Genomic DNA, 49,209 nt, shown 5'->3' with positions numbered 1-49,209 from the left:
AAGAAGGCCGTGGAAGCGGTCGACACGGCCGAGGCCGCGGAGACCAAGCCGAAGCGCACCCGCAAGGCCGCCGCCCCCAAGGCGGAGGCCGTGGCCGAGACCGCCGAGGCCGAGGTCGCGGAGAAGCCCAAGCGCACGCGCAAGACGGCCGCCAAGAAGGCCGAGACTGCGGTGGAGACCGCCGCCGAGGTTGAGGCCGAGGCCGCGGAGAAGCCCAAGCGGACCCGCAAGACCGCCGCCAAGAAGGCCGTGGAAGCGGTCGACACGGCCGAGGCCGCGGAGACCAAGCCGAAGCGCACCCGCAAGGCCGCCGCCCCCAAGGCGGAAGCCGTGGCCGAGACGGCCGAGACCGAGGTCGCCGAGAAGCCCAAGCGCACGCGCAAGACGGCCGCCAAGAAGGCCGTGGAAGCGGACGGCACCGCCGAGGCCGCCGAAAAGCCGAAGCGGACCCGCAAGACCGCGGCGAAGAAGGCCGCTGAGGCGGTCGACGCCGCCGAGGGTGCGGAGGCGAAGCCGAAGCGCACGCGCAAGGCCGCCGCCCCCAAGGCGGAGGCCGCCGAGGCCGAGGCCGAGGTCAAGCCGAAGCGCACCCGTAAGGCCGCCGCTCCCAAGGCGAAGGTCGCAACGGAGGCCTGACGGCCGGTCCGCTGAACGATGAAGGCCGGTCACCCGACAGCACGGGGTGACCGGCCTTCGCCGTCTCGCGTGCCCGGCAGTGCCGGACCGGCCGAACCGGCCGAACCGGCCGAACCGGCCGAACCGGCCGAACCGGCCGAACCGGCCGAACCGGCCGGACGCGGCCGCGCCGCGCCCCGCGACGCTCCCGCGTTAGCCTCGTGGCATGAGCCGGCCCCCCTTCTTCACCTTGCCCCCGTGCGCACGCGCCCACCGGTTGTCCACCGCCCGCGGCGAGTTCGCGGTGCACGACGCCCGCCCCGCCGCGCCCGCGCGCGGCACCGTTCTGCTCGTGCCGGGGTTCACCGGCAGCAAGGAGGACTTCATCGCGCTGCTGGAGCCGGTCGCGGCGGCCGGGTACCGGGCCGTGGCCGTGGACGGGCGCGGGCAGCACGAGACGGAAGGCCCGCGCGACGAGGCGGCGTACGCGCAGGCGGAGTTGGCCGCGGACGTGCTCGCCCAGGCGGCGGCCCTCGGCGGCGGCGTGCATCTGCTGGGGCATTCGCTGGGCGGGCTGATCGCCCGGGCCGCGGTGCTGGCCGACGCGTCGCCGTTCCGGTCGCTGACCCTCATGAGCTGCGGCCCGGCCGCGATCTCCGCACCCCAGCAGGAGCGCACGCGGCGCCTGATCGCGGCGCTCGGCGCGTACGACATGAACGCGGTGTGGCTGGAGATGCGCCGGGCGGACGCGGAGACCGCGCCGGCCGCGCCCGTGCGGCCGGAGCTGGACGCGTTCCTCCGTGCGCGCTGGATGGGCACGGTGCCCGAGCAGCTGATGGCGACGGGCAGGCAGTTGACGTCCGAGCCGGACCGTACGGCGGAGCTGGCGGCGGTGGCGCTGCCCAAGCACGTGCTCTCCGGGGCGGCGGACTACGCGTGGCCGGTGCCGTCCATGGACGCGATGGCGAAGGAGCTGTCCGCGGTCCGCACGGTCGTCGACGGCGCCGAGCACTCGCCCAACGCGGAGCGTCCAGGGCCGACGGCCGAGGCACTGATCCGCTTCTGGGACCTGTCCGGCCAGAGCTGAGGGAAGCTGTCCGGCCCCGGCCGCCGGCCGCGCTAGGCCGTCGTCACCGTGAAGAGCCCGCCGCCCGGGTCGCACAGCGTCGCCTCGCGCCCGATTTCCGACTCCCCCGGTTCCACGACCACCGTGCCCCCGGCCGCGAGCGCGGACTCGACGGCCTTCTCCACGTCCTCGACGCAGAAGTAGACGTGCCAGCGCGGCCGGATCTGCGGGTCGGGGGCGGCCTCGATGGCGCCGCCGCGCAGGCAGGCCACGGTGTGGCCGCCGGAGCGCACCATGACGGCCTCGTCCTCGTAGCGGACCTCGCAGCGGTCGGGCCGCCCCGTGGCCCATTCGAAGACCTCGCCGTAGAAGATGGCGGACGCGAACGCGTCGCGGGTGCGCAGCTCCAGCCAGGCGGGGGCGCCCTGCTGGCCGATCTGCCACTCGCGCAGGATCCGGCCCTCCCAGAAGCCGAAGACGGCCCCGGCGGGGTCGGCGGCGAGCGCGGCGCGGCCGGGCCCGACGGAGAGGGGGCCGACGGCGACGGTGGCGCTGCGCTCGCGGATGCGGGCGGCGGTCACGTCGGCGTCCTCGACGGCGAAGTAGGAGGTCCACGAGACGGGCACGCCCATGCGGCGGGCGATGTTGCCGATGCCGGCCACGGGTCTGCCGTCGGCGAGGGCGACGGAGAAGTCCTCGCCGAGGCTGCCGCGGCGGAAGGTCCAGCCCATGACGGCGCCGTAGAAGGCCTGTGCCCCGGCGAGGTCGCCGGTCAGCAGGCTCACCCAGCACGGCGCCCCGGGCACGGCACGGTCAGTGACCGACATGGCCGATCGCCTCGTTTCTGTTCCGGGTTGCGAGTTGCGGATTCCCCGTCGGGGGGCGCCGGGCCGGTGGGCCCCGGCCCCCTGCCAGGTTTCCACTCGGCTTCCCCGTGCGCATTCCGGCACGCGCGTTCCCCCCGCAGTTGATCCCACCGAGGGAAGCCGGCCCGGAACGGGTGCGGATCAGAACTGGGTGTGCAAGTGGTCCCAGAAGCCGTCCCGCAGGGCCCGGCGCAGGTCGGCGTGGCCGCGCAGGGAGAGTCCGAGCAGCCCCTCGGCCTCGACGAGGAGCTCTTGGTCGACGGCGCCGGGCAGGATGGGGTGGCCGGGCAGCAGCTCGGCGACGGTGTCGCGGCCGCGCGAGGCCAGCCACTGGGCCGCGACCTGGGCGCCGACGAACCGCACGTCGTCGCGGCCCGGCGCGGGCCGGCCGGCGAGGGCGCCCTCGGCGTAGGCCTCCTGCATGGTGCGCCGGGTGACGTACGGCTTGCAGAAGTCGAGGTCGAAGGTGCGCTGGCTGTCGACCTCCCACAGCAGCGGCTCGGCCTGGTTGCGGCCGCCGGCGGCCTCGATGCCCCACAGGTGGACGCGGGCGCCGTAGCCCTGGGCGGCCTCGACGGCCGAGACGAGGTCCTCGTCGCCGCCGATGAGCGCCGCGTCGCTGATGGCCCGGTGGCGGGCGAGCGACTCCAGGTCGGTGCGGATGAGGGAGTCGACGCCCTTCTGCTGGTTGTTGGCGTTGAGGTTGCCGAGGCGGACCTTGACGTCGGGGAGCTCGGCGATGCGCTGCTGCTCGGTGGTGTGGATGCGGCGGCGGGCGCCGTCGTACCAGTAGACGCGCAGCAGCCGGCTGTCGGGGAAGATCGTGCGCGCCTTGTCGATGAACGCCTCGATGAGGCCCTCGGCGTCAAGGTCGAAGGCGCGCCGGTCCTCCGTACCGGCGACGAGGCGGCCGGCGGCCGCGTACACGTAGCCGGCGTCGACGAAGATCGCGTGGGTGGAGGGGGTCGTCGCGACCTCGGCCAGCACGCGCGTGAGGAGGTCGTTGGTGCGCTCGATGGCGGCGGCGATCGCGTGCAGGTGCTCGGGGGACTGCTCGGAGGGATCCGTCATGGTGTCGTCTCGTTCAGTTGCGCACAGGTGGTTACATCAGCAACGCGTTCCGTTACAGGGATTTAACACTTCTTAGTCATGTTAAAAATTTCCTTAGCGTAGGGAATGTTTTCAGGGGTAACCTCGTTGTACCCCACGGAACGCGCCCCGCAGACGCGGCGTGCTCCGTCAGCCATGCAGTTCTCCTCAGGAGGATCAGACGAAGGGAGAAGCCGTGCGCTTCGAAATCATGCGCTTGGACGACGTCAACGGCACCGCCGTGGACAGCACCGTCGTGGACGCCGCCTCCGTCAACCGGATCGTGCAGCAGGCCGCTTCGACGGGTCAGCGCATTTACATCCGCCCGGCCGCCTCCGCGGCACAGTAGCGCCGACGCTCCTTCGCGAACAGCGACACCCCCGTACGGACGGTCCGTACGGGGGTGTCGTCGTGTGTCACTTGGCCTGGATCACCTGCGTGACGCCGTTGATGATCTGCTGGACGGCCAGGGCGGACAGCATCATGCCCGCGAGGCGCGTCACCAGCACGACGCCGCCGTCCTTGATCACCTTGATGATCAGCAGCGAGTAGCGCATCACGAGCCACAGCACGACGTGCATCGCGGCGATCGCCGCCCACACCGAGACCTGTGCGCCGGCGGAGTCCGCGTGCTGCACGGCGAGGATCACCGAGACGATCGCTCCCGGACCCGCGAGCAGCGGCATGCCGAGCGGCACGAGGGCGACGTTGACGTCCTTGGTCTGCGTCGGTTCCTCCGACTTGCCCGTGAGCAGGTCCAGCGCGATCAGCAGCAGGAGCAGCCCGCCCGCGATCATCAGCGCGGGTGTGGTGATGTGCAGGTAGTCCAGGATCTGCTGGCCGCAGAGGCCGAAGACGGTGATCACGCCGAAGGCGACCGCGGCCGCCTGCCAGGCCATGCGGCGCTGCACCTTGGCCGGGCGGCCCGCGGTGAGGGCGAGGAAGATCGGCGTGATCCCGGGCGGGTCCATGATCACGAACAGGGTGAGGAAGAGGGATCCGAAGACGGCGAAGTCGAACACAGGTGAGCCTTGCAGGAGTGGTGGTGCGAGCAGGTGGTGCGGAGGTGCGGTGCGCCCGCCGGCGCGTGCGGGCGCGGTCAGCCGCGCGCGGCGTCACGCGGCGTCACGCGGGAAAGGGCGTGACGTACGTGACGTGATGTGCGGACGCGACCGGACCCGGAAGAGGGACGGAAGGGGTGCGGTCAGCCGCCGGCGCCGGGGACGGGGAACGCGCCCGTGGCCCGGCGCGTGATCTCGCCGTAGATTTCCGGATCGGTCGTGAACTCGCCGAGCGAACAGGTCTTGCGGCTGCCGTGGTAGTCGCTGGAGCCGGTCGGCAGCAGGGAGAGGTCGGCGGCGAGGCCGCGCAGCCGGGCGCGGGTGGGGGCGTCGTGGTCCATGTGGTCGACCTCGATGCCGTCGAGCCCGGCCGAGGCCAGCTCGGCTATCGCGCTCTCCGGGATGCAGTGGCCGCGCTTGAGCGCGAACGGGTGCGCGAGGACGGTGACGCCGCCGGCCGCCTTGACCAGGCGGATCGCGTCGAACGGGTTGAGCTCGTGCTTCTCGACGTAGGCGCGGCCGTCGCCGGCGAGCCACTCGGAGGTGAAGGCGTCGGAGACGCTGCGCACCACGCCGAGCTCGACCATGGCGGTGGCCACGTGCGGCCGCCCGACGGCGCCGTCACCGGCGATCTGCGCGACGCGCTCCCACGTGACGGGGACGCCGAGCTCGTTGAGCTTGGCGACCATGGCGCGGGCGCGGGGCACGCGGTCGTCGCGGACGAGGTCCCGCTCGCGGGCCAGCTCGGGCTCCAGCGGGTCGAAGAGGTAGGCCAGCATGTGGACGCTGAAGCCGTCCGGGCCGGGCAGCCGGCAGGACAGCTCCGCGCCGGTGACCAGGGTCAGCCCGGCGGGCAGGGCCGCGATGGCCTCGGCGTGGCCGCCGACGCCGTCGTGGTCGGTGAGCGCCACGACGTCCAGCCCGGCCGCGGCCGCGTTACGGACCAGCTCGGCGGGGGTGTCCGTACCGTCGGAGGCCGTGGAGTGGGTGTGCAGGTCGATGCGCACGACTCGGCTCCTCACGGCGACGGACGGAATAGGACCGCCTCAGGATAACCGCCCGGGCCCCCAGGCCCGGGCACGCTCTTGATCCGCCGCAACGGCGCGCAACCACCACGGCGGACAACGGCGGTGCCGAACCGGACCCGAACCCGTACGGCACGGCCGGGCACCACCGCCGCGGCGGAAGAACGTGCCGGGCGCCCCGTCCCCATCCGCCGCAACGGCGCGCAACCACAACGCCGCATCCCGGCGGTGCCGGACCCCGCCCGAGAGGGCCTAGCGCCCAGCCGGCGGCAATAGGCGAGGCGACAGCGCCCCGCACGGGAGGAGGTCGACCTCCGCGCCCGCGTCCCGCAGGTCCGTGAGGACGAGCTCGTCGTACATCAGCAGCCCCGACTGCTCCGGCCAGACCACGGCCCACAGCCACAGCCCGCGCGCCTCGCCCGCGAAGACCGCCCGGTCCTCGGGGGCGCCCTCGACGTGCCAGAGGGGCGTGGGGCGGCCGGCGGCGTGCACCTTGGCGTGCGGGGAGCGGTCGACGCGGAGGTAGGGGCCGGGGTCGGGCCCGTCGACGCCGGCGTAGCGCGCGCCGAGGCCGACGCCGAGCTCCTCGGCCACGAGGAGCAGCTCGCCGGGGCCGCCGAGGGGGCTCGGGCCCGAGCAGGCGACGGCGGTGGCCCGGCCGCCGCTGCGGTCGTCCCCGGCGCAGACCACGCCGGTGAAGAGCCAGCCGACGGGCAGCGGCCAGGGCATCCAGACCGGCACGTGGGCGCGGTTCACGACGACGGCGAGGGCGTCCACGCTCGGCGGGACGACGGGCTGCAGAGGGTGCACCGTGCCGTGGACGTCGCACTGCCAGGAGTCGGCGAAGAGACCGGGCGCTCGCACCCGGCCACCGCACTTCGGGCAACTGGGTTCGCCCCTCATAGCCTCCAACGGTCCTCCCAGGCCGCCGCCGCGTCAAGGACGATCACCCGTCCGGACGGCGCGGGCCCGGAGGGTCACCCCAGGGGTACCCCGGAGCGCGCCGGGTCACGCAGGTCGGTGCCGTTCCTCAGCCATCGCTCCTGCAGCGCCTCCGCCCCCTGCACCCGCTTCCAGGCCGCTTCGTTGGGGGTCATGGGGAGCAGGGGGAGGAAGCGGACGGGGTCCATGGGGGCGTCGAGCTCCAGGTCCTCGACCAGGCCGCCGGACTCGGCGACGAGGACGGAGGTGAAGGGCGCTCCCGGCCACAGCGGCTCCCCGGTGTCGAGCGAGGCGCCGGGCGCGACGACGAGGCCCTCGACCTGGGGGGAGGCGGCGAGGACGGCGAGCGGGCGCAGCACCTTGTCCGTGTCGGCGCGGCCGGCGCGCACGGAGAGGATCAGCTCGGCGCGGGGGCCGCGCAGCGGGTCGGCGATGACGGCCGTGGGATCGGTCATGGGGTGGGCGGACATACCCAGGGTGGCGTAGCGGACGACGTCCCCGTCATGGAATCGGAGGACCTCGATCCGGTCCGTGCCGAGGAAGGTCACCGCTGCGCGCGCGTCCGGTTCGCCCAGGGCTGTCCGGAGCCGGGCCTCGACCAGTGCGAGAACGTCTGACATGCAGTGAGCATAGAACGCGTATCGAACGGGCAAAGGAGGGTATTGACGCGTCAAGTGGCTGCTAGCCTTGACCTCTGGTCAGGGAGTTACGTTCGTCCCTCAGCGGGGACCGGCCGGAGGAGGTGGGGCTGCGGTGGATCCTAGTCGACCGTGCAGTACCGGCAGTTCTCCCGTCCCTTCGCTCCGGACGCACACCACCCTGTGATCTGAGATCTTCCGACCCCGGCAGCGCCGCCGACGCTTTCCCGGAAGTTCTTTCGCGCCCGCAGTGCCCGACGGAAGAGCGCCTTCGTCCCGCTTTGTTCCGTGTTCTCCGCGAAGTTCTCTGCTTCCCTGCGAAGTTCTCCGCGAACCGCCGTCAGCCTGCGCACTGCACGAAGCGCCGTCCGATTTGCGGACGTGTCCCCCTCCTGGATGCACGTCCACGTTCCGGACAGCGTTGCGCGCGCACTCCGCACCGGGCTGGCGGCCGGCCCGTGAAGGAGCCCTGCCATGTCGATGATCCGCGACCTGCGCGCCGCCGTCCGCCCCGCCCTGCGCCGGAGCACCGCGCCGTACGAGTACGACACCACCCGCGACCCCTCGGCCAGCAGCGCCGTCGTCGACTGCGCCGTCTACCGCGACGGCAAGCGGCTCAGCGACCACGTCAGCCCCGCCGAGGCGATGCGCCGGGTGCGGGCCGGCGGCGGCTTCGCCTGGATCGGGCTGCACGAGCCGACGGAGCGTGAGTTCTCCGGCATCGCCGCCGAGTTCGGCCTGCACCCGCTCGCCGTCGAGGACGCCGTCCACGCCCACCAACGGCCCAAGCTGGAACGTTACGACGACACCCTGTTCACCGTCTTCAAGACCATCCACTACGTCGAGCACACCGAGCTCACCGCCACCAGCGAGGTCGTCGAGACCGGCGAGGTGATGTGCTTCACCGGGCCCGACTTCATCATCACCGTCCGGCACGGCGGCCAGGGCTCGCTGCGCGCGCTGCGCCACCGCCTCCAGGACGACCCCGAGCTGCTGGCCAAGGGTCCCTCCGCCGTCCTGCACGCCATCGCCGACCAGGTCGTGGACGGCTACATCGCCGTCGCCGACGCCGTGCAGGACGACATCGACGAGGTGGAGATCGACGTCTTCTCGCCCGCCGGCAAGGGCGCCTCGCGCGGCGGCGACGCGGGCCGGATCTACCAGCTCAAGCGCGAGGTGCTGGAGTTCAAGCGGGCCGTCGCCCCGCTGCTGCGGCCGATGCAGCAGCTCAGCGAGCGGCCCATGCGGCTCGTCGACCCGGACATCCAGAAGTACTTCCGGGACGTGGCCGACCACCTCGCCCGCGTTCACGAGCAGGTCCTGTCGTTCGACGACCTGCTCAACTCCATCCTCCAGGCCAACCTCGCGCAGGCGTCCGTCGCGCAGAACGAGGACATGCGGAAGATCACGTCATGGGCGGCGATCTTCGCCGTGCCGACGATGATCGCCGGGATCTACGGCATGAACTTCGACCACATGCCGGAGCTGCACTGGAAGTACGGCTATCCGGCGGTCATGGTGGTCACGGTCGCGATCTGTGTGACGATCCACCGCGGCTTCAAGCGGAACGGCTGGCTCTAGCCTTTACGGCTCCGCCTTTACGGCCCTGCCCTTCCTGCCCGGCGCGGCCGGCCATGATGACCAGCCCCAGCCCGCCCAGGATCACCGCCAGCGCCGGGTAGGAGACGACCGGCGGCGTCTGCCCCAGCCACAGCGCCGCGATCAGGGCCGCGCCCGGCGTCTCCAGGAGGATCGCCGTCGAGGTGACGGACGGGCCGAGGCCCTTGACCACGCGGTTGATCAGCGAGTGCCCGAGCAGCTGCGCGGTGACCGTCAGCACGGCCAGCTTCAGCCAGGTGCCGCCGCTGTAGCCGCCGAGGGACGCGCCGGAGACCAGGCACGCGCCGAGCAGCAGGACGGTCGTCGTGCCGTAGCAGACATAGCTGTACGTGACCGTGCTGACCGTGCGGCGCACCTCCGCGCCCAGCAGCACGTAGCCCGCGGCCGCCATGCCGCCGGAGAGGGCGAGCGCGTCCCCGGCGAGGGCCCGCGCCGACAGGGACAGGTCGACGCCGGTCAGCATCACCACGCCCAGGAACGCCAGGGCGGTGCCCGCCCACACCAGCGCGGGCGGGCGGTGGCCGCGCAGGCGCATCAGCAGCGTCGTCCAGATGGGGGTCGTGGTGACCAGGGCGGTCGAGGACGCGACCGACGTCATCGTGAGGCTCGGCAGCCACACGCCGAAGTGCACGGCCAGCAGGGCGCCTGCCGCCACGGCCAGGAGCAGGTTCCGGCGGCCGAGGGAGAACAGCTCGGCGCGGTGCCGGGTGAGGGCGAAGGGCGTGAGGGCGCCCACGGCCATGGCGTTGCGCCAGAAGGCGATGGCCAGGGCGGGGGCGGCGGTCGCCGCGATCAGCGGGGCCGAGAGGGAGATGCCCGCGATGGCGATCGCGAGCAGGAGGAGGTCCGTACGGACGGTCGCGCGTGGGCGGGGCTGGAGGGACGGAGGGGTCTCGGCGCCCGCCTTGGGCAGGGCCTCACTGCGCGTACGGGCACTTGTCACGCGTCCAGGGTAGATCTCCTGGTCGCACGGGCCGGCGCATAAAGTAGGCCGCATGACACAGACGCAGGCGCTGCTCGACCAGGCGCTCATCGAGGAGGCCACGAAGAAGTCCGGCCTCATCTGGGTGCGGGGGCCCGAGGGGCCGCAGCGCGCGCTGTGGCACGTGTGGCACGAGGGTGCCGCCCATGTCGTGGGCGGGCCCGGCGAGCAGCCGCTGGACGGGCTCGGGCTCGCCGACGGCGGCGAGGCCGCGGTGACCGTCCGCAGCAAGGACAAGGGCGGCCGCCTGGTGACCTGGACCGCGCGGGTCGCGGAGCTGCCGGCGAAGGGCGAGGCCTGGGAGGCGGCGGTCGGCGAGCTGAAGGCGAAGCGGCTGAACGCGCCGGACGCGGAGCGGATCGCCGAGCGGTGGGCGCGGGAGTGCCGCGTCCTGCGCCTGGAGCCGTCGGGGGCGACGGCGCCGCTCCCGGACGACGCGCTGGCGGCGACGCCCCTCCCGACCCCGGCCACGACCCGCCGCCCCATGCCGGCGGCCCTCCCGAAACTCCTGCGCAGGGGCCGCGGCGGCAGGCGCTAGCGGCGCCGGGTTGCGCACGACCAGGCACACGATGGGTGCCGCGCGCCCCTCCACTCCGCCGCCACGGCGCCCAGCCGAAGCGGACCTCCCCGGCGGTGCCGGACCGTCCTCGCACCGAGCCTGCGCACAGCCCGGCACCGCCGGACACGTCGTCGGGGCATGCTCACCGCCGCGGCGGAAGGGAGTGGCGCGCCCAGCACGCAAAGGGTGCCGTACACCCCCTCCACTCCGCCGCAACGGCGCCCAGCCGAAGCACACCTCCCCGGCGGTGCCCGACCGGCCTTGCGCCTAGCCTGCGCACAGCCCGGCACCGCCGCACACGTCGTCGGGGCTTGCTCGCCGCCGCGGCGGAAGGGAGTGGCGCCCCCAGCACACAAAGGGTGCCGTACACCCCTTCACCCCGCCGCAACGGCGCCCAGCCGAAGCACACCTCCCCGGCGGAGCCGGACCGGCCTGGCCGGCGGGCCCGGCGCGCGCAAAGCGTTCGCGGCGTTACTTCGACGGCGCCGGCAGCGACGCTCCCTCGCCCGTGGACGGGAGTCGCTTGCCGTAGTCGACGACGTCCTGCTTCGGCGGGGCCGCCAGGGCGAAGTCCTTGCCCCAGTCGGACAGTTCCAGCTGCCCCGCGCCGCCCGCCCGCTGCACGCGCAGCGGATACGGCTCGCCCATCAGCGAGACGTCGAGCGTGCCGCCCGAGCCCCCCGCGCCGTCGACCCGGATGGTGCGGGCGCCGCCCACCTCGCCGTGGTCGCCCCGGGCGAGCTTGCCGTGCAGGCCGAGCAGGCCGTCGAGCAGGACGTTCTTGTCGGTGAAGCCCTTGAACTGGGCGTAGGCTGGGTCCCCGGACGGCACCTTGACGTACTTCTTCTCCAGCTTGCCCGCGGCCGCGGCCCCGTCCCCCTTGTCGCCGCGCGACCAGAACGCCGCCGGCGCCTTCAGGAAGAGCTCGTCACCGATCCGCAGCAGTTCGAACGTGCTGGCGTCGGACGCCACCCGCCCGGTGCCGCCGTCCCGCTTCAGCCGCATGTCGAGCTTGTACGTGCGCCCCTGGCTGACGACGCTGCCGGAGAGGTGGACGGCCGAGGCGTCGTGCGCGGCCGCCCGCGCCTTGTCCTGGATCTTCGCGGGTTCGAGCTTGCCGACGCCGTTGGTCCCGCGGTCGGGGTCCTCCGCCTCACCGCCGCACGCGGTGAGCGCCACGGACAGGCCGACGCACAGCGCTCCCACGAGAGCAGCCTTACGGGTACGCACGTCGCTCCTGCCTCCTGTTCAGCCGGGGAACAGGGGGCAGCGTACCCGTGCGCGGCACAGGCGGAAGCCAGCAGTCCGGACGGCCCCCTCTCCCGCGCCGGGGAGAAGCCGGTCACGTTAGCCTGAACCGGACACCCGACCACGGAGGAGGTGTGCGGCATGGCGGCAGGCGCCCACCGGGTCTTCGTGTCCCACCTCTCGGGCGTGGCGGTCTTCGACCCCAACGGCGACCAGGTCGGCCGCGTCCAGGACCTCGTCGCGATGCTGCGCGTCGGCGGCCGCCCGCCCCGTGTGCTGGGCCTCGTCGTGGAGGTCGTCAGCCGCCGCCGGATCTTCCTGCCCATGACCCGGGTGACGGGCGTGGAGTCCGGTCAGGTGATCACCACCGGAGTGATCAACATGCGCCGCTTCGAGCAGCGGCCCACCGAGACGCTGGTCCTCGGCGAGCTCCTGGACCGGCGCGTACGTCTGGTCGACGGGGGCGAGGAGGTGACCGTGCTGGACGTGGCGATCACCCAGCTGCCCGCCCGCCGCGACTGGGAGATCGACAAGGTCTTCGTGCGCCGCGGCAAGGGCGGGGCGCTGCGCCGCAAGGGAGAGACGCTCACCGTCGAGTGGTCCGCTGTCACCGGCTTCTCCCTGGAGGAGCACGGACAGGGCGCCGCGAGCCTCCTCGCGACCTTCGAGCGGCTGCGCCCCGCCGACCTGGCGAGCGTCCTGCACCACCTCTCCCCCAAGCGCCGCGGCGAGGTCGCGGCGGCCCTGGACGACGACCGGCTGGCGGACGTCCTGGAGGAGCTCCCGGAGGACGACCAGATCGAGATCCTCGGCAAGCTCAAGGAGGAGCGCGCCGCGGACGTCCTGGAGGCCATGGACCCGGACGACGCGGCCGACCTGCTCTCCGAGCTCCCCGAGGACGAGAAGGAGCGGCTGCTGACCCTCATGCAGCCGGACGAGGCGGCGGACGTGCGCCGCCTCCTGGCCTACGAGGAGCGGACCGCGGGCGGCCTGATGACCACCGAGCCGATCGTGCTGCGCCCGGACGCGACCGTCGCCGACGCCCTCGCGCGGGTGCGCAACCGCGACCTCTCCCCCGCCCTGGCCGCGCAGGTGTACGTGTGCCGGCCGCCGGACGAGACCCCCACCGGGAAGTACCTGGGCACGGTCCACTTCCAGCGCCTGCTGCGCGACCCGCCCTTCACCCTCGTCGGCTCGATCGTGGACACCGACCTGCGCCCCCTGCCGCCGGGCACCCCCCTGCCGGCCGTCACGAGCTACCTGGCGACGTACAACATGGTCGCCGCGCCGGTGGTGGACGAGAGCGGCTCCCTGCTGGGCGCGGTCACCGTCGACGACGTCCTGGACCACCTGCTGCCCGACGACTGGCGCGAGACCGAGCTGCACCACGGCGCGCCGGGCATGACCGAGCTGCCGGAGGCCGCCGATGGCCGGTAACGACCGCGGGCGCGAGAGCGACCGGCCCGGCCACCGGCCCGACCGCGCCGAGCGCGTGCGGGCGCAGTCGGAGGCCGTGCACCCGCACCCCGCCCACCCGCGGCCGCGCGTCCGCCTGGACCTGCCGCGGGTCAGGCGGCGCCCCTGGCTGCCTGAGTACGACCCGGAGGCGTTCGGGCGGACGTCGGAGCGGATCGCGCGCTTCCTGGGGACGGGGCGGTTCATCGTCTGGATGACGGTCGTCATCGTGCTGTGGGTGGTGTGGAACACCACCGTCCCCGGTCACCTGCGGTTCGACCGCTACCCGTTCATCTTCCTGACGCTGATGCTGTCGCTCCAGGCCTCCTACGCGGCGCCGCTGATCCTCCTCGCGCAGAACCGCCAGGACGACCGCGACCGGGTCAACCTGGAGCAGGACCGCAAGCAGAACGAGCGCTCGATCGCGGACACGGAGTACCTGACGCGGGAGGTCGCGGCGCTGCGGATGGGCCTCGGCGAGGTGGCGACGCGCGACTGGATCCGCTCGGAGTTCCAGGAGCTCGTGAAGGATCTGGAGGAGCGCCGGATATTCCCCGCCGAGAGTGAGGAACGCGACCGCTGACGGCTCTTTCCGGAGGCCCCCTCACGCGCCGTACCATCTCCGTATGGCTACCGACACGAACGGAACGTCTCCGAGCGAGGACGCGGTCCGCGCCGCGCTCGCGACGGTGAACGACCCCGAGATCCAGCGACCCATCACCGAGCTGGGGATGGTCAAATCGGTGGAGATCGCGGCCGGCGGTTCGGTGGCGGTGGAGGTCTACCTGACGGTCTCCGGCTGCCCCATGCGGGAGACGATCATCAGCCGCGTGACGGAGGCCGTCGCGCGCGTCGAGGGCGTCACGGACGTGACGGTCGGGCTCGACGTGATGAGCGACGAGCAGCGCCGCGAGCTCGCGGCCTCCCTGCGCGGCGGCACGGCCGAGCGCGAGGTGCCCTTCGCCAAGCCCGGCTCGCTCACCCGGGTGTACGCGGTGGCGTCCGGCAAGGGCGGCGTCGGCAAGTCCTCCGTGACGGTCAACCTGGCGGCGGCCATGGCGGCCGACGGCCTGAAGGTCGGCGTCGTCGACGCGGACATCTACGGCCACTCCGTCCCGCGCATGCTCGGCGCGGACGGCAGGCCGACCCAGGTCGAGAACATGATCATGCCGCCGTCGGCGAACGGCGTGAAGGTCATCTCGATCGGCATGTTCACCCCGGGCAACGCCCCGGTGGTCTGGCGCGGCCCGATGCTGCACCGCGCGCTCCAGCAGTTCCTCGCGGACGTCTACTGGGGTGACCTGGACGTCCTCTTGCTCGACCTGCCGCCGGGCACCGGCGACATTGCGATCTCGGTCGCGCAGCTCGTGCCGAACGCCGAGATCCTCGTGGTGACGACGCCTCAGCAGGCGGCGGCCGAGGTCGCCGAGCGGGCCGGCTCGATCGCCGTGCAGACCCACCAGAAGATCGTCGGTGTCGTGGAGAACATGTCCGGGCTGCCGTGCCCGCACTGCGACGAGATGGTCGACGTCTTCGGCACGGGCGGCGGTCAGCTGGTCGCCGACGGCCTGACGCGCACCACGGGCACGAACGTGCCGGTGCTGGGCTCGATCCCCATCGACGTCCGCCTGCGCGAGGGCGGCGACGAGGGCAAGCCGGTGGTCCTGACCGACCCCGAGTCCCCGGCGGGCGCTGCGCTGCGCGCGATCGCGGGCAAGCTCGGCGGCCGGCAGCGGGGCCTGTCCGGCATGTCGCTGGGCATCACCCCGCGCAACAAGTTCTGACCGGGCTTCCGGCGGGCCCGGGCACGGGCCCGCCGCCGGCGCGAGCCGGCTCCCAACGCCTCAGCCGCGGTAGTCCGTGATGTCCTTGATCACCGAGAAGCCCATGCCGTACGCGCTCATGCCCCGGCCGTACGCCCCGATGTGGACGCCCTCGGCCGAGCCCGCGAGCACCCAGCCGTACTCCGACTCGCGGTAGCGGAAGTCGGTGGGCACGCCGTCCACCGGGAGCGAGAGCGTCGACCACGCGGAGTCCTCCAGGTGGTCCGCCAGCTCCCAGGCGAGGGCGGTCTGCTGGTCGAGCCAGTCCTGCCGCAGGGCGCGCTCCATCTGCGCGGGCCACGTGCACGACAGCAGCCCGGAGCCGGCCAGCCAGGCGGCCGAGGAGACCGAGGTGGCCTCCAGGACGCCCGTGCCGTCGGCGCTGCGGCGGCCGGGCCGGCTGGCCACGGTCACGACGACCGCGAAGCGCTGCTTGGCGGCGTGCGGATCGGCCCGCTCGCTGCGCAGGGTGGGCTCCTCGCCGTGGCCCGTCGAGCCGTGCTCGACGGTCCCGTCGGCGGCGGCGCCGACCTGCATCAGCCAGCGCGGCCCGGTGTACGCCTCGTCCAGGCCGTACCAGGGGAACGCGGCCAGCAGATATCCGTCGACCGCCCGCCGGGCGGCGGGCTCGCCCTGTGCGTCCTGCGCTGCGGCGTCCGTGGCGGATGCGCCTGCCGTGCCGGCCCCTTGAGCCCCAACCCGACTCGTCGTCTCCATCTGCGCGGCGCCTCCTTGTTGCCCGATGTCCTGGGCGAGCCCGCCCCCCTCGGACGACTTCACCCCAAACACAGGGAGGATAGCCACCCCCGTCAATGGCGCACGGGATGCGCGGGCCTCAGGTGGCGTCGGAGTCGAACGGAGGACGCTCCCCCGGCTCGGGGCGCTCGCGCTTCTTGAGCAGGTCCGGGCGGGCGGGCGAGCCGCCGTCGGCCGGGGCGGCGGAGGAGGACGGGGCGCCGCCCGCGGAGGCCGCGTCGCCCGTACGGCCGTGCACGGCGTCGGCGACCTCGTTCATCTCGGCCTTGAGGTCGAAGCCGTTGCGGATCTCCTTCAGGCCGAGCTCGTCCTTGTCCAGCACGTGCTTGCGGACGAACGTCTTCGGGTTGAGGTCCTCGAACTCGAAGTCCTTGAACTCGGGGCCCAGCTCGGAGCGGATGTCCTCCTTGGCGCTCTCGGAGAACTGCCGGATCTTGCGCAGCGTGCGCGACACGTCCTGGATCATCTTCGGCAGCTTGTCCGGTCCGAAGATGAGCACAGCGAGCACCACGAGCGCGACCAGCTCGAGGGGTCCTATGTCGAGCACGTTGAAGCTCCTTGATGCGTCAATGGCCGACGGTCCAGGCCACCTATCACGGTACCTGGCCCGGCGGGGCCTGAGGGATACACCTGGGCCAACATCAGGCCAAAGGCGAAGTCACGGCGAAACCCCGCGGAACCGGGCGGAACCCCTCGGGGCCCCGCGCCGTTCAGCGGGCGCTCGCGGAGCCGAGGGTCAGGTCGACCGTCCGTTCGGCGCCGTCCCGCTCGACGGTCAGCGTGAGCCGGTCACCCGGCCGGTGGCTGCGGATCTTGACGATGAGCTCCTGGCCGCTGTGCACGGCCACGCCGTCCACCTTCCTGATCACGTCGTGCGGCTTGAGGCCGGCCTTGTCGCCGGGGCCGCCGGGGGTGACCGCCGGACCGTCGCCGTTCTTCGTGTTCACCCGCGCGCCGTCGCCCGAGTACCCCATGTCCAGGGTGACGCCGATGACCGGGTGGGTGGCCCGGCCGGTGTTGATGAGCTCCTCGGCGACCCGCTTGGCCTGGTTGATCGGTATGGCGAAGCCCAGCCCGATGCTGCCGCCCTGGCCGCCGCCGAGGTCGCCGCTGTCGCCCGCGGAGCGGATCGCGCTGTTGATGCCGATCACCCGGGCCTCGGAGTCCACCAGCGGGCCGCCCGAGTTGCCCGGGTTGATCGGGGCGTCGGTCTGCAGGGCGTCGACGTAGCTGACGTCGCTGCCGTCGCCCTTCTGGCCGCCGGCCGTGATGGGCCGCTCCTTGGCGCTGATGATCCCCGTCGTGACCGTGCCCGCGAGGTCGTACGGGGCGCCGATGGCGATCACCGAGTCCCCGACGCGCACGGAGTCGGAGTTGCCGAGGGCGAGCGGGGTCAGGCCGGACACGCCCGACACCTTGATCACTGCGAGGTCGTAGCTGGCGTCCCGGCCGACGACGGTGGCCTTCGCGGTCTGGCCGCCGTTGAACGTCACCGATATGTCGCCGGCGGAGCCGGCGGGCTCCACGACGTGGTTGTTGGTGAGGATCCGGCCCTCCTTGTCGAGAACGAATCCGGTGCCGGTGCCCTGGTCGCTGCCGCCGCGGACGTGGATCGTCACCACGCCCGGCAGGGTGCGGGCGGCGATGCCCGCGATGCTGCCCGGCGCGCGGGAGGAGCGGTCGGGGCCGGCCTGGGGCAGCTCCACGTGGCGCCCGATGGTGCCGTCCCGCTCCAGGAGCGCGCCGACTCCGCCGCCGATGCCGCCGGCGACGAGCGCCACGAGCAGGGCCCCGGCGAGGAGCCGCCCGCGGCGGGCGCCCTCGCGGCGGGGCTCACCGGCCCGCCCGGCGGGGTGCCCGGCGGGGTGCGCGGCCCACGGGTCGTACTGCCACGGCCCGGCGGGGCCGGCGGGCGGCGTGCCGTGCGGGTAGACCGGCGGGGCCGCGGGGGTGCCGTGCGGCGGGGTGACCGGGGGTGCGGGGGTGCCGTGCGGCGGGGTCATGCCCATGGGCGGTACGGGCGGCAGCACGGTGCCTTGCGGCGGCGTGACCGGCCGCTGCACCGGCGGCGCGGGCGCCCACGGCCCCGGACGCCCGTAGGGAGGCGTGCCGTAGGGATCGGGAGCGTGCAACGGCCCGGCCTCCGTACCACCCCCGGCGGCGGGCTCACCGGCCGCCGCGGTCTCCTGCCCGTACGCGGGCAGGGGGCGGGTCTCCGCTTCCGGCGGGGTCGGGTCGGCGGCTCGCCCCGCGTCCGCCGGGGCCGCGCCCAGGAACTGCGGGCCCTCGTACTCCGCGGCAGCGGGCTCGTACTCCGCGGCAGCGGGGTGGCGCGGGCGGCTCCACCACTGCGGTCCGGGCGCGGCGCCCCGCGAGTTGCCCTCGTCCATCTTCTCCCCACCGTTCGCCGGAGGGCGCACGGCATCGCCGGAGGATGCGCGGCCCACTGGAATTCAACCAGGTCTGCGCGGGCGTGCGCAGGGGGCCCGCACGGGGTCAGCGCCGGGCGGCGTCCGCCGGCGGCGCGCCCGGTGCCGGATGGCCCGTGCGTATCAGCGGGGGCAGCGGCGGCGCCGCGGACGGGCGCAGCAGGGAGACCTCCCGCACCGGCACGGCCGCGGAGGAGCCGGGACCTGCCGAGCCGCCCTGGGAGGCGGTGCGGGCGAGGCGCCGGCGCTCGTCGCGCGCGGTGGCGCCGGACGGGGCCGAGAGGGGCGTGGTCGCCGTGCGGGGATTCTCGGCTCGGGGGCTCTGCGGGCCCGTGACCGAGGCCAGCGGCGAGGCGCCGCCGAGGGCGAACGCGGCGAGCGAGACGGCCCCCGCGGCGGCGAAGGCGATCCGCCGCCCGCGTATGCCGCTGCGGGGCGGCTCGGGCATCTCGTGGATGCGGAAGCCGCCCTCGCGGGGCCGGGCGCCCGCGCGGAGGCCGCCGGGGACCAGCCCGAGGGACACCCGGGCCTCAGCCCGGGCGGCGGGGCCGGCTTTTCCCGGCCCTCCGGCGCCCTCGCGGCCCTCCGGGCCCTCGGGGCCGGCCCCGAGGGGCGCCCGGGGGTCGCCGCCGGCCAGGCCCTGGAGCCGGGCCAGGAAGGCGTCGGAGAGCGGCGGGAGCGCCGCCTCCGCGAACACGCTTTTGAGCCGGCGCTGAGCGTCGGCTTCCGCTTTGCAGGTCCAACAGGTGGCGAGGTGCGCCAGCACCCGCTCCCGAGAGTCGTGTCCCAACTCCCCGTCGACCAGGGCCGCGAGGCGGTCGCCGAGGTGGTGCTCGGCGGGGGACTGACCGCCTGAACCGGTCACGCGATCCCGACCTCCCCACCCAGAGGAGCGACGGCGGCCACGCCCGCCACCGCACGCTGCTCGGCCCGGGCGGCGGGCGAGCGGTGCTGGAGGGCCTTGCGCAGGTGGGAGCGGCCGCGGTGGATGCGGCTGCGGACCGTGCCGAGCTTCACGCCGAGCGTCGCGGCGATCTCCTCGTACGAGAGTCCTTCGATGTCGCACAGGACGACGGCGGCGCGGAACTCCGGGGCGAGCGTGTCCAGCGCCTGCTGGACGTCCGCGTCGAAGTGGGTGTCGTTGAAGTGCTGCTGGGGGGAGGGCTCGCGGCTGGGGAGCCGCTCCGCGGCGTCCTCGCCGAGCGCGTCGAAGCGGATGCGCTGGCGGCGCCGGACCATGTCCAGGAAGAGGTTGGTGGTGATGCGGTGCAGCCACCCCTCGAACGTGCCGGGGGTGTACGTGGAGAGCGACCGGAAGACCCGGACGAAGACCTCCTGGGTGAGGTCCTCGGCGTCGTGCTGGTTGCCCGTGAGGCGGTAGGCCAGGCGGTAGACGCGGGCGCTGTGCGTGCTGACGATCTCCTCCCAGGTGGGAGGCGTCCACGCCTGCGAGTCCGCATCGGTGGCGAAGGTCGCGGTCTGTGCGGAGTCGGTGGCGCGCGAACGGTCAGCGGTCTTGGTCACGGATTTCGGCTCGCCGGCGGACCTGCGAAAGCGCCTCAGCACTCCCCGACGGTCGTCGGCCGCAGCCGCACCTCCCCTGTCGGCTCTGGTGGTGTCCAGTAGAGCCCCTACCATATCCATCCCGCCCGTTAGCTCCGGATAAGGAAATTTGACCTGCATTTGGCCTTGATCCGCTCGGCCTGCCCGGTCCCTTCTCTGCGGTCCTCCCCGAGGTCCTCCGGAGCCCCTCCGCTCCGGTCCCTTCCGGTCAACGCACGGTCCCATCTGCGGGTTCCCGTGGTCAGCGGATACAGTCACGGTTGCGACGACTACGGGGACAGGAGAGGGCCATTACCGGCAACCGGCAGACGAGCTGGGCGTTCGCCGACGCGTTCGTCGCCGAGGACGAGGCGCTGCGCTGGGCCCGGGACCGGGCCGTGGAGGCGGGCCTGCGCTCGGTGTCGTCCGGCACCGGCGCCGCGCTGCGCCTGCTCGCCGCGGCGGTGGACGCCAAGGCGGTGGCCGAGATCGGCACGGGCACCGGTGTCTCCGGCATCCACCTCCTGCACGGCATGCGGCCCGACGGCGTGCTGACCACGGTGGACGCGGACCCCGAGTGCCAGCAGTTCGCCCGGCAGGCGTTCCGCGCCGCGGGCTTCGCGGGCAACCGCGCGCGCTTCATCCCCGGCCGCGCCCTGGAGGTGCTGCCGCGCCTCGCCGACGGCGGATACGACCTGGTGTTCTGCGACGGCGACCGGCTGGAGTGCCTGGACTACCTAGCCGAATCGTTGCGCCTGCTGCGGCCGGGCGGCCTGGTCTGCTTCGAGGGCGTCTTCGCCGACGGCCGCACGGTGGACGCGGCCGTCCAGCCCGCCGAGGTGCAGCGGCTGCGCGAGCTGCTGCGGGCCGTGCGCGAGTCCCGGGTGCTGGTGCCGTCGCTGCTGCCGGTGGGCGACGGCCTGCTGTGCGCGGCGCGGCGCGGCTGAGCCCGCACGCGAACGCGGCGCGGGCCGCGTACGCCGGGCCCCCGCCCCGGCGCCGCGGAGGCGCCGGCACGCCCCGGACGCACCGCCCCCGGACGCACCGCTGCCCCGGCAGCCGGTGCGGACCGGCTGCCGGGGCAGCGTAAGAACGGTGGTTCGGCGCGCGTCAGCCGACAACCTTCTTCAGGGCGTCTCCGAGGGCCTCGGCCTCGTCCGGGGTCAGCTCGACGACGAGCCGACCGCCGCCTTCGAGCGGAACCCGCATGACGATGCCCCGCCCCTCCTTGGTCACCTCGAGCGGGCCATCGCCCGTCCGCGGCTTCATGGCCGCCATGCTCGTTCCCCTTCCTGAAACCAGCTCATCGTCAGCCGACGGCCCCACGACAGGCCCGCGTCACCGGCATCGAACACATTGCTTCCAGGCCATTATCTCGCATCGCGTGACCCAATGACCAACATCGGTCCGTATCCCTTCGGCAACGCGATCACGCAAAACCACTCAATTCGGCGATCGGACTGCGATACTGCTCCACCCTTGCCGTGTATTCATGGCCGGTTTCTTTGACGCAGGTCACATGCCGGGCGCCGGTGATCTCCGGCATGCTGAGCCCTGAACGCCGCCCGCAGGGCTTGCGACGAGGGAGGGAAACGCACCATGGCCGACTCGGTGCTGTACGAGGTGACGGACGGGCTCGCGACGATCACGCTGAACCGTCCCGATGCGATGAACGCACTGAACACCGACACCAAGGCCGCCCTGCGCGACGCCCTGGAGCGGGCCGGCGCTGACCCCGCCGTACGGGCGGTGCTGCTCACCGGCACCGGGCGCGCCTTCTGTGTCGGGCAGGACCTCAAGGAACACGTCGAAAATCTCGCGGCCGACCGGGAGAACGGCACGCGGCTGACGATGACGACGGTCAAGGAGCACTACAACCCGATCGTCACGGCCATCGCCGGCATGCCGAAGCCGGTGGTCGCCGGCGTCAACGGCGTCGCCGCCGGCGCGGGGGCGGGCTTCGCCTTCGCCGCCGACTACCGCGTCGTCGCCGACACCGCCGCCTTCAACACCTCCTTCGCGGGTGTCGCGCTGACCGCCGACTCGGGCGTCTCCTGGACGCTGCCCCGCCTCGTCGGCCACAGCCGGGCCTCGGACCTGCTGCTCTTCCCGCGCACCGTGCCCGCCCAGGAGGCCTTCGAGCTGGGCATCGCCAACCGGGTCGTCCCGGCGGCGGAGCTGGCCGAGCAGGCGCGGGCCGTCGCCCGGCGGCTGGCGGAAGGACCCACCGGCGCCTACGCCGCGATCAAGGAGTCGCTCGCCTACGGGGCGGGGCGGCCGCTGACCGAGGCCCTGGCCAAGGAGGACGAGCTGCAGGGCCGGGCGGGGGCCTCGGAGGACCACGCCATTGCGGTGGACGCGTTCCTGAAGAAGGAGAAGCCGAGGTTCGTCGGGCGCTGAGTACGGCTTGAGCACGGTTCGGCACCGCCGGATCTCACCGTACGGGTTGCCGGAGGAGCCGCCGGTCAGCGACCCGCGAGCTCTCTCGCATGGCATCCCGCCAGGTGGTCGTTCACCAGCCCGCACGCCTGCATCAGGGCGTACGCCGTCGTCGGCCCGATGAAGCGGAAACCCCGCTTCTTGAGCTCCTTGGCCAGGGCCGCCGACTCCGGGGTCGACGGCGGCACGTCCGCGGCCGTGCGCGGAGCGGCGGCCCGCCCGGGGGCGTAGGACCAGATGAGGGCGTCGAGCTCGCCGGGCGCCCACTCCGCCGCCACCCGGGCGTTGGCTATCGCGGCCGTGATCTTCGCACGGTTGCGGATGATGCCCGGGTCGGCCAGCAGCCGCTCGGCGTCGGTCTCCGTGAACGCCGCCACCTTGGCGATGGAGAAGCCGGCGAAGGCGGCCCGGAAGCCCTCGCGGCGGCGCAGGATCGTCAGCCACGACAGGCCGGACTGGAAGGCCTCCAGGCACATCCGCTCGTAGAGGGCGTCGTCGCCGTGCACGGGACGGCCCCACTCGGTGTCGTGGTAGACGCGGTAGTCCGCCGCGGACTCGGCCTCCAGGCCGCCCCACGGGCAGCGCCGCAGGCCGTCCGGGCCGGTGATCAGGGTGCCGCTCATGCCTTCTTCTCCCCCTCGTCGTCGCCGTCGCCGCTGCCGACCCGGCCCTTGGCCTGCGCGCCGCCGCCCATGGCCGCGGCCTGCGCCCCGGCGAGGGCCGCCTCCAGCTCGGCGATGCGGGCGTCGCGCTCGGCGAGCTCCGCGCCCAGGCGGTCCAGCGCCTCGTCGGTCTCGGCCATGCGGTAGCCGCGCAGGGCCACCGGCAGGCGCAGGGTGTCGACGTCGGCGCGGGCCATGGGGCGGTCGGCGGGGAGCGGCCAGACGGTGCGGTCGCCGGCGGCCTCGGGCAGCGCCGCGCCGCTCCCGCCGCCGGCGACGAACAGCGCGACCGCGGCGACCACCACGACCAGCGCGATGAGCAGGAACCAGAACACGACCATCTCCCCGGGAACACGGACTGCGATTCCGTCCACCCCGATCGTGCCATGCCGCACTGACGGTTAAGGTCGCTGGCGGACCACCGAGAGGGAGTAGGGACATGCTGCGGCTGGGACGACGCGAGTTCGATGCGCACGAGCCGGTGATCATGGCGATCGTCAACCGGACGCCGGACTCCTTCTACGACCAGGGCGCGACGTTCGGCGACGAGCCCGCCCTGGCCAGGGTGGAGCAGGCCGTCGCGGAGGGCGCCGCCATCGTCGACATCGGCGGGGTGAAGGCGGGCCCGGGCGAGGAGGTGACCGCCGAGGAGGAGGCGCGGCGCACGGTCGGCTTCGTGGCCGAGGTCCGCCGGCGCCACCCCGACGTGGTGATCAGCGTCGACACCTGGCGGCACGACGTGGGCGAGGCGGTGTGCGAGGCCGGCGCCGACGTGCTCAACGACGCGTGGGGCGGCGTGGACCCCAAGCTGGCCGAGGTCGCGGCCCGTTACGGCGCGGGCCTGGTGTGCACGCACGCGGGCGGCGCGGAGCCGCGCACGCGCCCGCACCGGGTGGAGTACGAGGACGTGATGGCGGACGTCCTGCGGGTCACGCTGGGGCTGGCGGAGCGGGCCGTGGCGCTCGGCGTGCGGCGCGACGGCATCATGATCGACCCGGGTCACGACTTCGGGAAGAACACCCGGCATTCGCTGGAGGCGACCCGGCGGCTCGGCGAGATGACGGAGACGGGCTGGCCGGTGCTGGTCTCCCTGTCGAACAAGGACTTCGTGGGCGAGACCCTGGACAAGCCGGTGAAGGAGCGCGTCCTGGGCACGCTGGCGACGACGGCCGTCTCGGCGTGGCTGGGCGCGCAGGTCTACCGCGTCCACGAGGTGGCGGAGACGAAGCAGGTCCTGGACATGGTGGCGTCCATCGCGGGCCACCGGGCACCTGCGGTGGCCAGGCGGGGTCTGGCCTGAGGCGCGGGCGGTTCGCCACCGCCGGGCCGCCCCTTCGTGGCCGCGCGCCGCTGCGGCGGAAGGAAGATGCCCGCCGCAACGGCGGCACGCCACCGTGGCGAAGGTCCGGCGGAATGCGCAGCTGCCGCACCCCGCGCGTCCTTCACGGCCCGCCGCGGGCGACTACGCCCCCGCTTCCTTCGTGACCAGCCGCACCGCCTCTTCCACGTCGTCCGTGACGTGGAAGAGGTGCAGGTCGTGCGGGCCCGCCTTGCCCTCGGCGACGATCGTGTCGCGGAACCAGTCGACCAGCCCGCGCCAGTACGCCGAGCCGAAGAGCACGATCGGGAAGCGCGTGACCTTCTTGGTCTGGACGAGGGTGAGCGCCTCGAACAGCTCGTCCAGCGTGCCGAGTCCGCCGGGCAGGACGACGAACCCGCTCGCGTACTTCACGAACATCGTCTTCCGCACGAAGAAGTAGCGGAAGTCGACGCCCAGGTTGACGTACGGGTTGAGCCCCTGCTCGAAGGGCAGTTCGATGCCGAGGCCGACGGAGACGCCTCCGGCCTCCGTCGCCCCCTTGTTCGCGGCCTCCATCGCGCCCGGCCCGCCGCCGGTGATGACCGCGAAGCCCGACTCGACGAGCCCGCGCCCGATGGCGACGCCGGCCTCGTACTCCGGCGAGTTCCGCGGCGTGCGGGCGGAGCCGAAGACGCTGATGGCGGGCGGCAGTTCGGCGAGGGCCCCGAAGCCCTCGACGAACTCGGACTGGATGCGCATCACGCGGAAGGGGTCCTCGTGGACCCAGTCCGCGGCCCCTCTGGTGTCCAGCAGGTGCTGGTCCGTGGTGCCCGCCTGCATCTGGCCGTACCGGCGTACCACCGGCCCCCGGCGCTGCTCCCGCTGCGCGCGCGATCCTTCGGGATGTGCCATGCCGTGCTCCCTCCGCTGCAGATCGTTGCTGTTCAGCGTAGGCCCACGGGCAGCGTTACCCGGCAGGTCACCCCGAAGGTCAGCCGGCCAGCCAGGCCCGCAGCCGCTCCTCGCAGTCGTTGATCAGCGAGGCGCGGACGCGTTCGTCCCGCTTGTGCGCGAGGGTCGGGTCGCCGGGGCCGTAGTTGACGGCCGGCACGCCGAGCGCGCTGAAGCGGGAGACGTCCGTCCAGCCGAACTTGGGCTTGGGCGTGCCCCCGACGGCCTTGATGAACGCGGCGGCGGCGGGGTGGGACAGGCCGGGCAGCGCGCCGGGCGACTCGTCGTCCACGACGAGCTCGGCGACGCCGCAGTCGGCGAAGACCTCGCGGACGTGCGCCAGGGCCTCCGCGGGGCTGCGGTCGGGCGCGTAGCGGAAGTTGACGGTCACGGTGCACGCGTCGGGGATGACGTTGCCGGCGACGCCGCCCTCGATGCGCACGGCGTTGAGGCCCTCGCGGTACTCCAGCCCGTCGATGACGGGGCGGCGCGGCTCGTAGGCCGCCAGCCGGGCGAGAACGGGCGCGGCGGCGTGGATCGCGTTGCTGCCCATCCAGCTGCGCGCGGAGTGGGCGCGCTCGCCGGTGGTGCGCAGGTGCACCCGCAGGGTGCCCTGGCAGCCGCCCTCGACCTGGGCGTCGGAGGGCTCCAGGAGGACGGCGAAGTCGGCGGCGAGCCACTCGGGGTGGGCGTCGGCGACGCGGCCGAGGCCGTTGAGGTGGGCGGCGACCTCCTCGTTGTCGTAGAAGACGAAGGTCAGGTCGCGGTTGGGGTCCGGCACGGTCGCGGCGATGCGCAGCTGGACGGCGACGCCGGACTTCATGTCGCTGGTGCCGCAGCCCCACAGGAAGCCGTCCTCGTCCAGCCGGGAGGGCACGTTGCCGGCGATGGGGACGGTGTCGATGTGGCCGGCGAGCAGGACGCGCTCGGCGCGGCCCAGGTTCGTGCGGGCCACGACGTTGTTGCCGTGGCGGTCCACCGTCAGGTGCGGCAGCGCGCGCAGGGCGTTCTCGATGGCGTCGGCCAGGGCCTTCTCGCTCCCGCTGACCGACGGGAAGTCGACCAGCCGGGCGGTGAGGGCGGCGGCGTCGAGGGACAGGTCGAGTGCTGCGTCATCCATGCGGCGACTCTAGCCCGGCCGGTGCGGGCGGGCCCGGGCCGGAGGGTGGAGCCCGGGCGCCGCCTGCGCTCTCCAGTAACGTGGGCCGCATGTCCCGGATCTTCGTCACCCGGCGTGGCCGCGTGTTGCGCATCGCGGCCGCCTGCGCCGTGCTGCTCGCACTGATCGGCTACGGGATCGCCCAGCTGGTGACGGCCGGGCCGGGGGCGCCGCGCTGCACGGTGCGCGCCGACGGCGCCTCGTACTCCCTCTCGCCCGAGCAGGCGGTGAACGCGGCGACGATCTCGGCCGTGGGGGCCGAGCGCGGGCTGCCGGAGCGGGCCGTGACGATCGCCCTGGCCACGGCCATGCAGGAGTCGGGGCTGCGCAACATCCACCACGGCGACCGGGATTCGCTGGGGCTCTTCCAGCAGCGCCCGACGCAGGGCTGGGGCACCGCGCGGCAGATCACGGACCCGGTGTACGCGGCGGGGAAGTTCTACGACCACCTGGTGGAGGTGCCGGGCTACTCGCGGCTGCCGCTGACGGTCGCCGCGCAGAAGGTGCAGCGCAGCGGCTTCCCGCAGGCGTACGCCAAGCACGAGCCGGACGCGTCGCTGCTGTCGTCCGCGCTGACGGGCCGGGAGGCCGCGGCGTTCACCTGCACGACGAGCCCGGGCGACGGCAAGAAGGGCGACGTGGCGGCGGTGCGCGCCAAGCTGCGCCGCGAGTTCGGCACGGCGGCGGTCCCGGCGGCGGACACGCTCGCGGCGGGGGCCGGCAGCGGTGCGGTCGCATCCGGGGGCGCCGCGGCGCGGACGCTGACGGTGCCCGTGCCGGACAAGGCGCCCGGTCCGGGCGAGCCGGCCGGGGGCGGCCGGGAGCGGCGGGGCTGGCAGCTGGCCTCGTGGGCCGTGGCGCACGCGGGCGAGCTGCGGATCGAGCGGGTGTCCTTCGCCGGCCGGGTGTGGACGGCGGCGGATTCCCGGAAGGGCTGGCGCGAAGAAAAGGGCGCCAAGGACACAGAGGGCACGGAGGGTGCCGGCGGGGCCGCGGGGACGGGCTCCGCGGAGGGGAACGCCTCGCTCGGCGTACGCATCACCACCACCCCGTAGACGCTCACGAGTGCGAGCGCACCCCCTGCCGGGGGTATGCACAACAGCCCCGCGCGATTGCCGGGCACCGTCCGTCCCAGGCGTCCGCCTTTCTTGGAATTCCCTTGTGACTAAAGGCTTGTAAGCCTTCCCGACAGCCGTACTACGAGTCCGTTTTGCCCCGCTTTTAGGGGGACAGATAATGCGACGCATTACCAATTCTTTACCGTGGCGCACCGCAACCTTCAGCGGATTCACGCGGTAGTCACTGCGTCCGCACGCCGGACAGCCAACGTCCTCTAACTCCGCCAAAGGAGCATCATGTCCCTCCCCCTGACGCGTCGGATCGCCCGGGCCGCCCTGCTGGTAGCCGCCGGTGCGGCTCCCGTCATCGGTGCGGCCGGAGCGGCGAGCGCCGCCCCGCAGGCTCCCGACCTGACGAGCGGCCTGACCGCAGTGGACGGCGCGAACCTCGGCACCAACGTGGACGCCGCCGCCCACAAGGCCGGGGACACCGTGACGGGCGTCGGCACCAGCGCCATCAAGACCACCGTCCCCGGTGCGGCCGACGCCACCGGCAAGGCCGCCAAGACCGCCGCCCCCGCCGTCCAGAAGGTCGCCGGCGAGGCCGCGGGCACCACCTCGGGCCTCGCGGGCCAGGCCACCAAGACCGCGGGCGGCCTCAACGCCAAGGGCCTGCCCGTGGGCGGGCAGCTCCCGATCGGCGGCTGACGCAGCGCACGCACGGAACGCCGAGAGGGCCCGGGAGATCTCTCCCGGGCCCTCTCGCGACGTCTGCTCCGTCTGTTCTGGCCGCGCCCGCGCCTACGACGCGCTCAGGCGGCGGACCGCGGCCTCCACGCGCTCGTCGGTCGCGGTGAACGCGATCCGTACGAACCGCTCACCCGCCTCCCCGTAGAACACGCCCGGCGCCACGAGGATGCCGTGCTCGGCCAGGGCGGCGACGGTGTCCCAGCAGGGCTCGTCCCGCGTGGCCCACAGGTACAGCGACGCCTCGCTGTGCTCGATCCGGAAGCCCGCCGCCGTGAAGGCGGCCCGCAGGGACTCGCGCCGGCGGGCGTAGCGCGCCCGCTGCTCGGTGACGTGCGCCGTGTCCCCCAGGGCCACGGCCGTGGCGGCCTGCACGGGAGCCGCGACCATCATCCCGCTGTGCTTGCGGACCTGGAGCAGCTCGCCCAGGACGGCGGGGTCGCCGGCGAGGAAGGCCGCGCGGTAGCCGGCCAGGTTCGAGCGCTTGGAGAGCGAGTGGACCGCGACGATGCCCTCGTACGAGCCGCCGCAGACGTCCGGGTGCAGGACGGAGACCGGCTCGGCCTCCCAGCCCAGCTCCAGGTAGCACTCGTCGCTGAAGAGCAGCACCCCGTGCTCCCGGGCCCACGCGACGGTGCGGCGCATCTCCTCGGCGCTCAGCACGCGGCCCGTGGGGTTCGACGGGGAGTTCAGCCAGAGCAGCTTGAGGCCCGTGGGGTCGAGCTCGGTCGGCTCGTCGTAGACGACGGGCTCGGCGCCCGCGAGGCGCGCGCCGACCTCGTAGGTCGGGTAGGCCAGCCGCGGGTAGGCGACCTTGTCGCCCGCGCCGAGGCCCAGCTGCGTCGGCAGCCAGGCCACCAGCTCCTTGGAGCCGACGATCGGCAGCACGTTGGCGTGCTCCATGCCGCGGGCGCCCAGCCGCCGCTCCGCCCAGCCGGTCAGGGCGTCGCGCAGCGCGGGCGTGCCCCACACCGTGGGATAGCCGGGGCTGTCGGACGCGTCGGTGAGCGCCTGCCGGATCAGCGCGGGGACGGGGTCGACGGGGGTGCCGACCGAGAGGTCCACGATGCCGTCGGGGTGGGCGGCGGCCTTCGCCTTGTACGGGGCGAGCCGGTCCCAGGGGAAGACGGGGAGGCGGGAGGAGACTGCGCTCACGGTGTTCGCTCTCTTGCTCTGGGGGTGACCGGTCCGCCGGGAGGCGACCGGCCCGGGGGCGGCCGGTGAAACGCCGCGGCCCCGCACGGCGGGCGGCCGTACGGGGCCGTGGTGGCCGCGGGGTCAGTGCTCCGGGTTGATGTCCGCGGGCAGCGCGGCGATGAACGGGTGGTCGCGCTCGATCAGGCCGAGCTTCGAGGCACCGCCGGGCGAGCCGAGCTCGTCGAAGAACTCGACGTTCGCCTTGTAGTAGTCCTTCCACTCCTCGGGAGTGTCGTCCTCGTAGAAGATCGCCTCGACGGGGCAGACCGGCTCACAGGCACCACAGTCGACACATTCGTCCGGGTGGATGTACAAGGACCGGGAACCCTCGTAGATGCAGTCGACGGGGCACTCCTCGATGCACGCCTTGTCCTTCACGTCGACACAAGGCTGCGCGATGACGTAGGTCACGCTGTCGTTCCTCCTCGGTAGGGCTCATCTCGCGCGGGAGCGCGGCGTCGTCGATGCCCACACCTAGTATCTCCGTTCCCGGGCACTTGACGAACAAGAGGGGCGAGGAGAGCTGTGGAATTCACCACGGGCGGACGGCTGGAAATCAGGATCAGTACCGCTGATGTGGGAAAAAGGGTATCCGTACGCCGGCTGAACCCTTCGGGAGGGTCCGCGGAGCGATTCACGGACACCGTCGGCGTCCTCACCTCCTGGGAGGGCGGCGTGCTGCGGATCACACGGCGGACCGGAGAGATTGTCACTTTCGACGAGGCCTCGCTCGTCGCCGGCAAGGTCGTGCCGGGTGCTCCGCCCCGGCGGCGCGGTCCGGCGGCGACCGTGCGCGAGCTCCAGGAGACCGCGGCCCGCGGCTGGCCGGCCCGGGAGACCGCGCGCCTCGGCGAGTGGACCCTGCGCGCCGCGGGCGGCTTCACCGCCCGCGCCAACTCGGCCCTGCCGCTCGGCCCTTGCGGGCTGCCGCTGCCGGAGGCCGTCGACCGCGTGACCGCCTGGTACGCCGAGCGCTCCCTGCCCGCCAGGATCCAGATCACCACCGGCGACCCGGAGCAGGACGCCCTGCTGGACGCCGAGCTGGCCCGGCGCGGCTGGACGACCGAGCGCCACGCCCTGATGCGCACGGCCGCGCTCGCCCCGGTCGCCGACGCCACGGCCCCCACCGGCCGGGTGCGGCTCTCCCGCACCGCCGGCGAGGACTGGCTCGCGGCATACGGGCGGACCGGCGCGAGCACCGAGGACGCCCTGGCCGTGCTGGGCGGCGGGCCGTCGGTGTGGTTCGCGACGGTACGGGACGAGGCCGGCGGTCCGGTCGCCGTGGGCCGGTGCGTGATCGACGGCCGGTGGGCCGGCTTCTCCGCGGTCTCCGTCGGCCCGGACCACCGCCGGCAGGGCCTGGCCACCGAGATCATGGCCCGCCTCGCCGAGCAGGCCCTCGGCGAGGGCGCCTCCGCGGCGTACCTCCAGGTGGAGACGGACAACGGCGCGGCGGGGGCGCTCTACGACGAGCTGGGCTTCACGACGCACCACGCGTACCACTATCGCCGTGAGGCGCAGCGGTAACACCGCTTGCGGTGATCGCGGATCCCGCCGGACCCTCGCCGCCGGGGTGCGGCGCCGTGGCGGCGGGAAAGAGAACCCGGCCGTGACGGCGGCGCCCGGCGGCGGGGACGCCTGCCCCGTACGGGGGAGAGGCCCGGCCTCTTTCTCCCGCCGCCACGGCGGTCCGCCACCACGGCGAGGGTCCGGCGGCACGCACACGCACCGGAACCGGCGCGCACTATAGGAACTGCGGAGGCAGCCATGTACGACACCAGCGAACGCCGGCAGCGGTTCGCGGAGGCCGCGCGCGAGGCGCGGCCCGACCTCGCCCTGCTGTGCCTGCTGATCGCCGGCGAGGCCGACCCGGAAGCGGGCGAGGAGACGGTCGACGCGGCGCAGATGGAGCTGGACCGGCTCGCCGGGCTGCTGCCCGCCCTGGGCCGGCAGGCGGGCCCGCGGCGCTGGGCGGAGGCGCTCGCGGAGCTCCTCGGCGAGCGCTGCGGCTTCCACGGCTCCCCCGCCGACTACCGGCGGCTGGAGTCCTCGCTGCTCACCGAGGTGCTCCGGCGCCGGCGCGGGCTGCCGATCCTGCTGTCCGTGGTGTGGATGGAGGTCGCGCGGCGGGCCGGGGCGCACGTGTACGGGGTGGCGCTGCCGGGCCACTTCGTCGTCGGCTTCGGCGAGCCGTACGGGCAGCACGTGCTGGCCGACCCGTTCGACGGCGGCCGGATCCTGTCCGAGGAGGAGGCGGGCCTGCTGGTCGCGGGCGCCACGGGCGCCCCGCTCGCGCCGTCGATGTTCTCCCCGGCGGAGACGGGCGAGATCGTGCTGCGGGTGCTGAACAACATCCGCGCCTGGGCGGCGGCCCGGCCCGAGCGCAGCGACGTCCAGCTGTGGGCCGTCGAACTGTCCCTGCTGCTGCCCAGCCACCCGGCCAGGCTGCGCTACGAGCGCGCGGAGCTGCTCGTGGAGCGCGGCGACTTCGTGGGCGGCGCGCACGAGATGGAGGAGTACGCGGAGGTCATCGACGCGCTGGAGCCGGTGGTCGCGGAGACGGTGCGGCGGCAGGCACGGGCGGCCCGGGCGATGCTCAACTGACCGCCCGGGGAGCCGGGCTCACAGCCAGCCCTTGTCCCTCGCGATGCGGACGGCCTCGGCGCGGTTGCGGGCTCCGGTCTTCTGGATGGCCGTCGAGAGGTAGTTGCGGACGGTTCCGTTGGACAAGTGCAGCGCCCTGGCCAGCTCCGCGTTGGTCGAGCCGTCGGCGGACGCGCGCAGCACCACCCGCTCGCGGTCGGTCAGCGGGTTGGCGCCCTCGGCGAGGGCGGCCGCCGCGAGCGTCGGGTCGATGACGCGCTCGCCGCGCAGCACCCGGCGCACGGCGTCCGCGAGCTGGGCCGCGGGGGCGTCCTTGACGAGGAAGGCCTCCGCCCCGGACTCCATCGCCCGGCGCATATAGCCCGGGCGCCCGAAGGTCGTGAGGATCACGACCCTGAGGAAGGGCAGCTCGCGGCGCACGAGGGCGGCCGCGTCGAGCCCGGTCATCCCGGGCATCTCGATGTCGAGGAGCACCACGTCCGGCCGGTGGGCGCGGGCGGCGGCGAGGACCTCGTCGCCGCGGGCCACCTGGGCGACGACCTCGATGTCGTCCTCCAGCCCCAGCAGCGCGGCCAGCGCCTCGCGGACCATGGCCTGGTCCTCGGCGAGCAGGATTCTGATGGGGCGTCGGGCGCCGGGGCCGGCGGACTGGTGCTGGTCTGTCACCCCGACAGGGTAGGCCGCTCCGGGGCGAGGCTGTGTGCCGACGGGACGAATGCCCGCAGGCGGAACCCGCGGCGCGGGCCGGGGCCGGTCTCCAGCCGGCCGTCGGCCAGGGCGAGGCGCTCGGAGAGGCCCGTGAGGCCGTTGCCGTGGGCGCCCCCGGGGCCGCGGCCGTCGTCGACGACGGTGAGGCAGAGCTCGTCGCCCTCCTGCGTCAGCGCGATCTCGCAGCGGCGGGCGCCGCTGTGCCGGACCACGTTGGTCACGGCTTCGCGGAGCGCCCACGCCAGGGCGCCCTCTTCGTCGGGCGCGAGGCCGGGGTGGGCGGTGGCGGCGCCGGAGACGTCGGCGGCGATGCCGGCCGCGGCCAGGGCCGTGCGGGCTCCGGCGAGCTCGGCCTCCAGCGTGGGGCGCCGGAAGCCGCTCACCGCCTCCCGGACGTCCACCAGGGCCTGGCGGCTGACCCGTTCGATGTCGGCGACCTGCCGGGCCGCCTGTTCGGGCTTGCCGGGCAGCATCCGCCCGGCGAGCTCGCTCTTGAGCGTGATGAGCGACAGGGAGTGGCCGAGCAGGTCGTGGAGGTCGCGGGCGAGGCGCAGCCGCTCCTCGTTCGCGGCGAGGTGGGCGACCGTGGCGCGGGCCTCGCGCAGCGCACGGGTCGTCAGGGCCATCTGCCGCACCCCTATCATCGCGAAGCCGCCGAGCAGCGCCGGGATGGCGAGCTGGGGAAGATATTCGAGGGCGCCCGGCGTGATCGCGCCGAGTCCCGCCAGTACCCCCGTGACCAGCGGAATCAGAGCGCGCGACAGCTTCGTCGGCAGGACCGCGCCGGTGGCGACGCAGGTGTAGACGAAGAGGACGAGCCAGGCGCCCCCGAGTGTGAGGGTGAGCACGGTCGCGAGGAGCACCAGCAGGGCCAGCGAGATGAGCACGCGGCCGCGCTCAAGGGGCCGGGACGTGTGCCGGAAGACCAGGGCGAGGTAGCCGGCGACGAAGGCCAGGAGGCCCGCGCCGCCGAGGACGTCGCCGGTCAGGGTGTGGTGGTCGCCGAGGAGGTCCTCGACCGGCGCCGCCATGTAGGCGAACCAGATGCCGATCCAGATGAGCTTGACGATCACCTGCTGGCGGTTCTCGGGCTCCGTGCCGATGCCGACGGTGTACGACGGGTCGTCGTGGACCTCCATGGCGGCCCGCCATGGGTTCCAGCGCCGTGATCCTTCGGCCATGTCCTTCGCCCTGCCCTCTTCCGCTACCGCTTCCGGCCGCCGTCAGCCCTTACGGGTGTCCTTGCGGTACAGCCAGGCTGCCATGCCCGCGAACAGCGCGAGGTAGACGAAGAGCAGCGCCACGTGCTTCAGCTCGGGGGCGTGGGCCTGCTCTATCGAGCGGCCGAGCCCGGCGTAGGCGTAGGTGGGCGTCCACTCCGCGACCTTCTGCAGCCACGTGGGGAAGGTCGTGGTCGGCATCCACAGGCCGCCGAGCATCGACAGGCCGAAGTAGATGATCATCGTGATGGGGCGGACGGCGTCGCCCGTGGCGAGGTAGCCGACGGCCACGCCGAGCGCGGCGAAGACGATGCTGCCCGCCCAGATCGCGCCGACCAGCGCGAGCCACTGCCAGGCGGCGTCCATCCGGACGTCCTTGACTGCGGCGGCTATCGCGAAGACCACCAGGATCGAGGGGAGCGAGACCACGGCGGCGGAGGCGACCTTGGCGGTCACGTAGCCGCGGCCGGGCAGGGCGGTGAGGCGCAGCTGGCGCACCCAGCCCTTCTCCCGCTCCTTGGCGATCCGCTCGCTGTTGCCGACGAGGACGGCGGTGATCGCGCCGAAGGAGGCCATGGAGACCATCATCAGCAGGGGCAGGGTCAGCCCGGTGTCCCCGACGATCTCGGTGTTGCTCGCGCCGCCCGCGATCATCAGATAGAGGCCGGCGGGGTAGAGCACCGAGAAGAACATGAACTTCTTGTTGCGCAGGGTGCGCGTGATTTCGAGCTTGATCAGGGTGTTCATCAGAGTGCGCCTCGCGAAACGGATCCGAGCACTGCGGTGCGGCTGTGGTTGCGGCCGAGGGTCCGGGGGTTGTCCCCCGGGGAGGTCTTCACAGGGCCGCCTCCTCGGCGGTGGCAGCGTCGGTGATGGCGATGAAGGCCTGCTCCAGGCCGAGGCCGGCGACCTCCAGGTTGCGCGGGTAGAGACCGAGGCCGTAGAGGGCGTGGACGGTCGCGTCGGCGTCGTGCGACTGGATGCGCACGGTGCGGCCGGATATCTCCAGGGAGGACAGGAACGGCAGCTCCCGCAGGGCGGCCTCGCCGATGTGCCCGTCCAGGTCGAAGACGATGCGGCGGGCGCCGGCCTTGGCCTTGATCTCGGCGGCCGAGCCGTCCGCGAGGACGCGCCCGCGGTGCAGCACGATGACCCGGTCGGCGATGGCGTCGGCCTCTTCGAGGTAGTGCGTGGCGAAGAGGATGGCGCGGCCGCTCTGCGCCTGCTCGCGCATCACGCTCCAGAAGGCCTGCCGGGCCGAGACGTCCATGCCGGTCGTGGGCTCGTCCAGCACGATGAGCTCGTTGGCGCCGGCGGTCGCGAGGGCGAACCGGACACGCTGCTCCTGGCCGCCGGAGAGCTTGTTGACCTTGCGGTCGGCTATCCCGGTCAGATCGGCCGCGGCGAGGACCTGGTCGACGGGGAAGCGGCGCGGGTGCAGGTCGCAGCCGAGCTTGACCAGCTCGCGGACGGAGACCTCCTCCATCAGGCCGCCGGACTGCAGCATCGCGCCGACCTTGCCCTGGGCGATGGCCTGCTGCGGAGTCGTGCCGAAGAGCTCGACACGGCCGGCGTCGGGGGTCCGCAGGCCCAGCAGCAGGTCGAGGGTGGAGGACTTGCCGGCGCCGTTGGGGCCGAGCAGGGCGACGGTCTCGCCCGGATACAGCTGGAGGTCCAGATCCGCCACGGCGCGCACCGCGCCGTAGCTCTTGCTCACGTTCTCGAAGCTGACCACGGGGGCGCCGGTGCGGCGCCCTTCCCCCGTGTACGTTCCTGTGGTGGTCATGCAGACCATGTTCCCTGGTCAGCGGGGCCCGGGGCAGTGTCAGGCGTACGGACCTGACGATGACAGATGTCATGCCCGCCGGTGGACGAGACGGCGCGGACGGGCAGCGGAGAGCCCCCGTGCCGGCGGGCACGGGGGCTCTCTTCGTACGCGGACGGCCGCCGCGGGCGATCAGCTCAGCGGGATGGTCCCGACGCGCTCGGCGGGCGTCTTGCCCACGAGCGCCTTGCGCAGGGCGCCGACGACGTCCTGCGGGGTGACCTCGGTCTTGGTGCCGTTGCCGCGCTGGATGAGGACGCCCTTGAACGCCGTGCCGTACAGCTCCTTGATCGCTTCGAGGTCGTAGTTCTCGACGAGCTTGCCGCCGACCTCCTTGACGCCCAGGATCTTCGGCAGCGAGCGCTCCGGACCGAACTGGATCTTGTGGAGCGGGTCGGTCTGCACGGTGACGAGACCGGACATCGCGGGCTGCGCGAACTCCTTCATCATCCGGTCGACCTCGGCGTTGGTCACCTTCGGCTGCTGGCTCGTGCTCGGCAGCTCGACCGGGGTCTCCTGGCCGGTGGCGGCACGGTCCTTGTACGCCTTGGCGACGGCCGCGACGCCCTTGTCGCCGTCGATGCCCTGGTACGGCTTGCCGTAGACCGCCACGGCCTTGCCCGGCTCGAACTTGATCGTGCCGTCCTTCGCGCCGCCCGCCTCGCCCGCCAGCGTCCTGAGCGCGTTCGCGATCTTCTCCTCGTCGGCGACGATCACGGGCTCGGCCGTACGGGTGCCGCCGATGAGCGAGGGGATGACGGTCAGCGGGTTGTAGTCCCGGCCGGCCACCGCGCGCACCGTGGCCTGGGTGTCGATGGACAGGCCCGCCACGGACGGCTTGAGCTCCGCCTCCTTGCCGCCGACGGAGACCTTGAGCGGCTTGGTCGCCCGGTCGCCGAGCGCGGAGTCGAGCTTCTGGACGGCCTGCTCCTTGGAGGAGCCGCCGATGTTGACGCCGAGGACGGTGGTGCCGTTCGGCACGTCCGCGTGGTCGAGCACCAGCCCGGCCACGTACGCGGCACCGACCAGGCCGACCACCGCGCCGCCCAGCAGCACGAGCTTGGAGCGGCCCTTCTTCTTGGGCTGCGCCTTCGCGGGTGCGCTCTTCGGCGCGCCCTTGGCGGCACCCTTGGCCGGAGCGCCCTTGGCCGGAGGCGGGGGCACCGCACCGGGCGAGGGCACCTTGGGCTTGGGCACGGCGACGCGCGGCGCGCCGCTGTCCACGGACTTCCCGGCCTGCGCGGCGGCGCCCGGCCCGGGCGGCGGCACGGCGGGCACGCCGCCGCTGACGAGCGTCTCGCCCCCGGTCCGGCCGCCGGCCGCGGGGGCCTTGGCGCCGGCCCCGGCCTTCTTGCTGCCGCCCTTCGCGCCCTTGGCTCCCTTGCCGCCCTTGGGCTGCTGCGGAGCCTTGCCGGGCGCCGCAGCAGGGGCGGCGGCCGCGGCCGCCTGCGCGCCGGCGCCCGGCGCGGGCACGCGGGGCACGCCCTCGTGCGGCGTGTCCGTACGGCCGAAGCCTGCGCCGCCGGGCGCGAACGGGTCCGGCTGTCCCATGGCGGGTGCGGGGAACTGCTGCGTGCTCTCCGGCTCGGTCCACTGCGCGCCGCCGCCGGCGGGCGCACCCGGAGCCGGGGGCTGCATGATGCCCATCGAGCCCGTGCTCATCGGGTCGCCGGGCCAGGGGGCGCCGCCGCCCGGGGCGGGCGGCTGCGGCATCGAACCGGTCGTCTGCGGGTCGCCCGGCCACGGCGTGGAGGCCGTGGTGGAGGGGCTGCCCGGCCAGTCGTCCACGGGCGCGCCCGGAGCCGGCGCGCCCGGAGCCGGGGCGGCTGCAGAGGCCGGCGAGCCGCCCGGCCAGTCGTCGTCCGCACCGCGGCGCTGTGCCATGCCGCCGCCGGCACCGCTGCCGGAGACCCCACTGCCGGGAACGCTGCCGGGGACGCCGTTGTCAGGCATGCCGCCGGGCACACCGGCGCCCGGAATGTCGTTCATACCCGCGTTCATACCCGCGTCCCACGGGGTCGCACCCGTGGTCGAGGCGCCGCCGGGCCAGTCGTCCTGTGCACCGCGGCGCTGCGCGGGGCCGCCCGCCTGAGGAGCGGCGGAGTGCGTGGTGTCGCGCTGCCAGCCGTTGCCCGGGTGGCCCTGCTGCGGGGCGGGGCCGGAGCCGGTCGCCTGGGTGTCACCCGGCCACGGCGCACCGCCCATGGCCTGCCCCGCGGAGGGGGCCGGGGCGGCGTCGCGCGGGCCGGAGTGCTGCGGCGCTCCCGCGCCCGCGGCAGCGGCGCCCGCCTGACGGCGCGGCAGTTCGGCCTTGCGCACGCCGGCCGGAGGAGGCGTGCCGCCGGACTTGCGGGGCGCGAACCAGTCGCTGGCCTTCTCGCCCTTGCCGCCGCCCTGGTCCGCGGAGCCGGTGCGGTCCTGCTGCTTGCGGCCGGGAGGCGTCGCCGGGGCGGGCCGGCGCGGCAGTTGGGCCTTGCGCTCGCCCGCCGCCGCGCCGCCGGCAGCCGCACCGCCGCGGGCCGGAGCCTGCTTGGCGGAAGCGGAAGCGGAAGGGGCGGCAGAAGAGGCGGATGCCGAAGGGGCGGCCGGAGCGGAGCCGGGCGCCTGCCCGGTGCCGGGCGCGCTCGCGGAGGCGCCCTCGCCGTCGACGGGCGTGCGCATGATGACCGGCGGGATGGGCCGCGAGCCCGGGATGTTGATGCGGATCCGCGTCGTCAGCGTGGTCTCGGTCTTGGGCTCTTCGGGCCTGGAGGCCCCGGCCGTGCGGCCCTGGTCCTCACTGCCGTACGGAGGGGTCCCGGACGGGTAGGCGGCGCCACCGCGGCCCTGGGGCCCGGAGGACGAACTGTCAGATTCACGGCTCAAAGCAGGTTCTCCCGGTTAGCTCCGCCGCCCGTCATGACCTCGCTCGGGCGGCTCGGCGGCGCGCACCACCATACTGGGCACCGCGCACACGCACTTGACGACCGCCGGTTCACGACGGCGGCCGGGAGCGCGCTGCGTGCCCGCGCGCCGCCGGCCCGTCACGGGACAAGTCCGGCAGATGCCGGATGACCAGGTGGCGAACCGGACGACACTCAGGCGGAAATCGTCACGTCACTTGCCAAGTCGGACCGAAGGTCCGTCCGGTTGCGGCAGTTTCGGGACAGTGGCGCACATCACAGCGAGGGCCATCCCGCCCAGCAGGAAGACCCACGAGCTGATTCCGGCGCCGAAGAAGAAGTCGCCCTCGGGGCGGCTGGAGGTCATCAGCATGACCGCCACGACCCAGCCGCCCGCGGCCACCGCCCCGCCGGTGCGGGTGCCGGTGGCCGTCACCGCGCCGTAGCTGAGGCCGGCGACGGCGAGCAGGGCGAGCGACAGCCCGCCGGGGAACCAGCCGCCCTGGGTGAGCGATCCGGCGAAGCCGGTGGCGGCGCCGAGGAGGAAGAGGCCGAGGTACGCGCCGACGCGCCCGGCGGTCACGGGGGTGGTCATGCCGCTCACGCCGTCACCCCGGCGAACAGGTCGTCCTCGCGCGGGCCGGCGGCTTCGCCCCGGACCAGCTTGTAGTACTCGTCGGCGAGGATCGGCTGCCCCAGGTCGTTGGAGAGCGCGAAGAACGGGCCGTCCACGGCGATCTGCGTGGCGTGGGCACGCATCGCCGCGGCCTTGGCCTGTGCGTGGCCCGCGGTCGGGATGGCGGCGGTGACCTCCTCGTCGGGGACGACGCCGGGGACGTCGGCCGGGGAGGCGATGCCCGGGAAGGGGAGCTCGCGGCCCGCGGCGCGCAGCCGCGCGAAGCCCTCCTCGACGACGGACAGGGGCACGCAGTTCCAGTAGACCTTGGCGATCTCGTGGGGGTCGCCGAGGTCGCGGCGGAAGGCGGGCTCGCCGGCGAGCTCGGCGGCGCGCATGGCGACGCGGTGCGCCTGAATGTGGTCGGGGTGGCCGTAGCCGCCGTTCGGGTCGTAGGTGACGAGCACCTGCGGGCGCACCTCGCGAATCACCTCAACGAGGGACGCGGCGGCCTCGTCCACGTCGGCGCGCCAGAAGCAGCCGGGGTGGTCGTTCTGCGGGGCGCCCATCATTCCGGAGTCGCGGTAGCGGCCGGCGCCGCCCAGGAGGCGGTGGTCGGTGACGCCGAGCTCCTTCATGGCGGCGGCGAGCTCCCCGGCCCGGTAGGGGCCCAGCCGGTCGTCGCGGTCGGCGGCGAGGTGGGCCAGCTCTGCGGGGATCACCTCGCCCTCTTCGCCGAGCGTGCAGGTCACGAGGGTGACGTGGGCCCCTTCGGCCGCGTACTTGGCCATGGTCGCGCCGTTGTTGATGGATTCGTCGTCCGGGTGCGCGTGCACCAGGAGGAGCCGGCGACCCGGCAGGAAGGAGCTGTCGGTCATGGGACCAGCCTACGAGTCCTGCGGGCCCGGCGGAGCCCCGCCCGCGGACCCGGGGCGCACACCCTCAGAACTTGATGCCGCTGATCACATCGGTGGCGCTCTTGGTGACCTGGTGGATCGTCGGCCCGAGTGACGAGCTCGCCAGATAGAAGCCCAGCAGGACGCAGACCGCGGCGTGGCCGGCCTTCAGCCCGGACTTCCGGCACAGCATGAAGACGACGATCGCCAGCAGCACCACCGCCGAAATCGAGAGTGCCACGGCGGTTCACCTCCAGATACGCGCGGTTGAGACGCATGAGACGGATGACGTTCGGACGGATGACTCGCGAGACTTATCGGCTATGCGTCCGTGATCATAACTTTCCGGAGCGTGACCCAGCACTGGGTGCATGGGGGCAATTCCGGGGCGCACGGCGGATTCTCGCCGCTCCGCCGTAGGCTCGGCGCCATGACCAGACAAGTCTCGTTCCCGCGACAGTACGCCCGTACGCAACGGTTCTCGCTCGGCGCGCCGCGCGCGTTCACGGTGTCACCTGACGGAACCCGTGTCGTCTTCCTCCGCTCCCGTTCCGGGACCGATCGCACGGGTGTCCTGTGGGTCCTCGACCCCGCGTCCGGACGGGAGTTCCCGGCGGCGGACCCGGCCGTCCTGCTGGCCGGCGCCGCCGAGGAGCTGTCGGCCGAGGAGCGGGCGCGCCGCGAGCGGCTGCGCGAGGGCTCCGCGGGGGTCGTCGCCTACGCCGTGGACAGCGCGGCGGAGTTGGCGGCGTTCGCGCTCTCCGGGCGGCTCTTCGTGACGGAGCTGCGCGGCGGCACCGCCCGTGAACTGGACGTTCCCGGCCCCGTGGTCGACCCGCGGCCCTCCCCCGACGGCCGCCGGGTGGCCTATGTCGCGGGCGGCGCGCTGCGGGTGGCGGACGTGGAGCCGGCGGGCGGAGCGGCGGCGGGGGAGACCGCCGACCGGGCCCTGGCCGAGCCCGACGGCCCCTCGGTGACCTGGGGCCTCGCGGACTTCATCGCGGCCGAGGAGATGCACCGCCACCGCGGCTTCTGGTGGGCCCCGGACGGGGAGTCGCTGCTGGTCGCGCGGGTGGACGAGGCGCCGGTGCGGCGCTGGTGGATCGCCGACCCGGCCAATCCGGAGCGGCAGCCCGCCGAGGTGGCCTACCCCGCGGCGGGCACCCCGAACGCCGAGGTGACGCTGGCCGTGCTGGGCCTGGACGGGAGCCGCACGGACGTGCGGTGGGACCGCGAGCGCTACCCGTACCTCGCGCAGGCGCACTGGTCGGCGGGCGGTCCCCCGCTGCTGCTGGTGCAGTCCCGCGACCAGCGGCGGCAGGCGTATCTGTCCGTGGACCCGGGGACCGGCGCCACGAGCGTGCTCCATGAAGAGGACGACGCAAAGTGGCTTGAATTGTTCCCCGGTGTTCCCGCCTGGACTCCGGACGGGCGCCTGGTGCGCATCGCCGACGAGGACGGCGCCCGCGTGCTGGTGGTGGGCGACCGGACGCTCACCGACGGCCGCCTGCACGTGCGCGCCGTGCTCGACGTGGGCGACGACGACGTGCTGGTCTCCGCCTCCGCGGGGCCGGACGCGACCGCTCCGGAAACCGGAGAAGCGCACGTCTACCGGGTGGGCGAGCAGGGCGCCGAGCGCGTCTCGCAGGAGCGCGGCTGGCACTCGGCCGTGCGCTCGGGGGCGGTCTCGGTGCTCGTCTCGGCGGTACCGGAGCGCGCCGGGGCCACCGCCCGGGTCCTGCGCGACGGCGCGGAGGCGGCGGTGGTGCACTCGTATGCCGAGGCGCCGGTGCTCACCTCGCGCGCACGGCTCACGGAGGCGGGCGCGCGCCGGATCCCGTGCGCCGTTCTGCTGCCGACGGGCTACCAGGAAAGTGACGGTCCGCTTCCGGTGCTCATGGACCCCTACGGCGGCCCGCACGGCCCGCGCGTGGTGGCCGGGCACAACGCCCACCTGACCTCGCAGTGGTTCGCCGACCAAGGCTTCGCCGTGGTGGTCGCCGACGGCCGGGGCACCCCGCACCGCTCCCCCGCCTGGGAGAAGGCGATCCACCACGACTTCGCGGGCGCCACCCTGGACGACCAGGTCGAAGCCCTGCAGGCGCTGGCCGGGGAGTTCCCGCTGGACCTGGGCCGGGTCGGCATCCGCGGCTGGTCCTACGGCGGCTACCTCGCGGCGCTGGCCGTGCTGCGCCGCCCCGACGTCTTCCACGCGGGCGTGGCGGGCGCGCCGGTGACCGACTGGCGGCTGTACGACACGCACTACACCGAGCGCTACCTCGGCCACCCGGAAGACCACCCGAAGGTGTACGACCGCAACTCGCTGGTCACCGCGGAGGGGCTGGCGGAGGCGGCGGACCAGGTCCGTCCGCTGATGATCGTGCACGGTCTGGCCGACGACAACGTGGTCGCGGCGCACACCCTGCGGCTGTCCTCGGCGCTCCTCGCGGCGGGCCGGCCGCACGAGGTGCTGCCGCTGTCGGGCGTGACGCACATGACCCCGCAGGAGCAGGTCGCCGAGAACCTCCTGCTGCTGCAGGTCGACTTCCTGAAGCGGTCCCTCGGCATGAAGTAGCCCGTGCTCCGGCCCGGTGACCGGAGCACCGGGCCGGAGCACCCGGCGGCCCCTCAGGCTTCCCGCCAGGGGCCGCACGCGGCGTGCCCGGCTTCCTGTCAAGCACGCCGCGTCGTCGATCCGCTCATCGTTCGCTCAAGAAGTGCGCTCCGCCCGGCCGCTGTCGCGCAGCCCTCTTGACCCGACCCTGAATCCGTTGTCAAAGTCCGCTCAACCCTCCGCGCGGGAACGGCATCCGCGAGGGATCGACACGACGACAGTGCGGGGGATCGAACGCGATGACGAGTCCTTCCCCGGCCCCGGTGGCACCACCGGGGCCGGCCGGCAGATCACCCGGACAGCTGATGCGGCGGCGTTTCAAACGCGACCGTCCGGGTGTCGTATCGGCCTACGTGGTGACGTTCTTCTTCCTCGTCGCGCTGGCCGCGCCGCTCATCTCGAAGCTCTACGGCAGGAATCCGACGCAGACCTACGGGCTGGACGAGCCGGGTCTGCTCAACGAGTACGGCTATCCGGTCAAGCCCAACGGGGGGATTTCCGGGGACTTCTGGTTCGGTCTCGAACCCACCCTCGGCCGGGACGTCCTGACGCAGCTCGTCTACGGAATCCGTACCTCGCTGCTCATCGCCGCGGCGGCGACCGTCCTGTGCGTCGTGACGGGCGTGCTCATCGGAGTGACGGCCGGATATCTGGGCGGCCGGACCGATTATCTGCTCGGCCGCTTCATCGATCTGCTGCTGGCATTTCCCAGCCAGTTGTCGTTCATCGCCTTCACGCCGGTCGTCTACTCCCTCTTCGTGAGCCCGGAGAAGGAGACCCCCACCTACCTGCGGGTCCTGACGCTGATCCTGGTGCTGTGGGTGCTGGGCTGGATGGGGCTGGCGCGGCTGCTGCGGGGGCAGGTGCTGAGCCTGCGGGAGCGGGAGTTCGTCGAGGCCGCGAAGGTCACCGGCGCCTCCCCCTGGCGGATCATCACCAAGGAGCTGCTGCCCAACCTCTGGACGCCGATCCTCGTGCAGTCCACCCTGATGCTCCCGAGCTTCGTGACCATCGAGGCGGGGCTGTCCTTCATCGGCGTCGGCATCGTGGAGCCCACGCCGGACTGGGGCCGGATGTTCGCCAACGGCGCCCACTACTACGAGAGCGACATCACCTACATCTTCTTCCCCGGCCTCGCCATGATCGTTTTCGTGGTCGCCTTCAACCTGCTCGGGGACTCGGTCCGGGACGCCTTCGACCCGCGGACCGGACGCTGAGGACGTGCACGCAAGAACCCGCTAGCGACGGACAGGCAGGTGCATCGATCCATGAAGCCCACGACGCGACTCCCCAGGAGCAGGGGCCGCAGGAGCAGAGGCCGCCTCGCCTCCCTCACCGCCCTCGCGGCCGGCGCCCTGGTGCTCTCCGCGTGCAGCAGCGGGGGCGGCGGAGGAGGCGGGGACAAGAGCGCGGGCCCCGGCGCCGACAAGAACACCTCCGCCAACTACTCGATCGGCACGAAGGAGGACTCGGCCGGGCCGGCCCCCGAGGTGCCGGGCGCGAAGAAGGGCGGCACGGTCGGCGTCCTGCAGCGCGACGCCTTCGTCCACCTGGACCCCGGGCAGATCTACTACAGCGACATGCTCGCCAACCAGCTGCTCTACAACCGCACGCTCACCTCGTACAAGGTGGACGACAAGGGCCGCGTGAAGGTCGTCGGCGACCTCGCGACCGACGCGGGCACCGCCTCCGACGGCGGGAAGACCTGGAAGTTCACCCTCAAGGACGGCCTGAAGTTCGAGGACGGCTCGCCGATCACCTCCAAGGACGTGCGCTGGGGCATCGAGCGGCTCTACGCGTCCTTCGAGACCGACGGCCCGCTGTACATCCCCCAGTGGCTCTCCGGCGACGGCACCGACTTCCGCAAGGCGCTGCCCGACGGCCCGTACAAGGGCGCGCACCTGCCGTCGTCCGTGCTGGACACCCCGGACGACAAGACGATCATCTTCCACTTCCGGCTGCCGCACGCCGACACGCCCTTCGCGACCGCCATGCCCAACATCGGCCCCGTGAAGGCGGAGAAGGACGGACAGCGCAAGTACGACAACGCCCCCTTCGCCTCCGGCCCCTACAAGGTCGGCGACTACAAGGTCGGAAAATCCCTCACTCTCGTCCGCAACGACAACTGGGACCCGAAGACCGACCCCATCCGGCACCAGTACGCCGACCGGTTCGAGATCAGCTTCGGCCACCAGTACGCGGACTCCACCCGGCGCTTCCTCGCCGACCAGGGCTCCGACAAGAACACCCTGTCGTTCTCGAACGCCGTCGCCCCGGAGATGACGGAGAAGGTCCTCGGCCAGGCCGACACCAAGGCCCGCCGCTTCGTGGAGATCCAGCCGTACGTGGACTACATCAGCTTCAACATGGACCGCCTCAAGGACGTCAGCGTCCGCAAGGCCCTCGCCTATGCGATGCCCAACGGGCAGATCCTCCAGCAGATGGGCGGCGCCACCGCCGGCGTCCTCGCCACCAACTACCTCTCCCCCGCCATGGACGGCTACAAGCCGACCGACCCGTTCGGGAAGAAGGCCAAGCCGGCCGGCGACCCGGACAAGGCCCGCGAACTGCTCAAGCAGGCCGGCAAGGAGGGCCAGGAGATCGTCTACGCCTACCCCAACACCGACCTCCAGCAGAAGGTCTCCGTGGTCGTCACCCAGGCCCTGGAGCGGGCCGGCTTCAAGGTGCAGAAGAAGGAGATCGACGCCAACACCTGGCGGACCGCGATCGCCGAGGTCAAGAACAAGTTCGACATCTACCGCACCTCGTGGGGCGCGGACTGGCCCGTCCCCTCGACCGTCGTGCCGCCACTGTTCGACGGCCGGCAGATCGCCGACGGCTCGCAGAACTACGGCCACCTCAACAACCCGGCCGTCAACGCCGAGATCGACCGCATCAGCGTCCTCCCGGACGTGAAGAAGGCCGCCCCCGAGTGGCAGAAGCTCGCCGACAAGATCTTCACCGAGGACGTGCCGGGCGTGCCGACCTTCTACAACACCCTCTTCTCGATGTGGGGCTCGAACCTGGGCGGCGTCCGCTACCAGCCGGTCTACGGGACGGTCGACCCGACCGGCGTCTACGTGAAGTAGCCGGCCGTGCTGCGCTTCCTCGCCCGCCGCTCGCTCGGCGCCCTCGTCATCATCGTGCTCATCAGCGCGATCACCTTCGCCCTCTTCTTCGCGCTGCCCTCGCAGCCGGCCCTGATGTCCTGCGGCAAGAACTGCACCCCGGACGCGCTCGCCCTGATCAACAAGAACCTCGGCCTGGACGAGCCCGTGCCCGTGCAGTACTGGCACTACATGGCGGGCATCTTCACCGGCCGCGACTTCACCGTCGGCCACTGCCCCGCCCCCTGCTTCGGCTACTCCTTCTCCAACCAGCAGCCGGTGTGGGGCACCATCGTGGACCGCTTCCCGACGACGCTGTCCATCACGCTCGGCGGCGCCGCGGTCTTCCTCGTCACCGGCGTGGGCATCGGCATGATCGCCGCGGCCTTCCGGGGCACCTGGGTCGACAAGGCCGTCAGCTCCCTGTCCCTCGTCGGCAACTCCCTGCAGATCTACTTCGTCGGCGTCATCGCCCTCGCCGTGCTCGTCAGCGGCCTGCACTGGATGGACAACCCCGCCTACCACCCGATCACCGAGGACCCCGTGAAGTGGTTCACCGGGATGCTCATCCCCTGGCTGGTGCTGTCCATCATCTTCATCGCCAACTACAGCCGGATGACGCGCTCGCAGATGATCGAGCAGCTCGGCGAGGACCACGTGCGCACCGCCCGCGCCAAGGGGCTCGGGCGGCGCGCGGTCTTCTTCCGCTACGCGTGGCGGGGCGCGCTCGCGCCCATCGTCACGATCTTCGGCATCGACCTCGGGTCGCTCTTCGGCGGGGCGATCATCACCGAGTTCACCTTCAGCCTGCACGGGCTGGGGCGGCTCGCGGTGTCCTCGGTGAGCGAGACCGACCTGCCGACGCTGATGGCCGTGATGCTCGTCGGCTGCACGGCGATCGTCGTCGCCAACATCGTGGTGGACGCCGCGTACGCCTTCATCGACCCGCGCGTACGGCTGGCCTAGGGGGCCCGCGTGACCGCATTTCTCTCCGTACGGGACCTCAGCGTCCGCTTCTCCACCGAGGACGGCACCGTGCACGCCGTCGACGGCCTGTCGTTCGCCCTGGAGCGCGGGCGCACGCTCGGCATCGTCGGCGAGTCCGGCTCCGGGAAGTCCGTCACCAACCTCGCCGTGCTCGGGCTGCACGACCCGCGCACCACCGAGGTCCGCGGCGAGATCCTGCTGGACGGGCAGGAGCTGACCGGCGCGCCCGAGTCCGTCCTGGAGAAGCTGCGCGGGAACAAGGCGGCGATGGTCTTCCAGGACTCCCTCACCGCCCTCTCGCCCTACTACACGGTCGGCCGGCAGATCGCCGAGCCGTACCGCAAGCACACCGGGGCGTCCCGGCGGGAGGCCCGGCGGCGGGCCGTCGAGATGCTGCGGCGGGTCGGCATCCCGCAGCCGGAGCTGCGCGTCGACGACTACCCGCACCAGTTCTCCGGCGGGATGCGGCAGCGGGCGATGATCGCGATGGCGCTGGTCTGCGATCCCGAACTCCTCATCGCCGACGAGCCGACCACGGCGCTCGACGTCACCGTGCAGGCGCAGATCCTCGATCTCCTCAAGGAGCTCCAGCAGGAGACGGGGGCGGCGATCATCCTCATCACGCACGATCTGGGCGTCGTCGCCGGCACCGTCGACGACCTGCTCGTGATGTACGCGGGCCGGGCCGTCGAGCAGGGGCCCGTACGGGAGGTGCTGCGGGCGCCCCGGCACCCGTACACCTGGGGGCTGCTGGGCTCCATGCCGCGGCTGTCCGCCTCCGTCGACGAGCCGCTCACGCCCATCCCGGGCACCCCTCCGAGCCTGCTCGCTCCGCCGCCCGGGTGCCCCTTCCATCCGCGGTGCGGGTACGTCTCCGACGTGGGCGGGGACCGGTGCCGCACCGAGCGGCCCGGGCTGCCGCCGGGGCGGGGGGCCGCCTGCCACCTCCCGGAGGAGCGGCAGCGCAGCGTGTTCGAGAACCAGATCATGCCCCGGCTCGGCTGAGGAGAGGCGCGCGCCATGGACGAGAACAGCCCCCGGGGCGGCGAGCCGCTGCTCGTCGCCGAGAACCTCACCAAGCACTTCCCGGTGCGCGGGGGGTTCCCGGTCCGGCGGACCGTGGGCGCCGTGCGGGCCGTCGACGGCATCGACCTGACCGTACGGGCCGGGGAGAGCTTCGGCCTGGTCGGCGAGTCGGGCTGCGGCAAGTCCACGACGGGCCGGCTGCTCACCCGGCTGCTGGAGCCGTCCGCCGGACGGGTCCTCTACCGGGGCCGGGACATCACCCACGCGAGCCGCAAGCAGCTCGCGCCCGTGCGCTCCGAAATCCAGATGATCTTCCAGGATCCGTACTCGTCGCTGAACCCCCGGCAGACGGTGGGGAAGATCATCTCTGGTCCGATGGAGATCAACGGCATCGCCCCGCGGGGCGGGCGCGAGGCGCGCGTGCGGGAGCTCCTGGAGACCGTGGGCCTGAACCCCGAGCACTACAACCGCTTCCCGCACGAGTTCTCCGGCGGGCAGCGGCAGCGGATCGGGGTCGCGCGGGCCCTCGCCCTCGAACCGAAGGTCGTCGTCGCCGACGAGCCGGTCTCCGCGCTGGACGTCTCCATCCAGGCCCAGGTCGTCAACCTGCTGCAGCGGCTGCAGCGGGAGCTGGGGATCGCGTTCCTCTTCATCGCCCACGATCTGGCGGTGGTGCGGCACGTCTCGCACCGGGTCGCGGTGATGTACCTCGGGAAGATCGTGGAGGTCGGCACGCGGGAGGACATCTACGGGCGGCCGCGCCACCCGTACACCCACGCCCTGCTGTCGGCGGTGCCGGAACCGGTGCTCGGGGGCGGCGCGGCGGCGCCGCGGGAACGGATCCGGCTGGCCGGGGACGTGCCGTCCCCGATCGCGCCGCCGTCGGGGTGCCGGTTCCGCACGCGGTGCTGGAAGGCGCGGGAGAAGTGTGCGACCGAGTCGCCCGCGCTCGTCCGTGCGGACGACTCGGCGGAGGGCCACCTGTCAGCCTGCCACTACCCGGAACCGCCAACGACAACGCCCCGCCCCTGAGGGGGCGCGGGACGCGGGGCGCCCCACCCGCCGCAACGGCGACCAACCACAACGACGCAGCCCGGCGGTGCCGAACCGGCATTGTCGCCGGGCGACACCCGAAGGCCTTGCCCCAGGCAAGAAAACCCCGCCGCAACGGCGATCAACCACATCGACGCAACCCGGCGGTGCCCGACCGGCCCAGGTCGCACGGCACCGCCGGACACCCCGGCGGGGGCCGAGCGCCGTCGCGGCGGAGGATTGTCGCCAGGCGACGACAACACCGCGAGCAGCCAGCCCCTTGCCGCAGGCAAGACAACCCCGCCGCAACGGCGACCAACCACAACGGCACAGCCCGGCGGTGCCCGACCGGCCCAGGTCGCACGGCACCGCCGAACACCCCGGCAGGGGCCGAGCGCCGTCGCGGCGGAGGATTGTCGCCAGGCGACGACAACACCGCGAGCAGCCAGCCCCTTGCCGCAGG

The 49,209-nt window shown here is 73.3% G+C and carries 48 protein-coding genes and 1 pseudogene; 21 read left to right on the top strand and 28 right to left on the bottom strand.

The features are described from left to right. Both ACSNOH_RS10285 and ACSNOH_RS10280 read left to right on the top strand, forming a co-directional pair. Window positions 1-636, top strand: a pseudogene (locus ACSNOH_RS10285) (DEAD/DEAH box helicase); the annotation flags it as partial. A gap of 205 nt (window positions 637-841) precedes the next feature. After that, window positions 842-1,702 (top strand): alpha/beta fold hydrolase, encoded by an 861-nt coding sequence (locus ACSNOH_RS10280; protein WP_436720940.1) that lies wholly within the window; start codon window positions 842-844, stop codon window positions 1,700-1,702. Window positions 1,703-1,734: 32 nt separating this feature from the next. Here the strand turns inward: ACSNOH_RS10280 and ACSNOH_RS10275 are convergent, their stop codons facing one another. Together ACSNOH_RS10275 and ACSNOH_RS10270 are read right to left on the bottom strand one after the other, a co-directional pair. Further along, window positions 1,735-2,508, bottom strand: a complete 774-nt coding sequence (locus tag ACSNOH_RS10275; protein WP_436720939.1) for a VOC family protein — start codon at window positions 2,506-2,508, stop codon at window positions 1,735-1,737. Between the two features lie 180 nt (window positions 2,509-2,688). Then, on the bottom strand, window positions 2,689-3,618 hold the full coding sequence (locus tag ACSNOH_RS10270) for an NYN domain-containing protein (RefSeq protein WP_436720938.1): 930 nt from the start codon (window positions 3,616-3,618) through the stop codon (window positions 2,689-2,691). A gap of 214 nt (window positions 3,619-3,832) precedes the next feature. Here ACSNOH_RS10270 and ACSNOH_RS10265 point away from each other — a divergent pair, with 214 nt between their 5' ends. Next, the gene (locus tag ACSNOH_RS10265; protein ID WP_169748814.1) at window positions 3,833-3,985 is read left to right on the top strand and encodes a hypothetical protein; all 153 of its coding nucleotides are present in this window, start codon (window positions 3,833-3,835) and stop codon (window positions 3,983-3,985) included. Between the two features lie 67 nt (window positions 3,986-4,052). Here the strand turns inward: ACSNOH_RS10265 and ACSNOH_RS10260 are convergent, their stop codons facing one another. The 4 genes from ACSNOH_RS10260 to ACSNOH_RS10245 all read right to left on the bottom strand — a co-directional run bounded on the left by ACSNOH_RS10260 (window position 4,053) and on the right by ACSNOH_RS10245 (window position 7,284). Continuing rightward, window positions 4,053-4,658 carry a MarC family protein gene (locus ACSNOH_RS10260; RefSeq protein ID WP_436720937.1) on the bottom strand — a complete coding sequence of 202 codons (606 nt, stop codon included), beginning with the start codon at window positions 4,656-4,658 and terminating at the stop codon, window positions 4,053-4,055. Window positions 4,659-4,840: 182 nt separating this feature from the next. After that, window positions 4,841-5,704, bottom strand: coding sequence for a PHP domain-containing protein (locus ACSNOH_RS10255; protein WP_436720936.1), 864 nt, complete (start codon window positions 5,702-5,704; stop codon window positions 4,841-4,843). A 270-nt stretch (window positions 5,705-5,974) separates the two neighbouring features. After that, on the bottom strand, window positions 5,975-6,625 hold the full coding sequence (locus ACSNOH_RS10250) for a DUF6758 family protein (protein WP_436720935.1): 651 nt from the start codon (window positions 6,623-6,625) through the stop codon (window positions 5,975-5,977). A gap of 74 nt (window positions 6,626-6,699) precedes the next feature. Then, complete coding sequence (locus ACSNOH_RS10245) at window positions 6,700-7,284, bottom strand: suppressor of fused domain protein (protein WP_436720934.1); 585 nt, start codon at window positions 7,282-7,284, stop codon at window positions 6,700-6,702. Between the two features lie 492 nt (window positions 7,285-7,776). Here ACSNOH_RS10245 and ACSNOH_RS10240 point away from each other — a divergent pair, with 492 nt between their 5' ends. Beyond that, window positions 7,777-8,883: a magnesium and cobalt transport protein CorA gene (locus tag ACSNOH_RS10240; protein WP_436720933.1), complete on the top strand. Its 1,107-nt coding sequence runs from the start codon at window positions 7,777-7,779 to the stop codon at window positions 8,881-8,883. Here ACSNOH_RS10240 and ACSNOH_RS10235 read toward each other — a convergent pair. Further along, window positions 8,861-9,865 (bottom strand): DMT family transporter, encoded by a 1,005-nt coding sequence (locus ACSNOH_RS10235; RefSeq protein WP_436720932.1) that lies wholly within the window; start codon window positions 9,863-9,865, stop codon window positions 8,861-8,863. The genes ACSNOH_RS10240 and ACSNOH_RS10235 overlap by 23 nt on opposite strands. Window positions 9,866-9,917: 52 nt before the next feature. Between ACSNOH_RS10235 and ACSNOH_RS10230 the strand changes: the two genes are divergently transcribed. After that, window positions 9,918-10,442, top strand: a complete 525-nt coding sequence (locus ACSNOH_RS10230) for a hypothetical protein (protein WP_436720931.1) — start codon at window positions 9,918-9,920, stop codon at window positions 10,440-10,442. A 492-nt stretch (window positions 10,443-10,934) separates the two neighbouring features. Here the strand turns inward: ACSNOH_RS10230 and ACSNOH_RS10225 are convergent, their stop codons facing one another. Continuing rightward, window positions 10,935-11,693, bottom strand: coding sequence for a hypothetical protein (locus ACSNOH_RS10225; protein WP_436720930.1), 759 nt, complete (start codon window positions 11,691-11,693; stop codon window positions 10,935-10,937). A gap of 159 nt (window positions 11,694-11,852) precedes the next feature. On the opposite strand from ACSNOH_RS10225, the gene ACSNOH_RS10220 reads away from it, so the two are divergent. Genes ACSNOH_RS10220 through ACSNOH_RS10210 form a run of 3 tightly spaced genes read left to right on the top strand, consistent with a single transcriptional unit; the run spans window position 11,853 to window position 14,950 of the window. Next, a complete protein-coding gene (locus tag ACSNOH_RS10220; protein WP_436720929.1) occupies window positions 11,853-13,148 on the top strand; it encodes a magnesium transporter MgtE N-terminal domain-containing protein in 1,296 nt (431 codons plus the stop codon). Next, window positions 13,138-13,749 (top strand): DUF1003 domain-containing protein, encoded by a 612-nt coding sequence (locus ACSNOH_RS10215; RefSeq protein WP_436720928.1) that lies wholly within the window; start codon window positions 13,138-13,140, stop codon window positions 13,747-13,749. The genes ACSNOH_RS10220 and ACSNOH_RS10215 overlap by 11 nt, the downstream gene beginning before the upstream one ends. A 43-nt stretch (window positions 13,750-13,792) precedes the next feature. Further along, window positions 13,793-14,950, top strand: a complete 1,158-nt coding sequence (locus tag ACSNOH_RS10210) for an Mrp/NBP35 family ATP-binding protein (protein WP_436720927.1) — start codon at window positions 13,793-13,795, stop codon at window positions 14,948-14,950. 60 nt (window positions 14,951-15,010) lie between these two features. Here ACSNOH_RS10210 and ACSNOH_RS10205 read toward each other — a convergent pair whose 3' ends face one another. The 5 genes from ACSNOH_RS10205 to sigE form a co-directional block, all read right to left on the bottom strand. Continuing rightward, window positions 15,011-15,706, bottom strand: a complete 696-nt coding sequence (locus ACSNOH_RS10205; protein WP_436720926.1) for a hypothetical protein — start codon at window positions 15,704-15,706, stop codon at window positions 15,011-15,013. A gap of 118 nt (window positions 15,707-15,824) precedes the next feature. Then, complete coding sequence (locus ACSNOH_RS10200) at window positions 15,825-16,292, bottom strand: sec-independent translocase (protein WP_436720925.1); 468 nt, start codon at window positions 16,290-16,292, stop codon at window positions 15,825-15,827. Between the two features lie 163 nt (window positions 16,293-16,455). Continuing rightward, on the bottom strand, window positions 16,456-18,135 hold the full coding sequence (locus ACSNOH_RS10195) for a trypsin-like peptidase domain-containing protein (protein WP_436720924.1): 1,680 nt from the start codon (window positions 18,133-18,135) through the stop codon (window positions 16,456-16,458). A 106-nt stretch (window positions 18,136-18,241) separates the two neighbouring features. Further along, window positions 18,242-19,039, bottom strand: coding sequence for an anti-sigma factor family protein (locus ACSNOH_RS10190; RefSeq protein WP_436720923.1), 798 nt, complete (start codon window positions 19,037-19,039; stop codon window positions 18,242-18,244). After that, window positions 19,036-19,812: an RNA polymerase sigma factor SigE gene (gene sigE / locus ACSNOH_RS10185; RefSeq protein WP_436720943.1), complete on the bottom strand. Its 777-nt coding sequence runs from the start codon at window positions 19,810-19,812 to the stop codon at window positions 19,036-19,038. Before sigE ends, ACSNOH_RS10190 begins: the two co-directional genes overlap by 4 nt. A 185-nt stretch (window positions 19,813-19,997) precedes the next feature. Here sigE and ACSNOH_RS10180 point away from each other — a divergent pair, with 185 nt between their 5' ends. After that, on the top strand, window positions 19,998-20,663 hold the full coding sequence (locus ACSNOH_RS10180) for an O-methyltransferase (protein WP_078660131.1): 666 nt from the start codon (window positions 19,998-20,000) through the stop codon (window positions 20,661-20,663). Window positions 20,664-20,826: 163 nt separating this feature from the next. Here the strand turns inward: ACSNOH_RS10180 and ACSNOH_RS10175 are convergent, their stop codons facing one another. Next, a complete protein-coding gene (locus ACSNOH_RS10175; RefSeq protein ID WP_009997451.1) occupies window positions 20,827-20,994 on the bottom strand; it encodes a DUF3117 domain-containing protein in 168 nt (55 codons plus the stop codon). Between the two features lie 321 nt (window positions 20,995-21,315). On the opposite strand from ACSNOH_RS10175, the gene ACSNOH_RS10170 reads away from it, so the two are divergent. Continuing rightward, a complete protein-coding gene (locus ACSNOH_RS10170; RefSeq protein ID WP_436720922.1) occupies window positions 21,316-22,116 on the top strand; it encodes an enoyl-CoA hydratase/isomerase family protein in 801 nt (266 codons plus the stop codon). Window positions 22,117-22,181: 65 nt separating this feature from the next. Here ACSNOH_RS10170 and ACSNOH_RS10165 read toward each other — a convergent pair whose 3' ends face one another. Together ACSNOH_RS10165 and ACSNOH_RS10160 are read right to left on the bottom strand one after the other, a co-directional pair. After that, on the bottom strand, window positions 22,182-22,778 hold the full coding sequence (locus ACSNOH_RS10165; RefSeq protein WP_436720921.1) for a DNA-3-methyladenine glycosylase I: 597 nt from the start codon (window positions 22,776-22,778) through the stop codon (window positions 22,182-22,184). After that, window positions 22,775-23,158, bottom strand: a complete 384-nt coding sequence (locus tag ACSNOH_RS10160; protein ID WP_436720942.1) for a DivIVA domain-containing protein — start codon at window positions 23,156-23,158, stop codon at window positions 22,775-22,777. The genes ACSNOH_RS10165 and ACSNOH_RS10160 overlap by 4 nt, the downstream gene beginning before the upstream one ends. A gap of 98 nt (window positions 23,159-23,256) precedes the next feature. On the opposite strand from ACSNOH_RS10160, the gene folP reads away from it, so the two are divergent. Next, window positions 23,257-24,117 (top strand): dihydropteroate synthase, encoded by an 861-nt coding sequence (folP, locus tag ACSNOH_RS10155; protein ID WP_436720920.1) that lies wholly within the window; start codon window positions 23,257-23,259, stop codon window positions 24,115-24,117. Between the two features lie 162 nt (window positions 24,118-24,279). On the opposite strand, the gene ACSNOH_RS10150 is transcribed toward folP, so the two are convergent. Both ACSNOH_RS10150 and dapE read right to left on the bottom strand, forming a co-directional pair. Next, a complete protein-coding gene (locus tag ACSNOH_RS10150; protein WP_436720919.1) occupies window positions 24,280-25,029 on the bottom strand; it encodes a TIGR00730 family Rossman fold protein in 750 nt (249 codons plus the stop codon). Window positions 25,030-25,108: 79 nt separating this feature from the next. Beyond that, on the bottom strand, window positions 25,109-26,188 hold the full coding sequence (dapE, locus tag ACSNOH_RS10145) for a succinyl-diaminopimelate desuccinylase (RefSeq protein WP_436720918.1): 1,080 nt from the start codon (window positions 26,186-26,188) through the stop codon (window positions 25,109-25,111). 89 nt (window positions 26,189-26,277) lie between these two features. Here dapE and ACSNOH_RS10140 point away from each other — a divergent pair, with 89 nt between their 5' ends. Beyond that, entirely contained in the window at window positions 26,278-27,282 is a 1,005-nt protein-coding gene (locus ACSNOH_RS10140) for a hypothetical protein (RefSeq protein ID WP_436720917.1), read from the top strand. A gap of 300 nt (window positions 27,283-27,582) precedes the next feature. Next, window positions 27,583-27,993, top strand: a complete 411-nt coding sequence (locus tag ACSNOH_RS10135; RefSeq protein WP_436720916.1) for an ATP-binding protein — start codon at window positions 27,583-27,585, stop codon at window positions 27,991-27,993. A 93-nt stretch (window positions 27,994-28,086) separates the two neighbouring features. On the opposite strand, the gene dapC is transcribed toward ACSNOH_RS10135, so the two are convergent. Further along, window positions 28,087-29,187, bottom strand: a complete 1,101-nt coding sequence (gene dapC / locus ACSNOH_RS10130; RefSeq protein WP_436720915.1) for a succinyldiaminopimelate transaminase — start codon at window positions 29,185-29,187, stop codon at window positions 28,087-28,089. 123 nt (window positions 29,188-29,310) lie between these two features. Then, window positions 29,311-29,640 (bottom strand): ferredoxin, encoded by a 330-nt coding sequence (gene fdxA, locus ACSNOH_RS10125; protein WP_030366150.1) that lies wholly within the window; start codon window positions 29,638-29,640, stop codon window positions 29,311-29,313. A gap of 114 nt (window positions 29,641-29,754) precedes the next feature. Here fdxA and ACSNOH_RS10120 point away from each other — a divergent pair, with 114 nt between their 5' ends. Continuing rightward, window positions 29,755-30,756 (top strand): GNAT family N-acetyltransferase, encoded by a 1,002-nt coding sequence (locus tag ACSNOH_RS10120; RefSeq protein ID WP_436720914.1) that lies wholly within the window; start codon window positions 29,755-29,757, stop codon window positions 30,754-30,756. Between the two features lie 240 nt (window positions 30,757-30,996). Beyond that, the gene (locus ACSNOH_RS10115) at window positions 30,997-31,833 is read left to right on the top strand and encodes a transglutaminase family protein (RefSeq protein ID WP_436720913.1); all 837 of its coding nucleotides are present in this window, start codon (window positions 30,997-30,999) and stop codon (window positions 31,831-31,833) included. 18 nt (window positions 31,834-31,851) lie between these two features. Here ACSNOH_RS10115 and ACSNOH_RS10110 read toward each other — a convergent pair whose 3' ends face one another. The 8 genes from ACSNOH_RS10110 to ACSNOH_RS10075 form a co-directional block, all read right to left on the bottom strand. Then, window positions 31,852-32,499: a response regulator gene (locus ACSNOH_RS10110; protein ID WP_436720912.1), complete on the bottom strand. Its 648-nt coding sequence runs from the start codon at window positions 32,497-32,499 to the stop codon at window positions 31,852-31,854. Next, the gene (locus tag ACSNOH_RS10105; RefSeq protein WP_436720911.1) at window positions 32,496-33,722 is read right to left on the bottom strand and encodes a sensor histidine kinase; all 1,227 of its coding nucleotides are present in this window, start codon (window positions 33,720-33,722) and stop codon (window positions 32,496-32,498) included. The genes ACSNOH_RS10110 and ACSNOH_RS10105 overlap by 4 nt, the downstream gene beginning before the upstream one ends. A 42-nt stretch (window positions 33,723-33,764) precedes the next feature. Continuing rightward, window positions 33,765-34,508, bottom strand: coding sequence for an ABC transporter permease (locus ACSNOH_RS10100; RefSeq protein WP_436720910.1), 744 nt, complete (start codon window positions 34,506-34,508; stop codon window positions 33,765-33,767). Between the two features lie 88 nt (window positions 34,509-34,596). After that, window positions 34,597-35,547, bottom strand: a complete 951-nt coding sequence (locus tag ACSNOH_RS10095) for an ABC transporter ATP-binding protein (protein WP_436720909.1) — start codon at window positions 35,545-35,547, stop codon at window positions 34,597-34,599. 171 nt (window positions 35,548-35,718) lie between these two features. Beyond that, entirely contained in the window at window positions 35,719-38,451 is a 2,733-nt protein-coding gene (locus ACSNOH_RS10090) for a hypothetical protein (RefSeq protein WP_436720908.1), read from the bottom strand. Window positions 38,452-38,682: 231 nt separating this feature from the next. Next, a complete protein-coding gene (locus ACSNOH_RS10085) occupies window positions 38,683-39,063 on the bottom strand; it encodes a DUF6113 family protein (protein ID WP_436720941.1) in 381 nt (126 codons plus the stop codon). Window positions 39,064-39,068: 5 nt separating this feature from the next. Next, on the bottom strand, window positions 39,069-39,962 hold the full coding sequence (gene mshB / locus ACSNOH_RS10080; protein WP_436720907.1) for an N-acetyl-1-D-myo-inositol-2-amino-2-deoxy-alpha-D-glucopyranoside deacetylase: 894 nt from the start codon (window positions 39,960-39,962) through the stop codon (window positions 39,069-39,071). 64 nt (window positions 39,963-40,026) lie between these two features. After that, a complete protein-coding gene (locus tag ACSNOH_RS10075) occupies window positions 40,027-40,221 on the bottom strand; it encodes a hypothetical protein (RefSeq protein ID WP_436720906.1) in 195 nt (64 codons plus the stop codon). 189 nt (window positions 40,222-40,410) lie between these two features. Here ACSNOH_RS10075 and ACSNOH_RS10070 point away from each other — a divergent pair, with 189 nt between their 5' ends. The 6 genes from ACSNOH_RS10070 to ACSNOH_RS10045 all read left to right on the top strand — a co-directional run bounded on the left by ACSNOH_RS10070 (window position 40,411) and on the right by ACSNOH_RS10045 (window position 48,746). Next, window positions 40,411-42,555, top strand: a complete 2,145-nt coding sequence (locus tag ACSNOH_RS10070; protein WP_436720905.1) for a prolyl oligopeptidase family serine peptidase — start codon at window positions 40,411-40,413, stop codon at window positions 42,553-42,555. Between the two features lie 278 nt (window positions 42,556-42,833). Next, window positions 42,834-43,811 carry an ABC transporter permease gene (locus ACSNOH_RS10065; RefSeq protein ID WP_436720904.1) on the top strand — a complete coding sequence of 326 codons (978 nt, stop codon included), beginning with the start codon at window positions 42,834-42,836 and terminating at the stop codon, window positions 43,809-43,811. A gap of 51 nt (window positions 43,812-43,862) precedes the next feature. Beyond that, a complete protein-coding gene (locus ACSNOH_RS10060) occupies window positions 43,863-45,683 on the top strand; it encodes an ABC transporter substrate-binding protein (RefSeq protein ID WP_436720903.1) in 1,821 nt (606 codons plus the stop codon). Window positions 45,684-45,689: 6 nt separating this feature from the next. After that, window positions 45,690-46,667 (top strand): ABC transporter permease, encoded by a 978-nt coding sequence (locus ACSNOH_RS10055; protein ID WP_436720902.1) that lies wholly within the window; start codon window positions 45,690-45,692, stop codon window positions 46,665-46,667. Window positions 46,668-46,676: 9 nt separating this feature from the next. Next, window positions 46,677-47,693 (top strand): ABC transporter ATP-binding protein, encoded by a 1,017-nt coding sequence (locus tag ACSNOH_RS10050; RefSeq protein ID WP_436720901.1) that lies wholly within the window; start codon window positions 46,677-46,679, stop codon window positions 47,691-47,693. Window positions 47,694-47,708: 15 nt separating this feature from the next. Continuing rightward, entirely contained in the window at window positions 47,709-48,746 is a 1,038-nt protein-coding gene (locus ACSNOH_RS10045) for an ABC transporter ATP-binding protein (protein ID WP_436720900.1), read from the top strand. Window positions 48,747-49,209 lie beyond the last annotated feature (463 nt).

This window comes from Streptomyces sp. URMC 127, assembly GCF_051386535.1.
In the GTDB taxonomy this organism is placed as follows: domain Bacteria; phylum Actinomycetota; class Actinomycetes; order Streptomycetales; family Streptomycetaceae; genus Streptomyces.
The sequence above is the reverse complement of the archived record's forward strand: the minus strand, read 5'-3'. Positions and strand labels throughout refer to the sequence as shown.

Bases quoted from the DNA above. Each gene is read 5' to 3' on its own strand.
- ACSNOH_RS10280 (WP_436720940.1), top strand. From the start codon at position 842: ATGAGCCGGCCCCCCTTCTTCACCTTGCCCCCGTGCGCACGCGCCCAC.
- ACSNOH_RS10275 (WP_436720939.1), bottom strand. From the start codon at position 2,508: ATGTCGGTCACTGACCGTGCCGTGCCCGGGGCGCCGTGCTGGGTGAGC.
- ACSNOH_RS10270 (WP_436720938.1), bottom strand. From the start codon at position 3,618: ATGACGGATCCCTCCGAGCAGTCCCCCGAGCACCTGCACGCGATCGCC.
- ACSNOH_RS10250 (WP_436720935.1), bottom strand. From the start codon at position 6,625: ATGAGGGGCGAACCCAGTTGCCCGAAGTGCGGTGGCCGGGTGCGAGCG.
- ACSNOH_RS10245 (WP_436720934.1), bottom strand. From the start codon at position 7,284: ATGTCAGACGTTCTCGCACTGGTCGAGGCCCGGCTCCGGACAGCCCTG.
- ACSNOH_RS10240 (WP_436720933.1), top strand. From the start codon at position 7,777: ATGTCGATGATCCGCGACCTGCGCGCCGCCGTCCGCCCCGCCCTGCGC.
- ACSNOH_RS10230 (WP_436720931.1), top strand. From the start codon at position 9,918: ATGACACAGACGCAGGCGCTGCTCGACCAGGCGCTCATCGAGGAGGCC.
- ACSNOH_RS10220 (WP_436720929.1), top strand. From the start codon at position 11,853: ATGGCGGCAGGCGCCCACCGGGTCTTCGTGTCCCACCTCTCGGGCGTG.
- ACSNOH_RS10215 (WP_436720928.1), top strand. From the start codon at position 13,138: ATGGCCGGTAACGACCGCGGGCGCGAGAGCGACCGGCCCGGCCACCGG.
- ACSNOH_RS10210 (WP_436720927.1), top strand. From the start codon at position 13,793: ATGGCTACCGACACGAACGGAACGTCTCCGAGCGAGGACGCGGTCCGC.
- ACSNOH_RS10205 (WP_436720926.1), bottom strand. From the start codon at position 15,706: ATGGAGACGACGAGTCGGGTTGGGGCTCAAGGGGCCGGCACGGCAGGC.
- ACSNOH_RS10195 (WP_436720924.1), bottom strand. From the start codon at position 18,135: ATGGACGAGGGCAACTCGCGGGGCGCCGCGCCCGGACCGCAGTGGTGG.
- sigE (WP_436720943.1), bottom strand. From the start codon at position 19,812: ATGGTAGGGGCTCTACTGGACACCACCAGAGCCGACAGGGGAGGTGCG.
- ACSNOH_RS10175 (WP_009997451.1), bottom strand. From the start codon at position 20,994: ATGGCGGCCATGAAGCCGCGGACGGGCGATGGCCCGCTCGAGGTGACC.
- ACSNOH_RS10170 (WP_436720922.1), top strand. From the start codon at position 21,316: ATGGCCGACTCGGTGCTGTACGAGGTGACGGACGGGCTCGCGACGATC.
- ACSNOH_RS10165 (WP_436720921.1), bottom strand. From the start codon at position 22,778: ATGAGCGGCACCCTGATCACCGGCCCGGACGGCCTGCGGCGCTGCCCG.
- ACSNOH_RS10160 (WP_436720942.1), bottom strand. From the start codon at position 23,158: ATGGTCGTGTTCTGGTTCCTGCTCATCGCGCTGGTCGTGGTGGTCGCC.
- folP (WP_436720920.1), top strand. From the start codon at position 23,257: ATGCTGCGGCTGGGACGACGCGAGTTCGATGCGCACGAGCCGGTGATC.
- ACSNOH_RS10150 (WP_436720919.1), bottom strand. From the start codon at position 25,029: ATGGCACATCCCGAAGGATCGCGCGCGCAGCGGGAGCAGCGCCGGGGG.
- dapE (WP_436720918.1), bottom strand. From the start codon at position 26,188: ATGGATGACGCAGCACTCGACCTGTCCCTCGACGCCGCCGCCCTCACC.
- ACSNOH_RS10140 (WP_436720917.1), top strand. From the start codon at position 26,278: ATGTCCCGGATCTTCGTCACCCGGCGTGGCCGCGTGTTGCGCATCGCG.
- ACSNOH_RS10135 (WP_436720916.1), top strand. From the start codon at position 27,583: ATGTCCCTCCCCCTGACGCGTCGGATCGCCCGGGCCGCCCTGCTGGTA.
- ACSNOH_RS10115 (WP_436720913.1), top strand. From the start codon at position 30,997: ATGTACGACACCAGCGAACGCCGGCAGCGGTTCGCGGAGGCCGCGCGC.
- ACSNOH_RS10105 (WP_436720911.1), bottom strand. From the start codon at position 33,722: ATGGCCGAAGGATCACGGCGCTGGAACCCATGGCGGGCCGCCATGGAG.
- ACSNOH_RS10100 (WP_436720910.1), bottom strand. From the start codon at position 34,508: ATGAACACCCTGATCAAGCTCGAAATCACGCGCACCCTGCGCAACAAG.
- ACSNOH_RS10095 (WP_436720909.1), bottom strand. From the start codon at position 35,547: ATGACCACCACAGGAACGTACACGGGGGAAGGGCGCCGCACCGGCGCC.
- ACSNOH_RS10085 (WP_436720941.1), bottom strand. From the start codon at position 39,063: ATGACCACCCCCGTGACCGCCGGGCGCGTCGGCGCGTACCTCGGCCTC.
- mshB (WP_436720907.1), bottom strand. From the start codon at position 39,962: ATGACCGACAGCTCCTTCCTGCCGGGTCGCCGGCTCCTCCTGGTGCAC.
- ACSNOH_RS10070 (WP_436720905.1), top strand. From the start codon at position 40,411: ATGACCAGACAAGTCTCGTTCCCGCGACAGTACGCCCGTACGCAACGG.
- ACSNOH_RS10065 (WP_436720904.1), top strand. From the start codon at position 42,834: ATGACGAGTCCTTCCCCGGCCCCGGTGGCACCACCGGGGCCGGCCGGC.
- ACSNOH_RS10060 (WP_436720903.1), top strand. From the start codon at position 43,863: ATGAAGCCCACGACGCGACTCCCCAGGAGCAGGGGCCGCAGGAGCAGA.
- ACSNOH_RS10045 (WP_436720900.1), top strand. From the start codon at position 47,709: ATGGACGAGAACAGCCCCCGGGGCGGCGAGCCGCTGCTCGTCGCCGAG.